Here is a 56,527-nt window from a genome sequence, read left to right on the forward strand (position 1 = left end):
ATCTCGCCTTATATGTTCTTCTGGCAGGCATCCCAGGAGGTCGAGGAGGAAATCGATCGCGGCCTGCTTGGGCGAGGTGATGAGAGACCACGGTTGCCTCGCTCTTATATGCGGGACATGCGGATCGATACCGCCATCGGGATGATTTCGGCCGAACTTGCCCAATGGTTCATCATCATCACCACCGCATCCGTTCTGTTCGCCCATGGTGTAACGAACATCAACACGGCTGCGGATGCCGCAAGGGCTTTGGAACCCCTGGTAAAATCGTTCCCTAATTCCGGCCAGATCGCGCGCGATATCTTTGCGGTCGGTATTATCGGCCTGGGCTTGCTCGGCATTCCCGTGCTGGCGGGCTCCGCGGCTTATGCGCTGGCCGAAGCGATGAATTGGCGGGAAGGCCTTTCAAAGCGGCTTGGCGAGGCCAAGGGTTTTTACGGTGTGATCATCGTATCGACTCTGGTCGGTCTCGCGATGAACTTTATCGGTATCGATCCGATCAAGGCGCTGGTCTTTACCGCCGTGTTCAATGGGATCGCGGCGGTGCCATTGCTTTTTCTCATTGCCTGGATCAACGGTAGCGAGGCCATCCTGGGTGAGAACCGGGGAGGTATCGTCTCCAGCACCTTCGTGTGGCTGACATTCGGGGTGATGGGGCTGGCGAGCGCCGCCTTGCTTTATACCACGCTTGCACCCCAGTGAGACGCCCGGCCCGCGCGAGCGCATGCTCATTTTGAGTGAGGTTGCCGATGACCATGATCAAGGATGTTCTGGTTCATGCGGATGCGACCGAAGGGGGCCGATCGCGTCTTCGCTATGCATTCGACCTCGCAGCAAAGCATCAGGCGCGTTTGAGTGCGGTGCACGTCATCCCACCGGTCGACGTGCCGCCGCTTTACCGCCCAAGCGCGCTCGGGAGGGTCGAGCAGGCGTTCGAACGGCGCAATATCTATGACGCGAAGGCGTCGGAAGAACTGTACCGGAAGGAAGCCGCCGTCCATTCGGCGGAGTCGCGCTGGAAGACGCTCTCAGGCGGCGTCGCCGAACATCTGAGCGAGGAGGCGCGCCATGCCGATCTCGTGATCGTGGGTCAGTATGAATCTGAAGGAAGTGCGGAACGCCATCCCTCGTCCCTCGCGGACGATGTCGTGGTCAAATGTGGGCGGCCCCTGATCGTCTTGCCTTGGAACGGTCCGGAACATCCAAAGTTCGACCATGTCCTATGTGCGTATGATGGCAGCCGTGAAGCTGTTCGGACAATCCACGATGCTCTCCCGTTGTTCCAGGCAGCGGGGAGCCGGATTGACATTGTATCGGATCTTCCTGAGGAGCCCGGTAAACGCGAGATGACCGAACATATTGCGCGTCACCGCGTGGCAGTGCGCCAATGGATCAGCACATTTGGCACTCCTGACACCCACGCGGGGCTGGTTGAGAGATTGTCGGCGTCGACCTACGATCTGATCGTCATGGGTGCTTACAGTAGGCCAATTTGGCGAGAGCTCCTGTTCGGTGGAACCACGAAATCGGTCCTGATCCACGCGGCGCGGCCGGTTTTGATGTCGCATTGAGACGGCACTTCAGACATCCTAGGCTCGGTCTCAATGATGCTGCGGGTCCGAGTGACGACCGCCTATTGCGCGCGGACCGGCGGTAGTCTCGGGACCGCGCGCTTCAAAGTTGGTGGCCCGCCGGCGGCTAGCCTTCGCCTTTCATACGATCGGCGGCATCGCAGCGCGGTGCACGTCGGTAGCCGGCGCCAACCAGCGGTTCTATAGTAGTACGAACGGCGAAATATATTCGTTATGTTTATCCAGCACGGGGCGCCAATGAAAACCCCGCTAGGCCATCGGCTTAGCGGGGTTTTTGTTTCTGGGGCTCGGCGCGCTTGACGCTCCGGCGGGAAGCCTTCGATGCAGGCATCATGCGGACGATCCATGTCGATTGCGCAGGCGCGACTTCGCAGGAAGCGTTCTGGCGACGCTATCTCGATGCCGCCGCGCCCGAGCGGGCGGAGCTGTTCGGGTGCAACCTCGACGCCTTCTGGGACGCCGTGGAAGCGGGAGGGCCGGGATGGCTCTGCGGAGCGAAGCTGGTCTTCACCCATTCCGAGGCACTATGGCCGCTGAAATGTGAGGACGGCGCGTCTTGCCTGGATGCGCTGCGCCGAATCGCGGACGAGGCGACCGCGACGCAGATCGAGCTCACCTGACCGAATCAGGCCGTGGGCGGGTTGCCCGGCAGGATCACTGTGACGCGCAGGCCGCCGATCGGCGAGCGGCTCGCCTCGATCCGTCCGTGATGCGCCTCCACGATCGCCCGCGCCGTCGCCAGGCCCAGGCCGGAAGCCGCCGATTCGTCGGCGCGGTCCGAGCTGCGGTAGAATGGCTCGAACAGGCGCTGGGCGAGCATCACGTCGACGCCGGGCGCATTGTCGTCGATGATCAGGCGCCAGGCGTCGCGCGAGCTCTCCAGGCCCAGCACGATCCGGCCGTTGCGCGGCGTGTAGCGCAGCGAGTTGTCGATCAGCGCGCCGAACAGCTGCTCGATGCGCGCGCCGTCCCATTTCACGATCACCGTATATTCGGGGAGCGTGCTCGTCTCCAGCCGCACGCCCTGTGCCTCGGCACGCTTGCGATCGGCATAGATGGCATTGTGGATCAGCGCGCGCGGATCGACCGAGGCGAAGGTGACAGGCAATCGGCCGAGATCGGCGAGCGCCACTGCGTTCAGGTCCTCCGCCATGTGGATCAGCCGGCGGGTATCCTCCTCGATCGCGCCGATCAGCGCGGGCGGAAGCGGCGGCTGCACTTCGCACAGCCTGATGAAATGCTCGCCCATATTCTCGGTCGGGCCCTTGAGCTCGCCCGAGATCGAGACCAGCCAGGTGCGCCGCGCCGTCTCCAGCCGGCTGAACTGGCTGGCGATACGGCGCAGGTTGCGCATGGTCGCCACGACCTCGGCCGGACCTTCCTCGTCGAAATAGAGATCGAGGTCGCCGTTCACCACGTCGCGGCTCATCCGGTAGAGCTGCAGCTGCGGCCGCGACCAGCGCCGCGCGAAGACATAGGCCATCACCAGCAGCAGCACGAACAGCACCACCAGGATCGCGGCCACGCCGATATATTGGGTGGCGAGGACCCGCCGGTCCTGGTCGGACAGCTCGGGCGGGCGCACCACCCGCGCCGTCGCCACGGTGCGGCCGTCGACCTGGACGGGGCGTTCGGCGCGCGCGGGCAGGGAAGTGGTGGGCCCGGCGATCGCGTGACCCTGTGGATCCACGAGCAGGACCCGGCCGGCAAGCGGCCCGGGCAGGTTCGCGGCCTGATCGAGCGGGCGCCCGGCACGGGCCGCTTCCGCGACCGTCTGCACGAAAGCGTCGAGCCGCTCGCGGTCACGCTGGACCAGCTCGGCCTGCTGGCTCTCGTGCATCACGAACACCATGAGGCCACCCGGCACGACCGCCGCCAGCAGCGCCTGCGCCGCCAAAGAGGAAAAGATGCCTCGAAACAAACGCACGCGCTCAGAACCTCCCCACAGGCCAGCTCACCGGCCCTAGCCCCCGACTATTACAGACGCAATTCCCCGCTCAATCCGGAACATCGAAGCTGTCCAGTATCTTGGCGCCCGCCATGAATACAGCAATCGGGCACAACGCGAAGAGCATCCAGCCCCCCCAGCCCGGAAACTTCCCCAGATAATGGACCCCGCGTTCGGTCGCGCCACAGGCAAGGCCATAGATGACCAGAAAGGCCTCGAACTTGGTCTTGATCGTGAACAGGCGACGGATGCGATAGAGCATGGGAAAGGTTAAGCAAGCGCCGGGCCAAGCGCCAAAATACGTAGTTTCGCGTTAAATTAGATAGTTAACTGTCAATTATCCCGACACTCCGGCCACCCGTGCCGCTAGAGAAGCTCCGGGATCTCCAAGGCCTCCAGCAGCGCTCGGCGCGCGGCCTCGACCCGGGCGATCAGCGCCGGATCGGCGATCGAGTCGAAGGGGATGGCCTCGGGCCAATGCGCTTCGATAACGTCGGCGATGCGATCGAGCTTGCCATCGTCCACCAGGAAGCGCGGATCGACCGTCGCCGGATCGCAGACCACGCGCAGGCGCAGACAGGCAGGTCCGCCGCCATTGGCCATGGACTGGCGCACATCGACCACCTCGAGCCGCCGGATCGGGCCGTTGCCCGCGACATGCTCCTGCAGCCAGCGCCATACCGAAGGCGTGTCGCGTGCCTCGCCGGGCAGCACCAGCGCCATCTCGCCCGAGGGCAGGGTGACCAGCTGCGCGTTGAACAGATAGGATCTGATCGCATCGGCCAGGCTCACCTGCGCGGCGGGCACCTCGACGATCTCGACTTGCGGCAGCATCGCGCGCAGATCGGCGTAGAAGCGATCCTTGCCGGCAAAGGCCAGTTCGTGCGTGAACAGCACGGGGCCGTTCGCCACCGCGACCACGTCGTTGTGGAACGCGCCCGCCGCGATCGCTTCCTCGGATTGCTGGACGAACAGCACGCGCTCGAGCCGGTGCTTCCGCGCCACCGCCGCGCTCGCATCGGGGTGCTGGCGTGCGGGGAAGGGGCCGCCCGAGATGCCATAGACGAACACTTCCACGCCCGGCGCTTCGTGGCTGGCGGCGAGCCGCATGTGATTGGCCGCGCCCTCGTCGCCGAACGGCGCCGGCACGGGGGCGTGCACGGTGAAGGCGGGGCCGGCAAAGGCGAGGCGGAGCTGGGCCAGCGTCTCGGGCCATTCATGGCTGCGATGCGGCATCGTCACCAGATTGGCGACGCTCAGATGGCATTTGCCGTCCGCCGTATCGGGCGCGGGTGAGACCGTCGCGGCATTGGCGGCCCACATCGGCGAAGCGGACAGCGCCTGGGCCTGGCTATGCGGAGGCGCATCCTCGAAACGGGTGCCGAGGCTGGCGAGCCAGCGATGATCGGGCCGGGCATGGGGAAGCAGGATGCCCTGGGCAAGCCCGAGCGCCAGGTTGGCGCGCATCTTGGCGACTCCCTGCAGCGCCGCGGCGCGCGGGAACGAGGTCTCGCCCCGATTGCGCGTCGCCGCCAGGTTGCCATGGCTCAGCCCGGCATAATTATGGCTCGGGCCGATGATCCCGTCGAAGTTGATCTCGACCAGCATCAGCGCGCCACATGCATGATTTCGTCGCCAACACCCACGCCGAGCAGTTCGGCGGTTTGCGGGTCGATCGCCACGCCTCCCTCACGCTCGGCCACCCGGCCCTGGGTGGCGCGGAACTGCTGGAGCCTGCCCGTGGCCACCAGGGCAGGCTCGCCGCCGGCTTCCACCGCCACGACGCGAGCGGTCCTGGCGTCGCGCACCGTCTTCACCTGATCGGTGCGCGCGGTCATCGTCGGGCCGCCGTCGAAGATGTCGACATAGCGCTCCCAGGCGAAGCCCTCGCTCTCCAGCATGCGCATCGCGGCGCGGCCGGAGGGGTGGGGCAGGCCGATCACGCCGCGCGCGCTCTCCTGCAGCATCGCGGTATAGATCGGGTGCTTGGGCATCAGGTCGGCGATGAACTGGTTGCCATGAACGGCATTGAAGCTGTCCGCCTCCTGGAAGTTCATTCCGAAGAAACGCCCCGCGACGCCGTCCCAGAAGGGGGAGCCGCCCGCCTCGTCGATCACGCCGCGCAACTCGGCCAGGATCCTTTCGGCGAAACGCTGGCGGTGACGGGCTATGAAGAGATAGCGGCTGCGCGCCAGCAGCATGCCGAGGCCGCCGGCCCGCTCGCCCGGATGCAGGAACAGCCCGCCGACCTCGCTGGCCCCTTCCAGGTCGTTGACCAGGCTGAGCGTCTCGGCACGGAAGGTGCGGCCCAGTTCCTCGCTGTGCTTGGTCTCGGTGGCGAGGCGATAGGAGTAGAAGGGCCAGCGCTGCCCCACGGCAGTGAAGATCTGGCAGGTGCCGCGTACTTCGCCGGTATCCATGTTCTCGAGCACCAGCACGAACACGTCGTCGCCGCTCTCGTCGTCGCCGCGCTCGAAGGCGGCGTGGCTGCGCGCGAGCTTGGCCCGCAGCACTTCCTTCTCGGGCTGGAGATTGGTGAAGCCGCCACCGGTCAGCTTCGCCATCTCGTAGAGCGCCTGCAGATCCTCGTCGCGGGCGGCACGGATCACGAAACTCATAATCTTCCCTTCTCGGCGATGCGCAGCATGGTGACGGCGGAGAGGGCGGCACGCTCGGCCAGGCTCTCCGGAATGAGGAATTCATCGGCGCTGTGAATCAGGCCACCGCGCGCGCCCATGGTGTCGACCACCGGCACGCCGGCGGCGGCGATGTTGTTGCCGTCGCACACGCCGCCGGAGAATTTCCATGCGACGGGAATGCCCAGATCGGCGCCGGACGCCTTCACCAGCGCGAACAGCTTCTCGGCGCCGGAGTCGAGCGGCTTTGGCGGGCGGTTGAAACTGCCATGGACGTGGATGCGCACGTCATGCTTGACCGACACGATCGCGACGGCCTGGTCGATCGCGATCCGCGCCAGGGTGATCGCCTCGCTGTCCCGGGGCCGGAAATTGACCCGCAGGATCGCGAGCTCGGGCACGACATTATTGGGGCCGCCACCGTCGATCCTGGCGGGATTGACCGCCAGGCCGGGAGCCTTGGCGTCATTCAGCCGCATCGCCAGATCGGCCGCGGCGACGAGCGCGTTGCGGCCCTCGTCCGGATTGCGCCCGGCATGGGCCGACTTGCCATGGACCAGGATCGAGAAATTGCCGGTGCCCCCGCGTGCGCCGGCCAGCGTGCCGTCGGGCAGGGCAGGCTCATAGGTTAGCGCCGCGACCTTGCCCGTGGCCGCGCCCGCGATCAGCCCGGCCGAGGAGAAGGAGCCGGTCTCCTCATCCGAATTGATCAGCACCTCATAGCCCAGACGGGCCGCCAGCGGGCTCTCCTCCACTGCCTCCAGGGCGGCGAGCATCAGCGCGAGCCCGCCCTTCATGTCGGCCGCGCCGGGCGCGTTCAGATTGCCGTCGGACAGCCAGCGATTCGCCTGGAAGGGATGATCGGCGCCGTAGACGGTGTCCATATGGCCGGTGAGCAGGATCTGTACCGGCGCTTGGGGCCGCACGGCGAGATGGAGGTGGTGGCCATGCGCCAATGCCTGCACCTGTCCATCGGCGGTCACGCTCTCGGCGGGCTCGGGCTCTACCAGCGCGAGGTGGCCGGGCAGGGCGGAGAAGGCATCGGCCAGCGCATCGGCCATGCGGCCCAGCCCCGCCAGGTTGCGGGTGCCGCTGTTGATCGCAGTCCAGGCCTCGGTACGCGCCAGCATCGGCGACGCCGCGGCTCTCTCCACTGCCGCGCATTCTGTCTTGGAAAGCTCGGTCATCCTGGGCCCCTAGCGCGTAAAACCCCCTGCGTCATCCCGCCGAGAGCTGGGATGTCATGCAATCTGGGCATGATCTTCGGAGTCCGGGCCTGGGTCTTTGCCGGAAGGACGGCCCCGCCGTCAGAAATCGACGACGAGCGCCGCGCGACTGGTCGTGTCGGTGGTCCTGCGCCCGAGCGGCGGCATGCTTTCATATTGGAGCGAATAGCTGAACTGCGCCGAGAGCGGCCCGATCAGCCGGGTGAGCAGCGCCGATTTGGACGATACGGTGCTGTTCGAATCTTGCATATAGGCCGAGGCGACCTGCGTCACCGAGATGCCCTTGGTGATCTTCCAGCCGAAATCGATGCTGCCGCGCGCCGCGGCATTCTTCTCGGCGGTGTCGTTGATGAAGCGCGTATAGCGGAAAGCGGGGCCGACCTCGAGGTCGAGCTTCACCGCCGGCGACTTGATTGCACTGTAGCCGATGCCGCTCGACAGCGAGACGCGATCGGTGAAGCCCGAGAAGCGATCGCTTTCATATTGCGCGGCGCCGTAGAGATAGGCGCGTTCGTCGAACTTCCAGTTGGGCTCGTAGGCGGCGAGATAGCGTTCCCGCGTGGTGATGCCCAGGCTCTCCTGGTAATCGGCCTGCACCCGCAGCTTGTGGCGCCATTGCAGCGCCTCGCGCTTGAGCTCCAGCGCTGCGGTGACGCCGACATTCTCGGTATTGCCGGTGGTGACATAGCCGCCGAGTTCCGCATGGCCCTTCACCAGCGCGAAGAAATCGGCGCTGCGGATCTTGGCCTGGGCGTTCTTCGTCCGCTCGTTGCGCCAGTCCGCCGCGATCTTCACCACCTGGTCGGCAGTAGCAGGCGAGGCGGAGCGGGCATATTTGACGATGACGGCGACGTCGCTCTCGCTGCCCGATTCCATCGCCGCGTCGAGCATGGCCCTGATCGTCGCCGGGATCACCGTGGGATCGACCGTCGCGGAATCATCGTCCGATGCGTTGGCGAGCAGCAGCGGCAGGGCAAGGAGCAGGGCGCGCATGAGAGGGTCCGTATCGCCGTTATGGGAGCGAAACTAGGGCAGGATCAGACGAGATGTTGTCCAAAGACGGTCAACAGTTCCTTATAGAGCTCGCGCTTGAACGGCACGATGATCTCGGGAAGGTCCCGCGGGGCGGCCCAGCGCCAGGCCCGGAATTCGGGCTCGGCGGTCTGGATGTTGACGTCGGCATCCTCGCCCAGGAAGCGGAACAGGAACCAGCGCTGCCGCTGCCCGCGCCACTTGCCCTTCCACACCTTGCCCACCAGGTCCTCGGGCAGGTCGTAATAGAGCTCCTCGGGCGCCTCGGCGATCAGCGCCGCCAGGTCGCGGCGCACCCCGGTCTCCTCCCATAGTTCACGCCAGGCGGCCTCGATCGGCGCCTCGCCGGGATCGATCCCGCCCTGCGGCATCTGCCAGGCCTCGAGCACGGAATCGAGCCGCTGGCCGACGAACACCTGGCCGGCGCGATTGAGGAGCATCACGCCCGCACAGGGGCGATAGGGGAGGGAGGCGATGTCGGTCATGGCGCACCCTCTAGCGCCCGCGCGCGGCTTGCGCCATCAGGCATGCAGCAAGGGAGAGGCGGCATGGCCAACAAGCGGAAGAACGGCTCCGGCGGCGGAATGGCGCTCAACGACGCGTTCCGCCAGGCGGTCGCGGAGCAGCTGCTCGACGGCGCCGATCCGGAGGCGCTCGCGCGCCAGTTCGCCAGCAGCGCCGGCCTCGGCCTCGGCCTGGTCCAGGCGGAGGTCGCGCGGGCGGCGAAGAGCCCCTATCTGCTCGCGGCCCAGGGCCTGCGCACCCGGCTGCACGAACGGCTCGGCAAATGGGAATGGGTGCTGCAGAACGGCGCCCGCCTTGCCGCGCGCGATCCGGCCGCGCTGGCGGTCCCGGTGCTCGACAGGCCCGCCGGCGAGGCTCTGTATCGCGACCATTATCGCGCGCACCGGCCGGCGATGATCCGCGGCCTGTTCGATCATTGGCCGGCGCGGCGGCTCTGGTCGCTGGCGCATGTCGCCACGGCCCTCGGAGATCGACCAGTGCGGGTCCAGTGGAACCGCGAGGCAGACTCGGATTATGAGGGCAATTCGGACGCGCATGGCGCTTTCCGGCCCTATTCGGAGATCGCCGCGCGCCTTGCCGCGCCGGGCGACAGCAACGATTTCTACGTCACCGCGAACAACAGCGACGCCAACCGCGCCGCGTTCGCGCCGCTCTTCGCCGAGACGGGGGAGCTTCCCGGCATCCTGCACGAAGGCACGCCGCGCAGCATGGGGCACATCTGGATCGGCCCGCGGGGCACGATCACGCCCTGGCACCATGATCTGACCAACAACCTGCTGATCCAGCTGGTCGGCCGCAAGCGCGTCCGCATGGTCGCCAGCCACGATACGCCGCTGATGCGCAACTGGCGGCATTGCTTCAGCGCCTGGGGCACCGACGACCTGCCGCCCGGGCCGGCTGCGCCCGGCAGGCCGGCGGTCCTCGAATGCGAGATCGGGCCGGGCGACGCGATATTCCTGCCGGTCGGCTGGTGGCACCATGTCGAGGGGCTCGAGCCGCATATCGGGATGTCGTTCACCAGCTTCGTGTGGGACAACGACTTCTACTCCGACTATCGGAGCTATGGTCCGCTCTGAGTGCGCGCGTGATCCACCTCGTCCACCATCCCGACTATGTTGCGCCCGCCCCGGCGCGCAGCCGGTATCAGTGGAACAAGAATGGCCTGGTCCGCGACCTGCTGCGCGAGGAAGGGTCCGTCTTCGCCTGGCACGAGCCCGAGCCGATGCCGCGGGCCTGGCTCGAGGCGGTGCATGATCCGGACTATGTCGAGGAAGTGCTGTGCGCCGCGGTGCCGCCCGAGAAAGAGCGGCGCATCGGCTTCCCGGTCACGCCCGAAGTCGCGCGCCGGTCCCAGGCCGTGCCCGGCGGCACCTATCTGGCGGCGCGGCTCGCACTCGAGCATGGCTTCGCCGCCAACACGGCGGGCGGCAGCCATCATGCGCTGGCCGATACCGGTGCCGGGTTCTGCGTGTTCAACGACCTCGCCATCGCCGCCGCCCGGCTGGTGGAGGAGGGGCACCGCGTCCTGATCGTCGATTGCGACGTGCATCAGGGCGACGGCACCGCGGCGCTGACCGCCGGCCGGCCCGAGATCGCCACCTATTCGATCCATGCGGAGAAGAACTTCCCTGTCCGCAAGGCGCGCTCGACGCTCGACGTGCCGTTGCCCGACGGGGTGGGCGACGCGGAATATCTCGAAACGCTGGAGCGCACGCTCCTGCCGCTGCTCCGGGGATTCGCCCCCGATCTCGTCCTCTACCAGGCCGGCGTCGACCCGCTCGCCGGCGACCGGCTGGGCCGCCTGTCGCTCAGCTATGGGGGATTGATCGCCCGTGACCGCTGGCTATCCGGCGTCATGACGTCACACGGCATCCCCTTCGCCAGCGCGCTGGGCGGCGGCTATGGCGAGGACGCTCTCGAGGTCTCGCGGCGCCATGTCGCCTCCATCCTCGCCCTGGGCGGCCTGGCCGCAAAGGAGCCTTTGCAGGGCTGAAGGCATTTTCTACTTTGGGTTGGGGGAAATTGGGGCGTACACATCCTTGTAACGATAGAGAACCGCAGGATACCGGCCATGGCGACTGCCGCGCACACGCTCACGCCCGAAGAGGCGTCGGCGCATCCCGCACCCGAAGCGATCGTGGTTCGCTTCGCTGGCGATTCCGGCGACGGCATGCAGCTCACAGGCGGGCAGTTCACTCTGTCCACCGCGCTGGCCGGCAACGATCTCGCCACCTTCCCGGATTTTCCCGCCGAGATCCGCGCGCCCCAGGGCACGCTGTTCGGCGTCTCCGCCTTCCAGATCAATTTCGGCTCGGCCCAGATCGACACCGCGGGCGACCAGCCCGACGTGCTTGTCGCGATGAACCCGGCGGCACTCAAGACCAATGTCGATGCGCTCAAGCCCGGCGGGCTGATCATCGCCGACGAAGGCGAGTTCGGCCAGCGCAACCTCGACAAGGCGAAATACGCCGCCAATCCGCTCGAGGACGGCAGCCTCGCCAAATGGCAGCTGCTCAAGCTCAACATCTCGCAGCTCACGCTCGACGCGGTGAAGCCCTTCGGCCTTGGCAACAAGGAGGCGCTGCGCTGCAAGAACATGTGGACGCTGGGCCTGGCGCTCTGGATGTTCGACCGCGACCGCCAGCCGCTGGTCGACTGGCTCAAGGCCAAGTTCGCCAAGGCGCCCGAGCTGGCCGAGGCGAACATCGCCGCCCTCAACGCCGGCCATGCCTATGGCGAGACGGCCGAGCTGGGCGCGATGGGCATCACCCAGCGCCAGGTCGCCGCCGCCCCCGCCGAGCCGGGGCTGTACCGCACCGTCACCGGCGCCGAGTCGATCTCGCTCGGCCTGGTCGCCGGCGCGCAGCTGGCCAGCCTGCCGATGTTCTTCGGCGGCTATCCGATCACCCCGGCCAGCGCGATCCTGCACACGCTGTCGCGCTACAAGGAATATGACGTCACCACCTTCCAGGCGGAGGACGAGATCGCCGCGGTCGCCTCGGCGCTCGGCAGCGCCTATGCCGGCAGCCTTGGCGTCACCTGTTCCTCGGGCCCCGGCATCGCGCTGAAGACCGAGGCGATCGGCCTGGCGATCATGACCGAGCTGCCGCTGGTGATCGTCAACGCCCAGCGCGGCGGCCCCTCGACCGGGCTTCCCACGAAAACCGAGCAATCGGATCTATATCAAGCAGTTTACGGCAGAAATGGCGATGCGCCGGTGCCGGTGATCGCCGCGCGCTCGGCCGCCGATTGTTTCGACGTCGCGATCGAGGCGGTGCGCATCGCCACGCAATATATGACCCCGGTGATGCTGCTCACCGACGGCTATCTCCAGAATGCCGCCGAGCCCTGGAAAGTGCCGGACATGTCGGCGTACGCGCCGTTCCCGGTGACCTTCCATACGGAGATCCCGCCCGAAGGCGAGAAATTCGAGCCCTATGGTCGCGACGAGAAGCTCAAGCGCCCCTGGGTGAAGCCGGGCACGCCGGGCCTGCTCCACCGCATCGGCGGCATCGAGAAGGCGCAGGGCAGCGGCAATATCGACTATTCCCCCGCCAACCACCAGGCGATGACCAACATCCGCCGCGACAAGGTGATGGGCATCCAGGTGCCCGATCAGGCGATCGAGCAGGGGCAGGCCGGAGGGAAGCTCGTCGTGGTCGGCTGGGGCTCCACCTATGGCCCGATCGCCCAGGCGGTGCGCCGAGCGCGGGCCAGGGGACATGACGTCAGCCATGTCCATATCCGCCACATCTGGCCGCTACCCAAGAATCTCGGTGATTTGCTAAGTAGTTATGAGCATATTCTCGTACCGGAAATGAACACCGGCCAGCTGAAGACGCTGCTGCGCGACCAGTATCTCGTCGATGCCCGGTCGCTCACCAAGGTCTCGGGCCAGCCCTTCCGCATCGCCGAGATCGAAGCCGCCATTGCCCAGCATATCGGCGCGGACTTCGACCAGGAGGTGCCGCCCGACGACCGCCAGCTTCCCAGCCCGGAGGCGGTGAATCCTTGATCCCAAGATAATCTTGCCGAGGGTGCCTGGAGGAACGGGATGGTGAAGTACGTCTACAAAGAAAAGAGCCTAGCGGTCGATTACCAAGCCTCGGCTGGTGAACAGGTCAGCGTGGAGGACGCCACCGCCATGGCACTTATCGACATAGCTGCCGCGCTGAAGCACTTGGCGGGCTCAACAAACTCCATTCGAATGGAGTTTGAGGATGTGTCGGGTTCCTTGAATTCTATTCGACAGTCTGTGGGCTGACTGGGAAACAAGCGCTATGAACGAGATCACCACCATCCGCCCGAGCACCCCCAAGGACTGGGAGACCGACCAGGAGGTCCGCTGGTGCCCCGGCTGCGGCGACTATGCGATCCTCAAGGCCGTGCAGCGCACCATGCCCGAACTGGGCGTCGCGCCGGAGAACACCGTGTTCGTCAGCGGCATCGGCTGCTCGTCGCGCTTCCCCTATTACATGGAGACCTATGGCTTCCACACCATCCATGGCCGCGCGCCGGCGGTGGCGACGGGAGTGAAGCTCGCCAATCCGGAGCTCGATGTCTGGATCATCACCGGTGACGGCGACGCGCTGTCGATCGGCGGCAACCACACGATGCACCTGCTCCGGCGCAACCTCGATTGCCAGTTCCTGCTGTTCAACAACGAGATCTACGGCCTCACCAAGGGCCAGTATTCGCCGACGAGCCGCGAGGGCACGCGTTCGCCTTCCACGCCCTTCGGCTCGGTCGACCACCCCGCCAAGCCCTGTGCCTTCGCGCTGGGGGCGGGGGCCCGCTTCGTCGCGCGCGGGATCGACGTGCACAAGAACCTGCCGAGCGTCCTCAAGGCCGCCCACGCCCATCGCGGCGCGGCGTTCGTCGAGATCTTCCAGAACTGCATCGTCTATAACGACGAGGTCTTCGAGCCCTTCACCGCCAAGCCCAATGCGGCGCTGGGCCAGCTCTGGGTCGAGCATGGCCAGCCGATGCTGTTCGCCGGCGGTGCCAAGGGCATCGCGCTCGACCGGGAGCGGCTCACGCTCAAGGTGGTCGACGTGGCCGATGGCGACTGGCAGGGGGCGGAGGTGATCGTCCACAACGTCACCAACCGCGCCATCGCGCACATGCTGGTCGAGATGCCCTTCGGGCCGTTCCCGATGGCGCTGGGCGTGCTCTACGACGATCCCGCGCCGACCTTCGAAAGCGCGGTCGTCGCGCAGAACAGGGCCGCGAGCGAGGGCAAGACCGCCGATCTCCAGAAGCTGGTTGCCAAGGGCCAGACCTGGATGGTCGACAAGGAGCCGCACAAGCTCTGAGAGCCGCATAAACCCGGGCTGTTATCGCTATCGGCTTGCATTGAGCGCGAGCGGCCCTATCGCACCGTTCATGTTGATCCGTGCCAGCGCCGGCCGCATCCCGCATGCATTTGCGCCGTTCCGGTGCGTCCGACGGCGATGACTCCCGGCAACGACGCCTCCAGCATGTTCCGCGCGCCCGGGGAGCGCGCCCGGCGCCATGATCTCGATGCGCTGCGGGCAGTGTTCCTGCTGTTCGGCATTCCCTATCACGCCGCGCTCACCGTCCGCCCGGGGCCGTGGATCGCCAACATGCACGATCGGTCGCGCGACTTCATCCAGCTCGCCGATTATCTCCACCTGTTCCGCATGCCGGGATTCTACATGATCGCCGGCTATTTCGCGGCGATGCTGCTCCAGCGCCGTCCGGTAGCGAGCTATCTGCCGTCCCGCCTCCACCGGCTCGTCCCGCCTTTCCTGGCGGGCACCCTGTTGCTGGTGCCGGCGATGCACTTCCTGCTCCTGCTCGAGACCGGCCATCCGCAGCCCCTGGCGCGCTGGTGGGAGATCATGACCTGGGCGGAGCGCAATCCGTTCGAGCATCTCTGGTTCGTGCAGGTGCTGCTCTACTACACCGCCGGGCTTGCCGGCCTGGTCTGGCTGTTCCCCGGGCTCGCCCGAGCCGGGATCGAGGGACCGCAGCCGGGGCTCGTCCGCTGGTTCGTGCCGATCACGCTCGCCACCGGCATCATCCTCGGCCTGTGCGGCCTGGGTGCGCTGCAGCTCGAGCGCTATCGCTACCTCGACAATTTCGCGATCAACTTCCTCTCGGCGCGCTATGCGCTCGATTACCTGCCCTGGTTCGCCCTGGGCGCGATACTCCAGCGCATCCCGGCGCTCGACCGGCGCTTCGCCCGCTTCTCCTGGCCCCTGTTCCTTGCCGGGCTCGCCGCGAGCGTGGCGGTGGTCTTCGCCGCGCGGTCGATCCCGCTGGCCTGGCGTCCGGTGCTCACCGGGGTCGCGGCGATCTGCCTCACCCAGGCCTCGCTCGGGGCGCTCGCCCATTTCATCGACGGCGAACGCCGCTGGGTAAAGGCGCTCGTCTCGGCTTCCTTCGTCATCTATCTGTTCCATGAGCCGCTGATCGTGCTGGCGACGCCGTGGATGGATCTGCTCCCGATCCCGATCTGGCCCAGGTTCATGCTGCTCTGCGTGGCGGCCTTTCTCGGTTCCTACGGCATCTGGAAGCTGATCCGGCTGAGCCCGGCATTGCGCTACCTGTTCAACGGCGAGCGCGCGAAGCGCCGCGTCTAGCGTTGCGTTGAGAGCCCAAGCAAGCCTTTGAAACTACTTCCGTCATCCCCGCGCGGGCGGGGATCCAAGGCCGAGAACAATGGTCGCGAGGCTCGCTTTGCCGTCTCCGGAAACCCCTGCGCAGGATTGCGTCGATTGTCCCAAATTACCCTGGATCCCCGCCTGCGCGGGGATGACGGTGGAGAAGCGGGAATGACGGCGGAGTAGGTGAGTCTCCAACCTGCACTGCGCTTGGGCTTGCCCGACTCACCGGCGCGTGCATTGTGCGCTTCACGATGCATGCGCCACTGAGCCAGCCCCCATCGAGCGAACCCGCACCGCGAAAGGGAGGGTGGTTCGCGCGAGCGCTTGCGCCTCTCTTCCGCCGCCAACTGGACCGGATCGATGCCGGCATCGCCAGCGGCAGCCTGTCGCTTCACCTGCCCGACGGTGCCACGCGGCTGCTCGGCGGCCGGGAAGCGGGGCCCGCCGCGATCGTCGACCTGCGCAGCTGGCGCGCGCTGCTCCGGCTCGCGCTCGGCGGCTCGATCGGCTGGTACCAGGCCTGGGCCCTTGGCGAATGGGCAAGCCCGGATCCGGTGGCGCTCTTCGCGCTGTTCGGCCGCAACCGGGCCGAGCTGGCCCGCCAGGCCCGGGCAACCGGCCCCTCGCTGCGCATCAAGCGCCTGATCCACGCGATGCGGCACAACGATCGCCACGGCTCGCGGCGGAACATCCATTTCCACTATGACCTGGGCAACGACTTCTATCGGCTCTGGCTCGATCCGGGCATGACCTATTCGAGCGCGCGGTTCACTGCGCCCGGCCAGCCGCTGGAGGAGGCCCAGCAGGAGAAGCTCGCCGCCATCCTCGCCCGCACGGCCACGCGCCCGGGTGAGGAGATCCTCGAGATCGGCTGCGGCTGGGGCAGCTTCGCCGAACTGGCGGTACGGGAGGGGCGCAGGGTCCACGGCATCACCCTGTCGACCGAGCAAAAGGCCTGGGCCGAAGCCCGTGTCCCGCATGGCGCCCGCTTCACGCTCACCGATTATCGCGACGTCATGGGACGCTATGACGCGGTCGCCAGCATCGAGATGGCCGAAGCGGTGGGGCGGGAATATTGGCCGGCCTATCTGGACGCGATCGCCGGGGCGCTGAAGCCGGGCGGCCGCGCGGCGCTGCAGATCATCACCTTCGACGACGCGTTCTTCGAGGATTATGCCGCGAACGTCGATTTCATCCAGGCCTATGTCTTCCCCGGCGGCATGCTGCTCTCGGAAGCCCGGCTGCGCGCGCTCGCCGAGGCCCGGGGCCTGTCCTGGCGCGATCGCACCAGCTTCGGCGCCGACTATGCCGAGACGCTGCGGCGCTGGCGGGAAACATTCGATACGGTAGTAGAATCGGGTAAGCTCCCGAGTAAATTCGATAGCAAGTTCATAAGCTTGTGGCGCTATTATCTCATGTATTGCGAAGGCGGGTTCAGAGGCGGCGGAATCGATGTCGTCCAGCTCACCTTGGTGAAGGAGGAGGGGATATGAGGAACTGGCTTCTGGCGGGCGCACTGGCGCTCGGGGTGTTCGCGGGGCAGGGCGCGATGGCGCAGGCGGTCGCCTCGCCCGAGGTGCAGATGCAGCCGGGCGACAATTCCGGGCTGCGCAAGGTGGGCGCCGAAGTGCTGTTCTGGAGCCAGGCCCAGCGCGACCAGAATTTCCCGCACATGGAGAAGCTCTTCCCCGGCCATGTCGTCCAGGCCGGCGGCAAGGTCCATCCGCTGCCCGCCGGCAAGCCGCTGGCCTTTCCCGATGCCGATATCGACGCGTTCATCGCCCAGCAGAATGTTGCCGGGCTGATCGTGCTCAAGGACGGCAGGATCGTGCTCGAGCGCTATGCCCGCGGCTATTCGCGGCAGGGGCGCTGGACCAGCTTCTCGGTCGCCAAGTCCTTCACTTCGTCGCTGGTCGGCGCCGCGATCGGGGATGGCTTCATCAAGTCGGTCGATGAGCCGGTGACCAGATATATCCCCGAACTGGCCGGCAGCGGCTATGACGGCGTGACGATCGCGCAGCTCCTCACCATGACCTCCGGCGTGAAGTGGAATGAGGACTATACGGACGCGAAGTCCGACGTGGCCCGCATGTTCCTGGAGCCGGTGCCGGCGGGGGAGGACCCCACCGTCTATTACATGAAGAAGCTCCCGCGCGAGTTCGCGCCGGGCAGCAAATGGGTCTACAAGACCGGCGAGACCAATCTGATCGGCGTGCTGGTGATGCGCGCCACCGGGAAGCCGCTCGCCACCTATCTCAGCGAGAAGATCTGGAAGCCCTATGGCATGGAGCAGGACGCGTTCTGGATGGTCGATCCGTCCGGCCACGAAGTCAGCGGCTGCTGCCTCTCGGTGTCGTTGCGCGATTATGCCCGCATGGGCCAGTTCGTGCTCGAGGGCGGCAAGGGCGCCGTGCCTGCCGGCTGGTATCGCCAGTCGACCGCCGCCCATGCCGATATCGGCGTGCCGGGCCGCGGCTATGGCTATCAATGGTGGACCTATCCGGAGGGCCGCTTCGGCGCTCAGGGCATTTTCGGCCAGACGATCCGCATCGATCCGAAGTCGAAGGTGGTCATCGCCGTCTCGGCCGCCGCGCCCAAGGCCTCGGACGACGCCTATGGCCAGGCGCGCACGGCATTCCTCAACCGGCTGTTCGAGGCCGCGGCGAAATAGGCGTTGCGGGCGACCCCGGGCAGGATCATATTCGGATCGAATTTAGTCGAGGTCATGCCATGCGCCTGGAACGGATCAAGCCGATCAGCTATTTCAAGGCCAATGCCGCGGAGGTCATCAACGACCTGCGCGAGACCGGCGAGCCGATGGTCATCACCCAGAACGGTGAAGCCACCGCGGTGATCCAGGACGTCGCGTCCTACGAGAAGGATCAGGAGACGCTCGCGCTGCTCAAGATCCTGGCGCTGGGGCAGAAGGACATCGAAGCCGGGCGCTATCGCCCTGCGGATGAGGTCTTCGCCGATCTCAAGGCCAAGTTCGCCAAGCGCTGATGGCAACGCCCAGTTTCACGGTCTTCCTGACACATGAAGCCCGGAACGACCTCGAGGGGATCGGAGACTATATCGCGGATCACCATTCGGGCGAGGAGGCCTTCGCGACGGTAGAGAAGATCGAGGCACGAATAGCCTCGCTCGCCGAATTTCCCTTCCGGGGCAGCATTCCGCGCGAGCTCGAGGAGATGGGCGACCGCGACCATCGCCAGCTTCTCGTCGCCCCCTATCGTCTGGTCTATCGCGTGCTCGACAATGCGGTTTTCGTCTTGCTCATCGCCGACGGACGCCGCGACATGCGCACGCTGCTCCGCCACCGGCTGCTCGCCGCGCGCTAGCCCTCGACCCGCTCGAAATGCCCGGTCTCGAAGCCGGAGGCCGCCAGCGCCGCGATCCGCGCGGCGACGGCCTCGGGCGCCTTCACCGTCGCCGGATCCTCGCCGGGGAAGGCGCGGGCGCGCATCTTGGTGCGGGTCGCGCCCGGATCGACGATGCCGACGCGCACCTTGCTGATATGCGCGACTTCCTCGCCATAGGTGAGCAGCAGATTCTCGAACGCCGCCTTGGACGCGCCATAGACGCCCCAATAGGCCCGCGCCGTGCGGCCCACGCCGGAGGTGACGCCGATCACGCGCGCGCCGTCCGACGCCTTGAGCATCGGGTCGAACGCCGCGAGCATCGCCGCCTGGGCAGTGACGTTGAGCGTCAGCACCTTGGCGAACTCCTTGAAGTCGATCGCCGGCACCGCGCTCAGCGTGCCCAGCGTCGCCGCGTTGAGCACGAGCAGATCCAGTGCCGCCCAGCGCCCGGAGATCGCCTCGGCAAGGCGGGCGATGCCGTCATTCTCGGTCAGGTCCAGCGGCGCGATCGTCGCCGAGCCGCCCGCCGCAAAGATCGCCTCCTCGACTTCCTCGAGCGCACCCGCGGTGCGCGCGGTCAGGATCACATGTGCGCCCTGCCTGGCCAGTTCCAGCGCGGTCGCCGCACCGATGCCGCGGCTCGCGCCGGTGACGAGCGCCGTGCGCCCGGAAAATGCCCCCTCGCGCATGCCTGGATCAGCCCACCCGCTCGTGGAGCAGCGCGAACTGGTCGGTCGGCGGACCGTTCTCGTCCTGGTCGGTCAGCGTGGTCGGATATTCGCCGGTGAAGCAGGCATCGCAATATTTCGGATGGATGTCCGCGCGGTGCGCCTCGCCCAGCGCCTTGTACAGGCCGTCGATCGAGATGAAGGCCAGGCTGTCGGCATGGATGAAATCGGTCATCCCGCCCACGTCGAGCTTCGCGGCGAGCAGCTTGGCCCGCTCGGGGGTATCGACGCCGTAGAAGCACGAATGCCGCGTCGGCGGCGAGGCGATGCGCATGTGCACCTCGGCCGCGCCGGCCTCGCGCATCATCTGCACGATCTTCAGCGACGTGGTGCCGCGCACGATCGAATCGTCGATCAGCACCACGCGCTTGCCCTTGATCAGCTCGCGATTGGCGTTGTGCTTGAGCTTCACGCCCAGGTGGCGGACCTTGTCGCCCGGCTGGATGAAGGTGCGGCCGACATAGTGCGAGCGGATGATGCCGAGCTCGAACGGAATGCCGCTCTGCTGGGCATAGCCGATCGCCGCCGGCACGCCCGAATCGGGCACCGGCACGACCAGATCGGCGTCGACCGGCATCTCGATCGCCAGCTGCGCGCCGATCGCCTTGCGCACCGAATAGACCGAGCGATCGTTGCTGATCGAATCGGGGCGCGAGAAATAGACATATTCGAAGATGCAGGGCCGCGGCCCCACCGGCGCGAACGGCTTGTGCGAGCTGATCTCGCCGCCCTTGACGATCACCAGCTCGCCCGGCTCCACGTCGCGGACATAGTCGGCGCCGACCACATCGAGCGCCACCGTTTCCGAGGCGAACACGATCGTATCGTCGAGCTTGCCCATCACCAGCGGGCGGATGCCCAGCGGATCGCGGCAGGCGATCATGCCCTCGGGCGTCATCACGATCAGCGAATAGGCGCCCTCGACCTGCTTCAGCGCGTCGATGAAGCGATCGATCAGCGTGCGGAACTGCGAAGTGGCGACGAGGTGGATGATCACCTCGGTGTCCGAGGTCGACTGGAAGATCGCGCCGCGGCGGATCAGGTCACGGCGCAGGCGCATCGCGTTCGAGATATTGCCGTTGTGCGCGATTGCGAAGCCGCCGCTCGCCAGCTCGGCATAGAGCGGCTGCACGTTGCGCAGCGCCGTCTCGCCCGTGGTCGAATAGCGGACATGGCCGCAGGCGACATTGCCGTGCAGCGCGCGGATCACTTCGTCGCGATCGAAATTGCCCGCCACATGCCCCATCGCGCGGTGCGTATGGAACTGGTGGCCATCGAAGCTGGTGATGCCCGCCGCCTCCTGGCCGCGGTGCTGCAGCGCGTGCAGGCCGAGCGCGACCGCGGCAGCAGCGCCGTCCATGCCGGATACGCCGAAAATGCCGCACTCTTCGCGCAGCTTGTCGTCATCGAACGGGTTCGTGGTAAGCATCAGCCCTCGAGGGGGTTGGGAACTATCGAGCGGGCATATAGGCGCTTCGGTGCGGTTTGTCGCCGGTCTGTCACAAAGAAATGAACTTGCTGGCTTTTTCGTTGGTTTTTCAGGGCAGAAGGAGACGATCCATGCCCGGGCACGACCACGGACCGCAGATCAAGAACGACGAACTCTACGAGAAACTCCGCGACGAAGGCGCCTCGAAGGAAAAGGCGGCGCGAATCGCCAACGCCCAGGCGGCGGGCACGCTCGACCATCCCGGCGGCACGCTGGAGAGCCGGTCGAAGGCGCAGCTCTACGACGAGGCCAGGGAGATCGGCATAGCGGGCCGTTCGGAAATGGACAAGGACGCGCTGGTGAAGGCGATCCAGGATCATAAATGATCCTCACCCCTCTCGATCGTCATCCCCGCGCAGGCGGGGATCCAGAGCCATGCAGGACGTCTTGGATCCCCGCCTGCGCGGGGATGACGGTGGGTGGAGGCGGGGATGACGGTGGAGATTGGGCGCGCTAGATACGCCGGCGTGGACACCAATCGCGAAACGGGCAGCTTGCTCGACCCGAAATATGACGCCGCCGGCCTGATCACCGCCGTCTGCACCGCGCCCGACGGCACGGTGCTGATGGTCGCGCACATGAACGCCCAGGCGCTCCAGGCCACGCTCGACACCGGCGAGGCCACCTTCTGGTCGCGCAGCCGGGGCCGGCTCTGGAAGAAGGGCGAGACTTCGGGCCATGTCCTCAAGCTGGTCGAGGCCCGCATCGATTGCGACCAGGATTGCGTCTGGCTCAGGGTCGAGCCGCAGGGGCCGGCCTGCCACACCGGCGCGCCGAGCTGCTTCTATCGCGTGATCGAAGGCGGAAAGCTGGTCCGGAAGTGAAGCGCGCCGGGCTGCTCCTCGCGCTGCTCCTGGCCGCCTGTTCCGGCGGCACCAAGCAGGCCGACAAGGCCCAGCCGCCCCAGGACCTGGAAAAGGCCGCGATCGAGCGCGGCCTGATCCGCAACCCCGCCGATACCGATATCGCGGGCCTCTATGCCCGCGATACCGATCGCATCTGCATCGTTCCCGACGAGCAGCTCGGCTACCGGATCGGCGCGTTCGTCGACTATGGCGACCGCATCACCTGCAGCGGCAGCGGCCGGGCGAGCCGGGTAGGGGGGTCGCTCCATGTCGAGCTGGGCGAGGACGGCAGCTGCTCGTTCGACGCGAAATATGATGGCGACAAGATCGCCTTTCCCGGCGCGCTGCCCGATGGCTGCAACCGATACTGCGCCAAGCGGGCCTCCTATGCCGGCCTGGAAGTCGTCCGGCTGAGCGAGTCGGCCGCCGAGGCCTCGGCGATGCGCGACGCCAATGGGCGCAGGCTCTGCGGGGGCGGCTAGGGCGGGGGGTATTCTCCACCGTCATCCCCGCGAAGGCGGGGATCCAGGGTAGTGCGGGACAGCGATGCCGATGGAGGAACAGGCGTTCCCCATTCCCGGCTCATGCTCGATGGCAGGCCGGCACTTCCCCGCGGCTTCCAATGTTGGATTTCCCCTGAAACACTCGCGTCATGTCGATGCGCGAACATAGGCCATGTCGCGCCCGTTGCGGGCGGCGCGCCGTCGCGGGCGCCGAACGGAGGGCGAGGGGAGCCGCGCGCGATGGGGTCGGGACTTTCGCGACTTTCCGGCGCCCAAAGAGTTGACGTTCACGTAAAGGGAAGGTAGTTTCCATGCCCATGAACGCACCAGCCTTTCCGCTCGAGGCCCTGGCGCCGATCGAATCGCGTCCGGACCGCGAATCCTTCACCATTTCGGATCTGTGCGCCGAATTCTCGGTCACGCCGCGGGCGCTGCGCTTCTACGAGGACGAGGGGCTGATCGGCCCCGAGCGCCGCGGCACCGCCCGCATCTATTCGCACCGCGACCGCGCCCGGCTCGCCTGGATCCTGCGCGGCAAGCGCGTCGGCTTCAGCCTGGCCGAGATTCGCGAGATGATCGACCTCTACGATGTCGGCGACGGCCGCAGCACCCAGAAGCAAGTCACGCTCGAGCGCTGCCTCGAGCGGATCGGCCTGCTCGAGAACCAGAAGCGCGACATCGACGCGCACATCGCCGAGCTCCAGCAATTCGTCGAGCTGCTCAAAAGCAGCGACTAGCCCCCGAGGAACCTGAAATGCCCCAATATACTCCGCCGGTGCGCGACACGCGCTTCATCCTCGAGCAGGTGATCGGCCTTGATCGCTACGCCAATCTTCCGGGCTTCGAGAATGCGACGCCGGACACGGTCGACGCAGTGCTCGAACAGGGCGGCCAGTTCGTCGCCGAAGTACTGTTCCCGCTCAACCATTCGGGCGACCAGCAGGGCTGCACCCGCCATGACGACGGCAGCGTCACCACGCCGGACGGCTACAAGGCGGCCTATGCCCAGTTCGTCGAGAGCGGCTGGGGCACGCTCAGCTTTCCCGAGGCGTTTGGCGGGCAGGGGATGCCGCACGTCATCTCCACGGCGTTCCAGGAGTTCATGATCTCCTCGAACATGGCGTTCGCCATGTATCCGGGGCTTACCCACGGCGCGGTCGCCGCGCTGCTGGTCAAGGGCTCGCCCGAGCAGCAGGAAAAATACGTCCCCAAGATGGTCGCGGGCGAATGGGGCGGTACGATGAACCTCACCGAGCCGCAGTGCGGCACCGATCTCGGCCTGATCCGCACCCGCGCCGAGCCGAACGCCGATGGCAGCTACGGCATCACCGGCACCAAGATCTTCATCTCGTCGGGCGAGCACGACCTGACCGAGAACATCATCCACCTGGTCCTCGCCAAGACGCCGGGCGCGCCGGAGAGCAGCAAGGGCATCTCGCTGTTCGTGGTCCCGAAGTTCCTGGTCAATGACGACGGCTCGCTCGGCGCGCGCAACGCCGTCTCGTGCGGCTCGATCGAGCACAAGATGGGCATCCACGCCAATTCGACCTGCGTGATGAACTATGACGGCGCCACCGGCTGGCTGGTCGGCGAGGAGATGAAGGGCCTCGCCGCGATGTTCATCATGATGAACGCCGCCCGGCTCGGCGTCGGCCTCCAGGGCCTGGGCGTAGGCGAAGTCGCCCTCCAGAACGCCGTCCAATATGCGCATGACCGCCGCCAGGGCCGCGCGCTCACCGGCCCGCAGGAGCCGAACGAAAAGGCCGACACGCTGTTCGTCCACCCGGACGTGCGCCGCATGCTGATGGAGGCCAAGGCGCAGACCGAGGCGCTGCGGGCGCTCTGCCTGTGGGGCGCGCTCCAGGTCGATCTCGAACATGCCGCCGGCACCGAGGAGGAGCGCCAGCTCGCCGCCGATCTGGTCGGCCTGCTCACGCCCGTGATCAAGGGCGTCGGCACCGATATCGGCTACAAGGTCGCGACCGACAGCCAGCAGGTCTATGGCGGCCACGGCTACATCGCCGAATGGGGCATGGAGCAATATGTCCGCGATGCCCGCATCTCGATGATCTATGAGGGCACCAACGGCGTCCAGGCGATGGACCTGGTCGGCCGCAAGCTCGCCATGAACGGTGGTCGCGCCGTCCAGGCCTTCTTCAAGCTGGTCGCCGAGGAAGCAGCCGCGGCCAAGGGTGACGAGAAGCTCGCCGCGCTGGCGGAGGGCCTGGAAAAGGCGCTGGGCCATCTCCAGGGCGCGACCATGTGGCTCGCCCAGAACGGCTTCAAGAATCCCAATGACGTGGGCGCCGGCGCTTATCCGTACATGCAGCTCACCGGCACGGTGGCGCTGGGCCTGATGTGGCTGCGCATGGCCCGGGCCGCCACGGCCGCGCTGGCCGCCGGCGGCGGCGACACCGGCTTCTACGAGGCCAAGCTGGTCACCGCGCGCTTCTATGCCGAGCGCTTCCTTCCGGACGCGGGCAGCCTGCGCCGCAAGATCGAGGCAGGCAGCGAGACGGTGATGGCGCTCGATCCGGAGCTGTTCCGGGCCGCGTGATCGCGATGCCAAGGGCCCCCGGCTGCAGCCGGGGGCCTGCGGGCGATGCGAGAGGGCTCGAAGGGCGCGGTGCCCCTGTTGCCGATACTGTTACCATTTTACATAATGTATATTATCGATCCGATGATCGAGACCTGGGTTCGATCGGGTGCCGCCCGGCGGTCCTGGCTCATCGTCCCCATGCGGCCCGAAGTCGATCCGTGCCCGTTCGGCGAAGAGCCCGCCCGTGCAAGGGAAACCCGGAACGCGCAGGACCGCTCGTCGAATCCCGTCTGTCGTTCATCGCACGCGGCGGCGATTGATAGAATGCTGCCCGCGGCTGATCGAAGAGGACGACGCTTCACTCGCTCCATCGAATATCCCTGCGCCATCGCCCTCCTCCGGAGCGTGCGATCGACCTGAACAACATGGGAATGATGTGATGCGTATAGCATATCTGGGATTGGCGTCCCTCGCCCTTCTGGGCTCGTCGAACGTCGCCGGCGCAACCATGATCGACTCCGGCATGCATGGATCCAGCAGGATCATCGTCTCCACGCACGATCTCGATCTTGCAACCGATGCCGGCATCAGGGCGGCGCGCGCGCGGGTCCGCCGGGCGGCGGCCCGTGCCTGCGACGCATATCCGCATATCGGCATCCTGCCGTCGGCCGAGAGCGAACGCTGCCGCATCGCGGCGGTGCGCCAGGCGGACGCCAGGATCGTGACATTGGCATCCCGCATGAGCCGGGATCGCCTCGTTTCGGCCGGCATGGACAGCCGCATGCGGTGAGCGCGCGCGCTCGCCCTGCCACCGAACGGCCCTGGCGGGCTCACCGGCCCGCCAGGGCCTTTACGGCGGCCAGATAGGAACGGCCTATCCGGACATCGGCACCGTCGGCCAGCACCGCGGACCAGATACCGAGTCCGTCATGGCGCAGCCTGGCGATGAAGTCCCGCCTGACCATCGTCGAGCGGTGGACGCGGATGAACCTGGCCGGATCCAGCCGGCGCTCGAGGTCGCCCAGCGTGCGATGGAGCAGGAAGCTGCGCGATCCGACCTGCAGGGACATATAGTCGCGCATCGCGTCGATCCGGTCGACATCGATTGCCGCGATGCGCACCATTTCCGAGCGATGAGGAACCCAGAATTCCTCGATCCGGTCGGGCTGGTCGACGGCGCGGTGTTCGGAGCCGGCCACCTGCCTGCGCGCGCGCGCAACTGCCCGTACCAGCCCTTCGGACGTTACCGGCTTCAGCAGATAGTCGACTGCCGCGACATCGAATGCCGCCAGGGCAAAGCCGTCAAAGGCGGTGCAGAAGACGATGGCGGGCGGTCGCTCCCCGGCACAGAGCGCCTTCGCCACATCCATGCCGTCCACTTGCGGCATGGCGATGTCGAGCAGCACCAGGTCGGGCGCCAGCGATCTCGCCAGCCGCAGCGCGACCTCTCCATCCGACGCCGTCCCCGCCAGCGCGAGATCGGGAATGTGCGAGCACAGCATCACCAGTCGCTCGACCGCGAGCGGCTCGTCGTCGACGATCAACGTTCGCAGGATGGGCTCAGCGTGCATCGAAGGCCAACGGCATTGCGAGATCGACACGGAACCCCGCGGGATCGAGCGGGTGCACGTGGCAATAGCCCGTATCGCCGAACCGCGCGGCGATGCGATCGGCGACATTGCGCAAGCCCAACCCCGTCCCTTCCTCCATCGCCTTGCCGGCCGCTCCCGGCTGGCCATCATCCTGCACCGTCAGCAGCAGAAGGCCGTGCCGCTCGCTCGCGCGGATGCCGATCGTGACCGGGCGGCGCGATCGCGACACGCCATATTTCACGGCATTCTCGATCAGCGGCTGCAGGATCAGTCCGGGGACCAGCGCATCACGCAGATCGTCCGGCAGATCGATGGCCAGGCGCAGGCGATCGGGGAACCTGACCTGCTCGATCTCGAGATACAGGCGCTGGAGCCGGATTTCCTCCGTCAGCTGCACATCCTCGCTCGGATCTCCGACCAGGCTGGCCCGGAAGAAGCTCGAGAGATTGATGATCATCCGCTCGGCGGCGGCGCGCCTGCCGGCCATGACCAGCGTGGACAGCGAATTGAGCGTGTTGAACAGAAAGTGCGGGTTGATCTGATACCGCAATGCCCGAAGCTCGGCGGCTTGCGCGGCGGCGCGGAACGCGGCGTTCTTTCGCTCCAACGCACCGACTTCCGCGGCATAGCGCAGCGCCAGATAGAGCGCTGCCCAGCCGACGAAGAAGAAATAGCTGTTGACCGCGCTGTCCGCAATCATCTTGACCACCGCCATGTCGGCGTCGTCGGCGTTCGTTCCCCCGACCTGCACCATCATCCGGCCGGACCGCTGCCGCGCCGCGCCAGGCGGACTGGCCGGGCTGCTCGCAATCGTTGTCCAGGGGGATTTCAGAACGTCGAACACCACCCAGCTGGCGGAAGAGAAGGCGAGCGCCGCAGGCGCGGCCAGCAGGCCCGCCGCGATCATGCCCCGTCGCAGCGAGCTCGTCGGAATTCTGCGCAGGATCAGGTAGAGCAGGCAGGTGAGGCCCATGCTGAAGAGCATGATCGCCAGGCGTCGGACCAATATGTCGAGTTGGCCGGCCTGCCCGATGACCGCCGAGCGCAGAGTGACGATGGCGCAATAGAACAGCCAGAAACCGGCGATCGACAGCAAGGCGACACGGGGCGAAAGCGCAGGTTCTTCGTGCGGGTCCGCGACATGTTTCTCGGCCATGGCGAATCATAGCGTCGCGGCCGTAGCCGTAGAAGGGGGCGCCGTGTCGCTGATCGAAGGCTGTCGGACGTTCATCGAAACCTGGAAGCGCCAGGCACCCGGGCAGGTTCTCTTCGGGGGGAACCAGATGAAAGGACTTGCCGTGATTCTTCCTACCGGGCGACGGCCACGGATTCTGCTGGCCGCCGCAACGCTGATTGCCGCCCTCGCCCCCTGCGCCGTCGCGGCGCAGGTCGCATGGCATGCCATCCTGGCCGATTCGGACCGCCCGGATGCCGACAAGGCGCGCGACCCGGACCGCAAGCCGGCCGAGATGCTCGCCTTCGCCAAGGTGCGGCACGGCCAGACGATCGTCGATTTTCTTCCCGGGAAGGGCTATTTCACGCGGCTGTTCAGCCTGGCGGCCGGCCCTCATGGCGCGGTCTATGCCGTGACCCCCCAGATATTGCTCGACCGGGCCAAGGGCCGCCCGCTCCCGCCCCCCGTTTCGGGCGAGCCCGGCCGCGGCAATGTTCATGAGATCGTCGTCAACGACCGACCGTTCGACCTGCCCGCCAAGGCCGACCTGGTATGGACCTCGCAGAATTATCACGATGTCCATATCTGGCTTGGCGCCGCGGGCACGTCGATGCTGAACAAGCAGGTCTTCGATGCGCTCAAGCCCGGCGGCCTGTACGTCATCCTCGATCATGCCGGTGCGACCGGCCTGGATGATGCCGGAATGGCCAAGCTGCACCGGATCGACGAGGCCCTGGTCAAGAGCGAGGTGGTCAAGGCCGGATTCGTCCTCGACGGCGAATCCGATGCCCTGCGGAATCCGGCGGACTCCCATGCGGCGAACGTCTTCGATCCCTCGATACGCGGCAAGACCGACCAGTTCGTCCTGCGTTTCCGCAAGCCGGGATAATTCCCTGCGCTACCGATGGAGCCGCCATTCCGCAGGCTCGCTTCAGATCTGGGCCGATCTCTCCAAGACGGACCATGAAGCGCTGGCATGGCGGCTCCCGTCCGGGTATCGGCGTATGCTCAAACTACCGGACCCAACCGAAACCCCCATGTCATATCGTGCGCATATGCATCTGCCCGATGGTTTCGAGCCCTGCCCATTTGAGCGCGCAACGCACTGGCCTGCTTGAATATGTCGGGCGGCAGGTGCACGACTCGGCACTCAGCGAGGACATCGTCCAGGAAGCCTATCTCCGGCTGCTGATCTTCGAGGCGAAGCCCGACAACAGCGTGAAGAACGCCCCTGCGCTGCTGCGTCGCATATCGCTGAATCTGGTCCGGGATCATTTCCGCCGCACCGGCAGGGCTCCGCTCGTCGAACTGTCCGACGCGATCCCCTGCCCCCAGCCGATGATAGATCAGCAATTGGCGCGCAAGCAGCTGATCGAGCTGATTGCGGGCATCCTCAAGACGATGCCCTCGCTCAGGCGGGAGGTCTTCATTCGCCGGCGGGTCCGCGGACAGTCGGCGGGCGAAGTCGCCCAGGCCTTGGGCCTTTCCCCCAGCGCCGTGAGCAACCATGTTGCGCGCGCCATATTCGATCTCGATTCGGCGATCGAGAAGATCGAGAAGAGAGGCGGCCCTGTCCGAGACTAGCGCCATAAAATGGGAAGCGGCCCAGTGGATCGAGCGGCGCATGGGCGACGAGGCCTTTGACGAGGCCGCCTTCGACGCGTGGCTCGCCGGCGATCCGCGTTGCCGGCCTGCCTATGACACCATGTGGCGGCGCATCATGGGGTCTGACATGGACGCGGCGCTGCAAGCCTATGGTCGCGTGGGCGGATCGGACCGAGCCTGGCTGGTGGGCGGCATGGCAGTCCTGCTCGTCATGCTGGGCGGCTACAAGTCGCTGCCCCTGATCGCGCTGCATTTCGCCCAGCCGCAGGATTATGCCGTGGCGGACGGCAGGATCCGTTCCGTCACCCTGGCGGACGGTACGCGGCTGACCCTGGGCGGCGGCGCGCAGGTGAAGGTCCGCTATACGCGCCATGACCGTGTGGTCGAACTGACCCAGGGCACGCTCTTCGCCGATGTCGCGCATAACGAGCAGCGCCCCTTCCGGATCGATACCGGAAACGCGCGTATCGTGGATGTCGGGACCAGCTTCGAGGTTTCGACCAAGCCGGGGAGCATTCGTGTCACCGTCGCATCCGGAGTGGTCCGGTTCGGCCGGAACGGGTGGTTCGACGCGCCGATCCAGCTTCGCGCCCGACAGGTCGCCATTCTGGACAAGGCGGGCCTGAACCGGGCCGCCGATGTGGCGCCGGATGAGGTCGCTCGCTGGCGCGGCGAGTGGATGGAATATAGGGGCACGCCGCTGCGGCAGGTTATCGCCGACCTGCAAAGCCTTTCGCCGCTGCCCATTGCCATCACCGACGAGAGCCTGGCCGAGAAGCCGGTGAGCGGCCGGATCAGGCTGACCGATCCGGCCGGCCAGCTCGAGAACCTGTCGATCACCCATGCATTCCGGGTTCGCAAGTCCGAGGGTACGCTGACGATATCGAAGCGCTGATCGCTCTGACTTCCCTGCCCCAATCGCAACGGAGCTGAAGCAAAAAACTTTGTGAAGTTTCGGCGCGCGTCCCGTCTTTCCCCTGAGGTCGCTCAATCCGAGCCCAAAAGGGGGGAACAGATAGTGCCGAAGTCCAAGGGGTCGCTTCGTACGGGCGTTGCCGTTTTTGCTTTCGCCATCGGCGCCATTTGCGCCGCTCCGCCAGCACTGGCGCAACATGGAATCACGCTTCCTGCAGCCAGCCTGGAGGATTCGCTGAACCTGCTCTCGCGCCAGTCCGGCGTGCAGATCCTGGTCGACCAGAATCTGGTGCGCGGGAAGAAGGCGCGCCCGATCAAGAGCGTGTCATCCGTCGAAGCGGCGCTGGCGCAGCTCCTGCACGGAACCGACCTGACCTATCAGAAGCGCGGCGATGCGTTCCTGATCATTCGCGGAGGCGATGCCCAGCGCGCCAGGAAGACGGCCGCCGGTCCGCGGCCCAAGGCCGCGAACCATGGGCAAGGCCCGGCCCTCGCCGCCGATGAGGGCCAGGCATCCGGAGATGCCGGCAGCGGCAACGACATCGTCGTCACTGCGCAGAAAGTGTCCGAACGCCTGATTGACGTGCCGGCCGCCGTCTCGGCTTTCACGGCGCAGGACCTGTCGGACCAGAAGATCGAGGGCGGCCCCGAACTGCTGCGCGCCATCCCGAACGTCTCCTTCTCGAAGGACAATTTCTCCGGCTATAACTTCACCGTCCGCGGGATCGGTACCAAGGCGATCTCCGTCACCGCCGACCCGGCCGTGGCGATCAGCTTCAACTACGCGCCGTTGATCCGCAACCGCCTGTTCGAACAGGAATATTTCGACGTCGAGCGCGTCGAGGTGCTGCGCGGGCCGCAGGGCACGCTCTATGGCCGCAACGCGACGGCAGGTGTCGTCAACATGCTGCCGGCCAAGCCCAGGCTCGGCGTGTGGGGCGGCGAAATCCAGGGCGAGGTGGGCAATTATTCCACCACCCGCCTGCGCGGGTTCGTCAACATTCCCCTCGGCGACACCCTGGCCTTCCGTGCCGCGGGCGCGTGGACCAAGCGCGACGGCTATGACTACAACACGGTGACGCAGAAGAATGTGAACGGCCGCGATCTCTACTCGACGCGGCTGTCGGCGCTGTGGGAGCCCGATCCGGCGCTGCGCTTCAGCTTCTTCTGGGAGCATTTCAACGAAAACGACGACCGCGCGCGCACCGGCAAGCAGCTCTGCACGCGCGGCGAGACGCCGCAGAAGATCGACTATACCGACCGGAACGGCGTAGCCCAGTCGCAGCCGGTGGTCGGCGCATGGAGCATCGGCGCGCTGACGCCGGGATGCCAGCAAAAGACCCTCTATTCCGATGCCGCCTATGGCGTGCCCAACGGCCGCGGATTTCCGATCGTGACGGCGCTCACCCTGGCGCTGGCCGGAAACCGGGGTCCCTATGGCAGCTATTATACGCCGATGGGGCTCGATCCCTTCGGCACGGCCAATGGGCAACAATCCCATGACCTGCGCGAGATCGGCACCTTCTACGACCCGAAATACCGGGCACGGAACGACCTGTTCCAGTTCAATGCGGAGATCGACCTCACCGATCGCCTGCATTTCACGGGCCAGGTCCTGTACACGAAGGACTATTACAGCGCTTCGCAGGACTTTTTCCGGTTTCAGGCGGTGCCCTATTTCATCGCGCCGGAGCAATACGCTACCGGCGTCAAGGCAGCCTGGAAGCCATATCTGGGCTCCCGGAATGGCCTCGGCACGTTCAAGGATCCGCAGCTCGGCGAGCTGACCACGCCGGCGGCAATCGATCGTTCGGAGGCGCGCAGCGAGCAATGGGCGCAAGAGATCCGGTTGAACTCATCCTTCGACGGACCGCTCAACTTCAACCTCGGCGCCAATTACCTATCCTATGAGACTACCGAGAACTACTACGTCTTCAGCAACCTCTTCACCATCGCGGCGCTGTCCGAAGGTCCATATTGCGACGCCAAGGGCGTCGGCTGCGCCTATATCGATCCAAACCCGATCGACAAGATCAATGGCGAAGGACACAATTATTTCCGGAGCATCCAGCAGCTCAAGACCAAATCCTGGGCAACCTTCGGAGAGATCTACTGGAAGCCCGCGCAGAACCTCAAGGTAACCGCGGGGCTGCGCTATACCGACGACCAGAAGCTGATCATACCCTATGCCACCCAGCTGCTGAGCGATACCCGAGGGCTCAACAGCGGTACGGTCGATCGCGGCTATCCGGCGGATCCCGCCGAGACAATGCGATGGCGTCGCGTGACCGGCCGGCTCGCGCTGAACTGGAAGCCGCACCTGGCGTTCACCGACGAGACCGCGCTCTACGCTTCCTATGCGCGCGGCTACAAGGGCGGCGGCGACAATCCCCGAGGGCAAGCCGACAAGCCTTGCGGCCCGAACGGGCTGCCGGTGGCACCGGCGCTGGTGTGCGGAACCTACACGCGCCTCCCCACCAACTTCAAGCCGGAGGAACTCAACACCTTCGAAATCGGCATGAAGAACAAGATTGCCGGCGGGAAGATCTTGCTGAACTTCTCCGCTTTCTTCAACGACTACAAGAATTACCAGATCTCGCAGCTGATCAATCGGGCGATCAATACCGAGAATCTCGACGCCATCACCTATGGCGCGGAGCTGGAAGCCGCCTGGATACCCTCGCGGCACTTCAAGATCGGCGCGACGCTGGGGTATCTCAGGACCCGGATCGGTAACGGGCAAAGCTCGATCGACGTGATGGACCGCGTGCAGGGCCATGACGAATGGATGACCGTCAACCCCTGGGCACAGAGCCCGAACACCTGCATCGCGCCCAAGGCGCTGGTCGCCGCTTATCTCAAAAAGGTCAATCCCAAGGACATCAACAGCACTTCGGATTCTGGGATCAACTTCTTCTGCGAAGCGCCCCACGTATTCGGATCCGCCGGAAATCCGTTTGCGCCCGGCGGGATAGGTCAGGCTCTTTACGGATTTACCTACAGCCCGACCGCGCCCTACGACCCGAGCAAGCCGGCGAACTATTATGGCCCCAACCCCTCCAACTACGGCGCCCCCAATAACGGCTATGGCTTCGCCGCCGATCTGAGCGGCCACGAGCTGCCCAACGCACCGCACCTCACCTTCAACATCGGTGCGGAATATACCGTGTTCTTCGACGATTGGCGGCTGTCGCTGCGTGGCGACTATTATCGCCAGTCGGCGAGCTTCGCCCGTGTCTACAACACCGACTACGACCGCCTGCGCGCCTGGGGCAACGCCAACCTGGCGATCACGCTCAGCCGCCCGGCCTCGGACCTGACGTACCAGTTCTACGTCAAGAATGTCTTCAACAGCACGCCGATCACCGACGCGTTCACCGGTCCGAACGAAGTCGGCACCTTCTCCAACGTGTTCACGCTCGACCCACGCATCATCGGCTTCAGCGTGCGCGTCGGCATCAAATAAATACCAGAAAATTCAAAGATGTGGTCGCACATATAATGAGAAACTACCCGTGAAGGACGTGCCTTGTTTCAAATTCATCTCCATTGAAAAGGAAACTCACGATGAACATCTTCACTAAGTCTGTCGCCGCTCTCATCAGCATCGTTGCCTTCCAGTCGGCAGCCATGGCCCAGACCCTGTCGCCCGCCAACACCGCGGTGACGGCTTCGGGCCAGCTGACCCAGGACCTGAACGGCACCCTGACCACGGTGTGCAATGTCACGCTGAGCGGCACCACCGACTCGACGGGCATCACCTTCACCAGCTACACCGGCAGCGCCGCCAGCGGCCCGCTGGCGTGCGACGACGGCCTGGTGCTGCCGCTGCGCGTCCAGGCGACGTCTTCGACCAGCGTGACGATCAAGGACATGGCCGTCTCGACCCGTCTCGGTGACTGCGGCCCGCGGGACGTCGTCGGCCCGTGGAGCAACCTCACCTCGACCGCCGGCCCGCTCTCGGCCGCCCTGCCCGGCACGACCGGCTTCCTGGCGCTGATCGGTGGCGTCTGCAACGCCTCGGGCAGCCTCACGGTCTCGCCGGCTGTCACGATCAACTAACCCCCCAACTGGGCGATGCGGCGGCGCCACCCGCCGCATCGCTCCTTTGCTCAGCAAGGACAGCATGGATGCGCACGGGTTTTCGAATCTTGCAGCTCGCCATCGCCCTGCAGGCGACGGCGGCCCCGCTGCACGCCGCTGCCGGTCAGGACAAACCCGCGTTCAGCGCCAGGACGCCGATCGAGCAGCTCGCCGCCAATCCCGCGGCAAAGGCGGTGCTGGAACGCGAGCTGCCGGGTTTCACGGCCCATCCGCAATATGACCAGTTCAAGGCGATGAGCCTGGAGACGCTCGAGGCGATGTTTCCCGACGCGGTGCCGCATGCGCGCGTGAAGGCGATCGACGCGGCGCTACGTGCCATCCCCAGCCCTGCAAAGGCGCCCCCGCCCCCCGCCATGGCACCATCCCCATCGCCGATCGATCCGCGATAGTCCCTCATTTCCTGCGAGAACCCACATGACGATCACCATGGACCGCCGCAGCCTCGTCCTGGCGGGCAGCTTCGGAATCGGCGCGCTGGCAATGGGCGGCGCGGCACGTGCCCAGGCATTGCTGACTGCGCGCGGCTTCACCCATAATGTCGCCAGCGGCGAGCCGGGGCCGGACTCCATCCTGCTCTGGACCCGCTATGTGCCCGCCAATGGCGACGATGCGCAGCTCACCGCCGAACTGTCCGAGACGCCCGATTTCCGGAAGAAGACGAGCGGTGGCGCTCGGGCCGGCCGGGCCGACGACCATACGGCGCGGGTCATCGTCGGCGGCCTGCAGCCGGGGCGGACCTATTATTACCGCTTCATCGCTCCTGACGGCGCGGTCTCGCCGGTCGGGCGGACCCGGACGCTGCCGGCCGGACCGGTCGAGCGCTTCGGCCTCGGCGTCTTCTCCTGTGCCAACCTGCCCTATGGCTGGTTCAACGCCTATGCCCATGCGGCGGCGCGCGACGACATCGACCTGATGGTGCACCTGGGCGACTATATCTACGAATATCAGCGCGGCTATTATCCGGGAGCGGACCAGGCCATCGCCGGGCGCCTGATCGAGCCGGCGGGCGAGGCGATCCGCCTGGCCGATTACCGCCTGCGCTATGCCAGCTATCGCGCCGACCCCGATCTGCAACGCCTGCACCAGATGTTCCCGATGATCGTCCAGCATGATGATCACGAGACGGCGAACGATGCCTGGGCACATGGCGCCGAGAACCATCAGCCCGGCGAAGGCGACTATGAGGAGCGGAAGCGCGCCTCCATGAAAGCCTGGAACGAATGGCTGCCGGTATCGGGCAAGCCCTGGTCGAGCTTCGAGATCGGCGACCTGGCGACGATCTTCCGCCCCGAAACCCGGCTGACCGCCCGCAGCGAGCGGCTGGATCCGGTGGAGATCATCGGCACGAGCGGTGACCCGGTCGCGAAGCTCAAGGCGCTGCGCGACGGCCCATTGGCCGCTCCCGAGCGGACGCTGATGGGGACCGAGCAGGAACAATGGCTCCAGGACGGGATCGCCCGCTCGAAGCGACGCGGCGCGAAATGGCAGGTCCTCGCGCAGCAAGTGGTCATGGGTCAGATGCGGCTGCCCGAGCTGCCGGCGGCATTTGCCGCCAGCCTCAAATTGCCGCCCGAACAGGCCGGATTCCTCAGGATGCTCTCGGCCGCGGGCAAGGCCGGCATGGCGCCCGACCTGGATTCCTGGGATGGCTTCCCCGCCGCGCGCGCGCGCCTGCTCGGTGCCGCCCAGGCCGCCGATGCCGACCTGGTGGTGCTGTCGGGCGACAGCCATAATGGCTGGGCGTTCGATCTCGCTTCGCAGGGCAAGCCGGCGGGTGTGGAGTTCGGCGGGCACAGCGTCTCGTCCCCGGGGATCGAAGCCTATCTGGCGCTGCCGCCGCAATTGACCGCCCAGTTCATCATGCGTGCCAGTCCCGAGCTGAAATGGGCCGATACCAGCTACCGCGGCTACATGACGGTCCAGCTCCAGCCCGACAAGGTGATCGGCGAGTGGGTGTTCATGGACACGATCAAGACACGCTCGCTCGCGGTCCGCCCCGGCAAGACGATGACGGTGGAACGGGGCCGCCGGATCTTCAGCGCCTGACCTCCAGCACTTCGAAGGAAGCAGATCATGGTGGATTGCAGCGATCTTTCGCCCGCCGGCACACGCCGCGACTTTCTGCAACGGGCCGGTGCCATGGGCCTTGGCGCGCTGCTCCCCGGCGCAGCCTTCGCGGCACCGGCGACGGCGAGCGACTTCGCCGAGATGGACGCGACGGCGCTGGCCGAAGCGATCCGCGCGCGCCGGGTCCACCCGGTCGAGGTGCTGGACGCCGCCATCGCCCGGGCGGAAGCGGTGCTGCCCGACATCAACTGCTTCAGCGAGAAGCTCTATGATCGCGCGCGCAAGCAGGCGCTCGCCACGAAGCGCTTCGCCGCACCCTTCGCGGGCGTGCCGTTCCTGATGAAGGACGAGGAGGATCTGGCAAGGACGCGCGTGCATTTCGGTTCGCGGCTCGACAGGGTCGCACCGATTGCAAGCCGGGACGGCCCGATGGCGGCGGCGATCGGCCAGGCCGGCTTCAACGTCCTTGCACGCACGACGATGAGCGAGTTCGGGGCGCTCCCCACCTCCGAGACGCTGGCATATGGGATCACGCGCAACCCCTGGGCGCTCGACCATACGCCCGGCGGCTCATCGGGCGGGTCGGCGGCCGCCGTCGCCGCCGGCATCGTGCCGATGGCGCATGCGGCGGACGGCGCCGGGTCTATCCGCATTCCGGCGAGCAATTGCGGCCTGATCGGGCTCAAGCCGTCGCGCGGGCGCGTGCCCGATGCGCCAGGGCATCTCGCCCAGCTCGACCTGACCGAGCCGCTCTGCATCTCGCGGACGGTACGCGACACGGCCAATTTCCTCGCATCGGTCGAGCTTCGCCGGAATGGCGTCTATCCGCCGGTGGGGCGCGTCGACGGGCCATCGGGCCGGCGGCTGCGCATCGGGCTGCTGATCGGCGGCCTCAGCGGGACACTGCCGGACAAGGAAGTGCTCATGGCTCTCGATGCCACCTACAAGGTGCTGAAGGACCATGGCCACCAGGTCCGGGAAGTGAAATGGCCGTTCGACACCAAGGCGTTCCTGGCCGATTTCACGCAGATCTACCTGCTCGAAGGCGCCCAGCTTAAACGCTATCTGCTCTCGGCCACGAAGCTCGACGCGCAGCATCTCGCCGAATTGATCGAGCCCGCCTCCGCGGCGATCAGCGCGATGGGAGACCTGATATCGCCCGCCAGCGCGGAGCAGGCGCTCGGGCGGGTCGGCGCCTATGCCAGGGGATATTTCGGCGTGTTCGAAAAGGTCGACGTCCTCATGTCCCCGGTCCTGCTCAAGCCGCCGGTGAAGATCGGCGAGATCAACGGCTCGCTGCCGCTCGACACGCTGGCCTCGCGGCTGAACGGCTATGCCGACTACACGATGGCGCAGAATGCCTTTGGCGGTCCGGCGATCAGCCTGCCGACCTATTGGACGTCCGAAGGCCTGCCGATCGGCGTGCAGTTCGCCAGCCGCCTGGGCGACGAACGGACGCTGTTGGAACTCGCCTTCGAGCTGGAGCAGGCGGTGCCATGGGCCAAGCGGCGTCCGCCGGTCTGGGCGCCGGCGCGCGTCGCATCGCGGGCATAGGGCGCTTCGGGCAAGCCGCGACGCGGATGCGGGTCGGGATGACGGTTCGGTAGCCTGCCGGGCACGGGGAGGATGGCGCTCGCAATGCAGTTGCTGGTCTGCGCGCTTGCGGCGCTCGCGAATGGCGGGCAATCCGCTGGCTCCGTCCGCGTGGCGGACCATGGAGCCCCGGCCGGGCAGGACGCACCCGCGCCTCCGCCCGCCGACGACCGGATCGTGGTAACGGGACGCCGCGGGGCCGCCGACATGCCGCCCGAAATCGAACTGGACGCGGATGCGATCGACGCGCTGGGCGCCTATGACATTGGCGAGGTGATCCAGCGCACCGCCCGGAGCAACGCGCTGGGGGACGATCCCGTCGTCATCGTCAATGGCCAGCGCGTTGCCGACCCCGGGGTCTTCTCCCGGTTTCCGTCCGATGCGCTGGTGCGCGTCGAAGTTCTGCCGCGCGGAGCGGGTGCGCGATATGGCGGCGATCCGTCGCGGCGAGTGGTCAATATCGTGCTGCAACGCCGGTTCAAGAGCGGGGACGGCCAGTTCGATGCGAAAGCCCCCACCGCCGGCGGCATGTCGGGCCTCTCCGGCGATCTTCGCCGCGGCGCCATATCGGGCACCAGCACCACGCAGTTCGGCATGCGCGCATCACGGGATTCTGCGTTGCTCGGCGCGGAACGACCGCGCTACCTGGAAGATCATCCCGGCTATGCGGCGGCCAGCCTGCGTCCCTCTGCGGAGACGCTGGAGGCCAACCTGGCGTTGACTCGCGTCCTGGGGCGCTGGTCGACGAGCCTCAACGTCCAGGGTCAGGCACGAAGCGACCGCTCCATATCCCTGTCCGGCGGCGCACCGATCGAAAGCCGGCACACCACCCGCAATCTGGTGGTGGTCGGCGGCCTGAGCGGCTCGCTCCTGGGCTGGTCGCTACAGGCATCGCTGACCGGGCAACTCTCCACGGCCGGCCAACAGGGTCTGGCGGATACCGGTTCCCGCCAACGATCGCTGGCGACTGCCCTGTCGCTCAACCGCCCGATATTCGATCTTCCCGCCGGGCCGGTGATCGCCAACCTGACCACGCGAGCATCCTTTTCGCGCACAACCTCGCTGATCGCCGGATCCAGGCGGGCCTTCTCCGCACGCGATCTCAACCTTGGCGGCACGGTGTCGCTCCCGCTCTGGCGCACGCCTTCGCCGGGCCGCGGCTCGGCGATCGGGCGCCTGCTGGGCGGCATGTCCGCGACGTTCGGCGGCACGCTGCGGGAGACGGACGCCGGGCGAGGCAAGGGGTTGAACGCCGGCCTGATCTGGATGGCCCGATCCAAGCTACGGCTGATCGGCAACTGGTCGACCTCGACCGATGGCGTATCCGATGCCCAGCGGTTTGCGCCGGCCTATTACGGTGCGCCGATCACGGTGTTCGACTTCGCTACCGGGGAATCCGCGCAAGTCCTGCCGATCCTGGGCGGCACGGCCGATCTGCGTCCGCCGCGCTTCGACAGGATGACGCTATCGGCATCGGCGGGGCCCTTCTCTCCTTGGAACCTGACCGGGAGCGTCAGCGTGCAGCGATCGGATGCCGTCAACGGCATCGGTTCGCTGCCGGCAGTCACGCCGGATATCGAGGCCGCGTTCCCCGATCGGTTCCAGCGCGACGCCAGTGGACGGCTCACCATCATCGATCGGCGCCCGCTCAATTTCCGGTCCACGCGCTCCGAGAGCCTGGCCTCCAATGTCAGCGCCACTTTCCCGCTGGGCGGAGCGAAGCCGGGTACGCTTCGGATCGCGATCAACCACAATCTGCAATTGCGCAACCTCACCGTGATCCATGCGGGCTTGCCGGAGATGGACCGCCTGGCCGGTGACGGCGGCGGCGCGCCGCGGCACCAGCTGGATGTGCAGATGGATGGACGAAGCGGGCCATGGGGCGTGAACCTGGCGGCGCGCTGGCGCAGCGGCTATCGCGTGCGGCGCGACACGGGCCGCGACGGCCCCGAAGATCTCCTGATATCCGCGATCGGCACGGTGGACCTCAGATTCAGCTATGCGCTGGCGCGCGCGATCCGGCCCGACCGTGACGGCGCCGCCCCGCGTCGCGCCATCGGCATGCAGTTCGGGCTGGATATCGACAATCTGTTCGATGCCCGGCCGGGTGCCCGCCTGGGCCCCAATGGCCCGGCGCCGGGCTATGGCCGCGACGATCAGGACCCGGTGGGCAGGACGATCCGGCTGACCATCAGGAGCCGTTTCTAGCGCATCGCCGGCGAATTCCCCGGGGAGACCTCCGAAACGACGGGCGCATCGCGCGCATGATGCCCGATGGCGTCGCGGCCGGGATTGCGGCAGATAGCGCAACATGCCGGGGGAAGACGCGCCGCACAGTTCCGGGAATCGAAGCGCCCCCGCCAGCGCGGCGCGGCCTGGCCGGCTCGGTCCATGAAGGTTCAGCCCGCCGATCCCGATGCGGACCTTCTGGCCGGCGCGATCGCCGGCGAGCGCGAGGCGTTCCGCCTGCTCATCGAGCGCCATTATGACCGGATACACGGCCTGGCCTGGCAGCTGACCGGCTCGCGCGCCGATGCCGAAGACGTCGCCCAGGACGTATGCTGCACGCTGGTCGAGCGGATCGCCGGCTTCCGGGGCGAGGCGAAGTTCACCACCTGGCTGTGCGGCATCGTGTTCAATGCCTGCCGCGACGTGCATCGCCGCCGCCGCTCGTTCGGCGGCGTCGCCCAGCGGCTCGCGGTGCTGGCGGGGCTGGCGCGCGGCCCGGACGGGCGCGACCTGCACGACGCGCTCTGGATCAAGAGCGCGATCGCGCGCCTGCCCCCGGCCTATCGCGACACCGCCGTCCTCGTCGCCGGGCAGCAGCTGACCCATGCCGAGGCCGCGGCGATCCTGGGCGTGGCGGAGGCTACGATATCGTGGCGCATGCACGAGGTACGGCGGATGATCGCCGGAAAGCCGGGCACGGACGCCTGATCCGCAGGCTCGGAAAAATTCTCGATCTCCTTCCCAAGGATATCCCGAAACGGCGCGTCCAAGGGGAATGCGGACGATCTCGCCCGCTGTAACCAAGGGAGAAAGTCATGCCCCGTTTGCCTCAGGCACTCGCCACCGGGCTCGCGCTGGCAATGGTCGCAGCCTGCACCGATGCCGACAAGCACCTCGCCGCGATACCGGACCCGGCCGCCGCGCCGCCGGCCAACGCAGTGAAGACCGCGCAGGAAGCGCAAGACATCGTCGTGACGGGCTCGCGCCAAGGCTCCGCCACGCCGGTCGTCGCCCTCTCGCCCGTCTCGATCAGCGCCGCGGCCGCTCCTCGCATGCGCGCCTATGCCGGGCTGCCCGAGCCGATGCCGGCCAATCCCTATTATCGCGACACGGGACGCGACAAGTTCACCGCTACCCAGCAGAATGCGTTCAAGATCGTCCGCGAAGAGCCGGTCTCCACTTTCTCGCTCGACGTCGATACCGCTTCCTATTCGTTCGTGCGCGCTTCGCTGAACCAGAATGTCCTGCCCCAGCCGGCAGCGGTGCGGACCGAGGAGATGGTCAATTACTTCCCCTATGACTATGCGCCGGCGCGCACTGCGGAACAGCCGTTCAGCACCAGCGTCGCGGTGTTTCCCAGCCCCTGGTCGCCAGGGCGCAAGCTGGTCCGGATCGGCGTGAAGGGATATGAGATCCAGCGCGCGGCCCGCCCCCGCGCCAATCTCGTCTTCCTGATCGATACCTCGGGCTCGATGAACGCGCCCAACAAGCTCCCCCTGGTCAAGCAGTCGCTGGCGATGCTGCTCGACCAGCTGGACGGCAAGGACAGCGTGGCGATCGTCACCTATGCCGGCAGTGCCGGCACCGCGCTCGAGCCGACCCCGGCGAGCAGCAAGGACAAGATATTGGCGGTGATCGACCGGCTGGGCGCGGGCGGCAGCACCGCCGGCGCCGAAGGCATCCGCCAGGCCTATGCGCTCGCCGAGCAGAATCTCGATCCCAAGGGCGTCAACCGCGTGATCCTGGCGACCGACGGCGATTTCAACGTCGGCATCACCAGCGACAACGAGCTCAAGGGCTATGTCGAGCGCGAGCGCGGCAAGGGCGTGTTCCTCTCGGTGCTCGGCTTCGGCATGGGCAATTACAATGATGCGCTGATGCAGACGCTCGCGCAGAACGGCAACGGCGCGGCCGCCTATATCGACACGATCGGCGAGGCGCGGAAGGCGCTGGTCGACGAAGCGACCTCGACGCTGTTTCCGATCGCCAAGGACGTCAAGATCCAGGTCGAGTTCAATCCCAGGGCCGTCTCCGAATATCGGCTGATCGGCTATGAGACCCGGATGCTGAACCGCGACGATTTCAACAACGACAAGGTTGATGCCGGCGATGTCGGATCGGGCCAGACCGTGACGGCGATCTACGAAATCACGCCCGTCGGCGGGCCCCGCGCCATCGGCGACCTGCGCTATGCGGAGCCGGCGCCGGCCGCCGCGCAGGCCCCGGGCGGCGAACTGGGCTTCGTCAAGATCCGCTACAAGCTGCCCAAGTCGGACACGAGCCGCCTCCTCACCACGCCGATCGATCGGGGGAACACCTTCGCTCGGTTCGAGGATGCGCCGCGGGATGCGCGCTTCGCGGCCGCAGTGGCGGGTTTCGCCGAACTGCTGCGCGGCGGGCGCTACAATGGCCAGCTCAGCTTCGACGAGGTGCTCGCCATGGCGGGCGCGGCGCGCGGAGAGGATGGTTTCGGCTATCGCTCGGAATTCCTCCAGCTCGTCCGCGCGGCCAAGACCGCACGCTCGATGGCGGCGCTCGAGCAATGACCCGGCGGGTGTCGCCGCCCGGCGGCGGCACCCCTTTCGGGACCTGGGCCATGCATGATCATAGCTTCGACCTGGCCGATATTGCCGCTATAGATCGCCCAATGCCCGTGCCCAGCCTCCGCTCCCATTCCGGTTTCGGCAATTGCCGGCCCGCCGGCATGGAGGCCTGAATGGACCGCGACGACGATATCGCGCGCCTGTTGCCCGAGCCGCCACCGCCACGCCCTGCCGGGCGCAGCGCGGCGATCGCACGCGCCATGCACAGGTTCGACGGCGAGGAAGCGCCGGTTGCGGCCACCCCGCCCGGTCAGGCGGCCGCGCCTGCCGGCTGGTGGCGCCAGCGGACGCAGATCGGCGCTTTTGCATCCATCCTGCTTGTCGCGGTGATTGCGATTCCCCTCGCCCTGCAAAGACAGGCGGAGACGCCGCCAGTCCCCAGCCGGCCGGTGCCGGCAACCGAACGGACAATAGCGACCGGACCCACCCGACCCCAGGCCCCGGCACCCGAGCGCTCCGTTCCGATCCGGCAGGCCTCCGCGCATTTGCCTCCCACGCCCCCTCCCGCAGCCGCGAAGCCGGTGCTGGAGCCCCTGGCGGACGCGCAGGCGGAACCTCGGCAGGCCGCTCCCGCGACGGGCGCTACCCCATTTGCGAGCCACGAGCTGGCAGCGTCCTCCCAGCAGGGTGCGATGGCCGCCCCGGCGCCACCGGCCAGGATGGCAGCGGCCCGACCCGCGCCGCTGCCCGGCGCTCCGATCGTGGTTACCGGCGCAAGGCTCGCCGCACCGTCCATGGCGGCAGCCACGCCGGTTACCGTGGCGAGGGAAGACGAAGCCGGTGCGAGCGAAATCATCGTAACCTCCGCACGCAAGTTCCGCGCCCGCAAGGCCGCCCGGCGCGGCGACTGGAATGCCTGCACGGTCCTTGATCCCGAGCAGAGCCTGCGCAGTTGCAAGCGGCTGGTCGATCCCGGCGCCAAGGGAGACGCCGGCGTCGCGGCGGCGCGGCTGGCGGACGGGCTGGAGCGCGCATGGCAGGATGACTGGCGCGGTGCGATCGCCGCGCTGGACCAAGCCGTCGCGGCGCAACCGAAACGCGCCTTCACCTATCTCAACCGGGGCCTGGCCTATGGTCAGGAAGGCGACCTCGCGCGGGCGGAGGCGGATCTCGATCTCGCCGTGCGCTATGCGCCCCACGCGGCGCGCGGCTATTATAATCGGGGTCTGGTCCGCCGCATGCGCGGCGACGAACGCGGCGCGGACGCCGATATGGCGCGCGCCCGGGAGCTCGATTCACGGTATGAAGCACTGGAGGATTGAACCGGCTCGGTAACCGGGACGCGGAATTGCCGCGCCCCGGGGGCCACGCCGGCCGCCCCTCAGCCCCTGGTCGGGTCGATCAGGAACTTCTCACCCGTCGCCTTGCGCTCGTAGCTTCGCAGCACTTCCGGATCGAGCGCTTCGGCGAGTCCGATGACCCGAGTATATTGGCTGGCGAACGTCGTCGTCAGTTCGTCTACGACGCGTTGGCGCATCCGGTTCGCGACTTCCGGCCCCGCCTTGCGCAGGAACGGGGTTAGCAGCCAGCCCGAAACGCTCCACTGGAAGCCGAAGGCGAGCCGGTTGAGCGTGGTCGGCGACAGGTCGAGCGCGCCATAGATATAGAGCTGCTTGAACAGGTCCGAGCCATAGCGATTATATTCACTCATGCCCCGGACCGCCGCGCGCTCCATGGCCTGGACGATCTCGCTGCCGAGCGTGCCCCCGCCAATCGCGTCGAACGCGATGGTGGCGCCGGTTTCCACCAGGGCATCGGTGAGCCGGGCCTGGAAGTCGGCATCCTTGCTGTTGAGGACATGCGTGGCCCCGATCGCCCGCAGAATGTCGGCCTGCGCGTCCGATCGGACGATGTTGACGAGCGGAATGCCGTCGGCGAGGCAGATCTTCTGGAGCATCTGGCCGAGATTGGAAGCGGCGGCGGTATGGACGATCGCCGCATGCCCCTCGCGCCGCGCCGTCTCGACGAAACCCAGCGCCGTGAGGGGGTTCACGAACATCGAGGCACCCTCGGCCGCAGTCGCGCCTTCGGGGAGCGGCATCACGTCCCGCGCCTTGATCCGGCGATAATCGGCATACATCGCGCCGCCGACCATGCCGACACGCTTGCCCTCGAGCGCCCTGGCCTCCTTTCCCGCCGCGACGACGATGCCGGCCCCCTCGTTGCCGACCGGCAGCGACTTGCCCAGCCTAGCCTGCACGCTTCCCAGCCGGGCGCCCGGCACGGTGAAGGTCAGGCCGGGCCGGTCGCCGCCCGATGCGCGCAGCGTCGCCAGGTCGGCGGGGCCGAGCAGCAGCCCCAGGTCGCTCGGATTGATCGGCGTCGCTTCGATGCGGACGATGATCTCGTCGTCGGCGGGAACGCCGGTCTCGACGTCGCGCAGCGACAAGGAGAGCGTGCCGTCCTCGGCGATCTTCGAATGCAGCTCGCGCCCGGCAAATGTCATGTCCTTCTCCGCCCGAATTGATGAAGGTGCCGAGATGGTGCGGGGCGCCGCGACTGCAAGAAGGGCGGAAGCAGCCCGGGGCGCAACTGGCGCGGCGGCAGCGACCGCTCGGCCGGATAACTGCCCATGAACGGCACGGATCGCATGCGGCTACGGGTTTCTACGGAATGGGACCTGCCCCCCGATCGCTTACTTCCAGGAAGGTTGGAGCCGGAGAGGTTATGACCGACAGCAAATATTTCGCGCAGCGCGCCGACGAGGAGCGCGACGCTGCGATGAAAGCCAAGGGAATGGCCAGCTTCCGCGCGCATATGGGCATGGCGCAGGAATATGAGCGCCGGGCCCGCGGCTTCAAACCCCGCCACGCCGACAAGGTTGTGCTCGACTGAGCATTTGCAGCAGCGCGCACCGCGCGGCCCCTGCCTCCTCGAAACGGGCCACCCCCTTCCCTCGCCAATCCGCCCTTTCGTGCGATCGAAGAAGATCCGCCCCGGCGGATGCCGGGGCGGAGGTTTCGCGCATCAGAACTCGGCGCTGACGCCAAGGGTGAAGGTGCGGCCGCTGGTGGTGTAGACCACCCGGCGTGCGATCGCGCCGCCGGCGAACTGCTCGATCGGCTCGTTGGTGAGGTTGATCCCCTCCGCGATCAGGCGGACGCCCTTCGTCAGGTTCACATGCGCCTGGAAATCGATGTTGTGCGTGGCGGCGATATAGTCACCGACATTCCCCACCGTGCCCAGGCCGGTATAGTATTTGCTGCGATAGGCGTCGGACACGCGCACGCCCCAATCCTTGTCCTCATAGTAGAGCGTCGCGTTCGCCGCCCATTTCGACAGGCTGAACAGCGGCAGGCGGACGAAGGTGGTGCCGACCTTGCCCTGCTGATGCCCGTCGAACCAGGTGCCGTTGACGACCATGCCAAGATGCTTGAGCGGCCCCGGCAGGAAGGTGAAGTCGTGCTGGAACGCAACTTCGACGCCCTTGATGTCCGCGCCCGGGCCGTTGATCGGCTGGCTGACGTCATACGGGGTGTTGGCATCCTGGCCCTGGATCAGCAGCGACAGCGGCAGGCCGGTCTGGCCATAGGGGATCGTCACCGTGGACGGCGAGATGAAGCTGTCCATGTTCTTGTAGAAGAAGCCGACCGAGGCGAAGCCGGTGCGATCCATGTACCATTCGATCGAGCCTTCGACCGAAGTGGCCTTGTAGGGCTTGAGGAACGGGTTCCCGAGGCTGAGGCTGCCGCCGTTCGGGCGCGTGGTGATCGAGCCGGCCGCGGCTAGGTCGCCCAGGCCCGGGCGGTTGACGTTGCGGCTGGCGCTGACGCGCACCACCAGGTTCCGGGTCACGTCGAGCGCGACATTGGCCGCGGGCAGCCAGCCATTGCTGTTGGTCTCGATCGAAACCGGCACGAAGCCGGCGCCGGTGGCGAGATGCCCCGAAGAGGTCAGATCGGTCGAGAAATAGCGAAGGCCCGCATTGGCCCGCAGACGCATGTCACCGACATGCGTATCCAGGTCGAACTGGGCGAAGCCGTTCCAGGTCTTCTCGTCGACCCGATAGTCGCTGCCCGCCTGCAGGTTGGCGGCACTCAGGTTGCGCTTGTCGCCGACATAGGCATAGACCGCATCGACATTGCCGACGATGTACTGGAGCAGGGTATCGGGCTTGACGAGCTGCTTCATGCTGTTCGGCACGGGGATGTTCGCCGGCACATTGTGGAACACCTTGTTCGCCCAGGTATAGCCCGAGTTGGTGAACTTCTTATAGGCGCCGCCGGCCTTGAAGGTCAGGCCGCCACCCAGGTCATAGGCCGCGTCGAGCTTGCCGTTGAGATAGCGGTTCGTGATCGCATTCTCCTGCACGTCCAGGCGCTGGACGGTCCAGAGATCCGGGTTCTGCAGGTTGATGCCATAGGTGTTGACCGGGATGCGCGGGCGGGTGTCGTAGCTGAACGGCGTCTGCTTCGCTTCCATGAACACCTTGTCGAACACCGGCTGGGCGAAGTCCGACTGCTCATAGCCGCCCAGGGCGTGGATGGTGAGCCGCTCGCCGATCTTCCAGCTCAGATTGGCGACGCCCTGATAGAAGTCGGTGTGGTTCTTGACGATGTGATGCTCGGACCGCAGGTCGATGCCCGTGTAGCTCGCCGCGCGCAGCGTGTTGGTGTCGTCGATCACCGCGCTGCGGATCACCTGCGTGCCGCCGACGCTGGAGCCGGTCAGCGGATTGCTGCCCGCGGTGGCCAGCGCATAGTCGTCGCGATAGTCCCACAGACGGCCATAGAGGAAATCGACGTCGAGCTTGAAATTGTCGCCCGGATGATACTGAACCGAGGAGGTGATGCCGAGGCGGCGGCGATCGGTGTACCAGGTTGAGGGCGACTGGGCGGTCGGCTGGTACACGCCGGCGAGCAGCTTGGCCCGGGTCGCAGCGTCGATTTCGGGGCCGATATTGGCGGCGCCATATTTGGTCAGGCCCCAGCCCCAGTTGCGATAGCCATATTCGTTGCTCTTGATCTGGCTGTACGCGACCGAGACCAGCGCGCCGAAGTCGCCGGAGCGAGTCGAAGCCAGGCCGACGATGCGCGGAGTGACGCCGCTGGTGTTGGTGTTGGTCTGGCCCTTGGCCGAGACGACGAACTTGGAGCCGGCATAGTCGAACGGCTTGGCACTGTAGAGCTGCACGGTGCCGGCGATGCCACCCTCGTCCTGCTCCGCCGCGAACGATTTCTGTACCGCGACGCGATTGAACAGCTCGGACGCGAACAGGCTATAGTCGAACGAGCGCGAGCGGCTGACCGCGCCGCGATTGTCCATGCCCGAGGCCGTGTTGCCCATCACTTCCATGCCGTTGAGCTGTGTGCGGGTGAAATCCGCGCCCAGGCCACGCAGCGCGATCTGCCGGCCTTCGCCGGTGTCGCGCGTGATGGTGATGCCGGGGATGCGCTGCAGCGCCTCGGCAAGGTTCAGGTCAGGAAAGGCGGCGATATCGGACGCGACGATATTGTCTTCGGCGCCGACGGCCTTGCGCTTCAGCTGCTGCGCCGCGGTGAGACTCTCGCGATAGCCGGAGACGACGATCTCGGATTCCTCCTGGGCCCGCGGCGCGTCGGGCTCGGCCTGCGCCACGGCCGGCGCGGCCGGCCTCGCCGCACCGGCATGGGCTGCACGGCGCGGAGCGGCGACGGCATGTGCCGGCGTGAGCACCACCACGCCGCCGCGCATCGATGCGGTCAGGTTGGTGCCGCGCAGCAGCTGGTCGAGCGCCGCGCGCACGGTCAGCGCGCCTCGCACGCCGCCGGTGCGGCGGCCGGCGACCACGTTCGGCGCGACGACGACCTGCACGCCGGTGGCCTGCGAGAATTGGGAGATGGCGCTGCGCAGGTCCGATGCGGCAATGTCGAAGCGCATCTGCACACCCATCGAGACTTCGGCACCGCGCGCCTGGGCCATGGCCGGCATGGCGAGCATGATTGCCACTGCCATGAGTGAGATTCCCCTAGTGCGATCCATGATGTTCCTCCGCTCAGGCGCGATGTGCGCCTCCGGGGAGGAAGACGGGGGTCGGTCAGCTTCCGGACAAAAGAATTTTGTTGCAGTGCAATGTCATCAATTTGTCGGATGCGTGACACCTTCACGCGTCGGAATCAGGTGCAGCGCATTCCCTTTTCGTACGACCTGAAAATCATAGGCCGCCCCCATCGCACCCAGCAATTGCCGCGGATTGTCAAGGCGGAAGCGTCCGGCAACGGCGATCGACGCGAGCGAACCGGGAGGCGGGGCAATGCGCGTGCCACCGCGGCGATTGAGCGCATCGACCAGTTCGCCGAGCCGCATATTGTCGATGTCGAGCCAGCCCTGGCGCCAATCCTGCTGCGTCGCGTCGAACCGCGTCGGCATACGCGCCCGGCCGCCCGCGAAGCGGGTGCGCCAACCGGCCTCGACGATCACGGCATTCCTGTCGGCCCCGTCCCCACCGAAGCGCACCTTGCCGCGATAGACCGCGATGCGAACGCCGCTGCTCGCGATATCGATGTCGAACGCGGTGCCGAGCACGCGCGTCGCCGAGCCCTCGGCATGCACGGTGAAGGGCTGGTCGGGCCGATGGGCGATGTCGAAATAGGCTTCGCCGCGCTGCATCGTCACGGTGCGGCGATCCGTGCCCAGCGTCACGTCAAGGCTGGTCGCGCCGTTCAGGTGCAGTTTCGAGCCGTCGGCGAGCGCAACGTCGAGCTGCTGGCCCCGCGCGGTCTCGTAATGGACGGGTGCCGGCGCGGCGGCGCGGTACCAGCCGGCGTGCCAGCCGCCGATGCCAAACGCCGCGGCCAGCACCAATGCGCCACCCGTGCCGATCGCGCGGCGGCGATTGGCGCGCATTGCGTGGACGTCGCCGTCCGAGAGGCGCGGAAGCTGGCCCATCGCGTCGGCGAGCGCGGGGTCGTCGAGTATCGCCTGGATATCGGCGGCGGCGGCGGGCGGCGCTTCGCCGAGCACCGCCTCGTCCTCGCGCATCGCCCAGCGGGCGGCATCCCGCAGGACCGCGCGGCGGCTCATCGGGCGGCCCCCGCCGGCAGGCCGCGCCGCTCGAGCGCCGCGCGCAGGTCGGCGACTGCCCGCGTGCAATGCTTCTCCACCGCGGCGAGGCTCATCTCGAGATCGGCCGCGATGATGGCGCAGGCCACCCCGTCGAGCCGGCGGCGCAGGAACACCTCGCGGCGCAGCGGCGGCATCACCTTGAGCGCCGCCACCAATATGTCCACCCGCTGGCGATAATCGAGCACTTCCTCGGCACGCGGCAGCGGGCAGGCGATGTCCTCGGCCAGCTCGGCGGCCTCCGGCATCGCGCGGCGCCGCCGGAAATGATCGAAGACGAGGTTGCGCGCCACCGCGAAGCAGAAGGCGCCGACATCGGCGACACCACGGGTGCGGCGATAGTCATAGAGGCGGACATAGGTTTCCTGGACGATGTCCTCGCCCTCTTCCCGATCGCGCAGCCGGCCCTCGACGAAGCGCTGGAGCGCGGTGCGCAATGCCAATTCCTCGGCCGCTGCATGGCGGCGCGCGACGATGGCGGTCAGTTCGTTCATCGCGCCACCCCCTCGCCCGGCCCTGCCCGCCCCGTCATGCCGCTACTCCCCCCGGGAGAATCACTTTGCCCCTGCGAGGGCTAGGCCCGCTCCGTGAAGCGCGCATGACAGCCCGGCCCGCCCCGGCTGCTTAAAACTGCAACCTGCCGCGCCTAAGCCGCTGCGAATCGCGTTGGAGGGATGGAATCATGCGGTGGACGGCCATGCTGGCACTGGCGGCACTGGGCGCGGCCCCTGCGCCACAGGCGGAGAAACCTGCCTTCAGCATCGGCGCGATCGCGGACGCGCAATATGCCGACGCGCCCGACAACGGCCAGCGCATGTACCACACCGCCCCCGGCAAGCTCGCGGCGGCGGTGGCGGACTTCAATCGTCAGCGGCTCGCCTTTGTCGTCCATCTCGGCGATTTCATCGACAAGGACTGGGCCAGCTATGACGCGATGCTGCCGATCACGCGGCGGCTGCGGCATCCGGTGCATTTCGTGCTGGGCAATCACGAGTTCGCGATCGACGATGCCCACAAGCCCCAGGTGCCGGCCAAGCTCGGCATGTCCCGGCGCTATTACAGCTTCGAGCGGCAGGGCTGGCTGTTCCTGGTGACCGACGGCAACGACCTGAGCAGCTATGCTTGGCCGGCGGGCAGCCCGGAGCACAAGCGGAGCATGGCCGCGCATGCCGCGCTCTATCCCGACAAGCCGCTATGGGACGGCGCGATCGGCGGCGAGCAGCTCGCCTGGATCGACAGCGAACTCGCGCGCGCGGACAGGCGCAAGCTGAAGGTCATGCTCTTCAGCCACTTCCCCGTCTGGCCGGAGAACCCCCATAATCTGTGGAACGCTCCGGCGGTGATGGCCCTGCTCGAACGCCATCCCTCCGCCAAGATCTGGCTCGACGGGCACAATCACGACGGCAATTATGGCGAGCGGGCAGGCATCCACTATGTAAACATGAAGGCGATGCTCGACACGACCGAGACGAGCTACGCCCGGCTCGACTTCTTCGGCGATCGCGTCGAGCTGCGCGGCACCGGGCGGCAGGGCGACCTGGTGCTCAGGCTTCGTCCGGATTGAAGCGCGGCGAGGCTTTTCTTCACGCGGCGCGCTTCCTAGGGTCGCCGCCACCCCCCGCTGGAGTCCCTGCCTTGACCGTGCCCGCCATTGCCATCGACCGCCTTGTCGCCATCATGGCCCGGCTGCGCGATCCCGCAAGCGGGTGCGAATGGGATACCGCGCAGACCTTCGCGACGATCGCACCCTATACGATCGAGGAAGCCTATGAGGTGGCGGACGCGATCGAGCGCGGCGACATGGCCGACCTCAAGGACGAGCTCGGCGACTTGCTGCTCCAGGTGGTCTTTCACAGCCGAATGGCCGAAGAGGCCGGCGATTTCGCGCTGGCGGATGTCGCCAATGCGATCAGCGACAAGATGGAACGCCGGCACCCGCACATCTTCCTGGGCGCGGCCGAGGGCGGCCATCATCTGTGGGAGCAGATCAAGGCGTCGGAGCGCGGGGCAAAGGGGCATGTCAGCGCCCTGGACGGCGTGGCGATCGGCCTTCCCGCCCTGCTCCGTGCCGAGAAGCTCCAGAAGCGTGCCGCTCGCACCGGGTTCGACTGGCCCGATCCCAGCGGCGCCCGCGCCAAGATCGACGAGGAGCTGGCGGAGGTCGAGGCCGCTTCCTCCCCCGAGGAACGCGAGGAGGAAATTGGCGACCTGCTGTTCGCGGTGGTCAACTGGGCACGCAAGCAGGGCGTGGATCCCGAGGTGGCGCTGCGCGTGGCCAATGCGAAATTCGAGAAGCGTTTCAAGGCCATGGAAGCCGAAGCTGGTGATGTGTTCGAAACACTGGACCTGAACGCCAAGGAAGAGCTCTGGGTGAAGGCCAAGCACGGATGACTCCCTGGCGGAGGGTGTGGAACCTGCGCGTGGCCGGCTGGATTATCTTCGGAGTGGTCGGTACCCTCGTCGTGGCCATCCCGGCGTTTCCTTTGCTGTTTCCCACCGGTATCCAGAGCCGTGGGCCAGCGATCGAGGAAGGGCTCCTGACCGTCGGCAACGGAAATTGGAAGTTTGCCAGCTTCCAGCCCGTCGAACTGCTCGCCAAGAATGAAGCATCGCGCTCCGAGGGAAGCCTGATCGGAGGCACGACCTGTATCGAAGTCTCGCCGGTATTGCGTGCCGAACTCGATCGCGCGCTTGGACAGGCTCAGATGGACCAGGATGGCAGACGCGGCGTCTGGGTGAAGTTCGTCGCCACCCGGCGCTTCGGCACCAATGCCTGTATCGACCGGCCGAACGCCCGCGGCCGCCGCCGCATATATTATGCAAGCTATCCCAGCATCGTGGCAATCAAGGCGGTGCGGCCACTTGCCTGCACGCCGTTTGCCTTCACCTTGTACAAGCGTCGATGCCCACCACCGCCCCCGCCGCCCAGGACGCTGAACGTCGAGGGCTATCCCGAGGACGCAGCCCGCCGCGGCGCGGAGGGGCAGGTGAGCATTGTCGCGATTGTCGGCCCCAAGAACGAATTGATCGACTGCAAGGTCATCCAGAGCAGCGGCGATGCGGCACTCGATCAGGCGGCATGCGGCGTCTTCAGGGAGAATGCCGCCGCCTTTGCCGGCAAGGGATCGAGCGACGGCCTTGCCTCAGGCGTGCGCCGGATCAAGACCTGGATCAGCTTCGAACTGGATCAATCCGAAGTCAAAGATCCGGTTCACCCCCGCGTCAAGAACCGCTCATAGTCGCGCGGCGCCATCCGGACTTCATAGACCGCCCGCTCCCCGTCCATTCCCTGCTCGAGCACTTCCCCATGCTGGTGGAGCCAGGCGGCGGCGGCGCCGTCGGCCGGGTCGAGCTGGACGGTGTAACGGCGATGGCCCTGGGTGAGGCGGGCGGCGACGGCATGAACCAGCGCATCCACTCCCTCCCCGGTCACCGCGGAGACCGGCATGACGTCCTCGCGCTTCGCCGCCTCGGCGAGCAGGTTGTCACGGGCCTCGCCCTCGAGAAGGTCGATCTTGTTCCACGCCTCGAAGCGCGGCGTGGCCTCGGCGACGCCGATCTCGGCCAGGACCTGCTCGACATCGTCCTTCTGCGCCTCGGTATCCGGATGCGCGATATCGCGGACATGGATCAGCAGATCGGCCGAGACGACCTCCTCCAGCGTCGCCTTGAAGGCCGCGACAAGCTGGGTCGGCAATTCCGAGACGAAACCCACCGTGTCGGAGAGGATCGCCTTGTCGATCCCCGGCAGCGAGATCTGGCGGAGCGTGGGATCGAGCGTGGCGAAGAGCAAATTCTCCGCCATGACGTCACTTCCGGTCAACCGATTGAAAAGCGTCGACTTTCCAGCATTGGTATATCCTACCAGCGCAATCACCGGCCAGGGCGCGCGCTGGCGCCGGTCGCGATGGAGCGTGCGGGTACGGCTGACCGAGTCCAGCTCGCGGCGCAGTCGCGCCATGCGGTCGCGGATCAGGCGGCGGTCGGCCTCGATCTGGGTCTCGCCCGGGCCGCCGAGAAAGCCGAAGCCGCCGCGCTGGCGCTCGAGATGGGTCCAGCTGCGCACCAGGCGGCCGGCCTGATAGTCGAGATGCGCCAACTCGACCTGGAGGCGCCCCTCGGCGGTGCGTGCGCGCTCGCCGAAGATCTCCAGAATCAGGCCGGTGCGGTCGATCACCTTGCAACCGAGCGCAGTCTCGAGGTTGCGCTGCTGCACGGGCGTGAGGCCGGCATCGAATACGGCGAGCTGCAGCTCCCGGTCGCGCACGGTCTCGGCAAGCGCCTCGACCTGGCCCGAACCGATCAGCGTGCCCGGCTTGGGCGCGCGGATGCGCAGGGGCACCCGCTCGACCACCTCGACGCCGATCGCCGCGGCGAGACCGGCAGTTTCCTCCAGACGCGCCTCCGCGTCGCGCGAGCTACCGCCGAGGTCCGGATAGACCACGACCGCCCGCGCGCCCCGGGTGAACTCGTCGGGGTCACGCTCGAAACCGGTAGTCATGCTGGGGAGCCTCAGTCGTCGCTATTCTGTTCCTCGGCGAGGTTCAGCGGGTGCGCCGGCTGGATCGTCGAGACGGCATGCTTGTAGACCAGCTGGGCCATGCCCTCGCGCTGGAGCAGCATGCAGAACAGGTCGAAGGCCGCGATCTGGCCCTGGAGCATCACGCCATTGACCAGGAACATGGTGACATTCTCCTGCTGGCGGCGAACCGCGTTGAGGAAAATTTCCTGCAATACCGGGTTCTTGGACTGGAACTCTCCCACAGCTTCGAGAAGCGGGGCAAGGTCCACCGGGCCCGAGGGCATGATCGTGGAGATCGCATGCTTGTAGATGAGCTGCGACTGGCCGTCGCGGCGGAGCAGCACCGAAAAATTGTCGAACCAGGTGACGATGCCCTGGAGCTTGACGCCCTTGACAAGGAACATCGTGACCGGCGTCTTCGACCGGCGCAGCGAGTTGAGGAAAAGATCCTGAAGCGAGGTCTGCTTTTCGGCCATCGGTCGTGACTCTCATTCTTGGCGGGAGTTTCCCGCATGGCGCCGTTCTCTGGCGTCGGAGCGCGCGCCCGTCCGGCGCGCAGCGCGGTCCTTTTATGCGCTGGGGGCCGAATCGTCCAGCGAAGTTGCGTGGCTCTCCCCCGCAAAGTCGACAAAGGCCGCGTCCGGGGCGACGGGGCAAAGGCCCCGGATTTCGTGCTGCCGGATCAGGGCCCGACATTGGCGGCCGGGCAGAAATCCCACATTGCAAGCAGCACGGTGCATCCCTAGATGCGCGGTGCGAGGCAACGTCCTCCCCCTCCATTTACGAGGGCAGAAGTCCGGGACGGCCCGGCCCTAGTCCGAAAGGAGGGGCCATATGCCCTGGATTCTGTTGCTCTTCGCCGGCCTGCTCGAAATCGTCTGGGCCTTTGCCATGAAACAGTCGGAGGGCTTCACTCGCCTGGTTCCCACGGTGACCATGGTCGTCGCGATGCTGGGCAGCTTCGGCCTGCTTGCGATCGCGATGCGCAGCCTGCCGTTGGGAACCGCCTATATGGTGTGGACCGGCATCGGTGCGGTCGGCGCCTTCGCGGTGGGCGTGCTCGTGCTGGGCGAGAGCGCGGGAGCGCTGCGGCTCGCGGCCGCGGCGATGATCCTGGGCGGGCTGGCGCTGATGAAGCTCGCCTCGTCCTAGCTTGGAGATTCAAGTTCTCACATCGTCACCCCGGCCTTGAGCCGGGATGACGGTGACGAATGAGGCGCGTTCGAGCGCCCAGCTCCCGGCCGCTATTCCTCCCGGCTGTCGGTGATCCCCAGCAGCTTCAGCTTGCGGTGCAGCGCCGAGCGCTCCATGCCGATGAAGCTGGCGGTGCGCGAGATGTTGCCCGAGAAGCGACGGATCTGGACGCGGAGATATTCGCGCTCGAAGCTCTCGCGCGCCTCCTTGAGCGGCGCGCCCATGATCGCGCTGGTGCCCATTCCGCCGCCATTGTCGGCCGGGCGGCCCAGCACTTCGGGAGGCAGCAGGTCGAGGTCGATCCGGCCGATCCGGTCGCCCGGGGCCAGGATCACCGTGCGCTCCACCACGTTGCGCAGCTGGCGGACATTGCCGGGCCATTCATAGCTCTGCAGCGCCACCATCGCGTCGGGCGCGATCTCCGGCGTCGGCACGCGGCGCTCATTGGCATAATGCGCGACGAAATGCTCGACCAGGACGGGAATGTCCTCGCGCCGCTCGGTGAGCGGCGGGATCGACACCGGCACCACGTTGAGGCGGTAATAGAGATCCTCGCGGAAACGCCCCTCGCCGATCTCGGTCATCAGGTCGCGCGCCGTGGCCGAGACGACGCGGACATCGACCTTGACCACACGGGTGCCGCCGACGCGGGTGAAGCTCTGGTCGGTCAGCACGCGCAGGATCCGGGCCTGGGTGGCCACCGGCATGTCGGCGATCTCGTCCAGGAACAGCGTGCCGCCATGCGCCTGTTCGAGCAGGCCGGTGCGGACCAGGTCCCCGCCCTCTTCCACGCCGAACAGCTCCTCTTCCACGCGCTCGGGCTGCATGCGC

54 protein-coding genes (2 of these 54 cut by a window edge) are annotated in these 56,527 nt (G+C 66.8%); 36 read left to right on the forward strand and 18 right to left on the reverse strand.

The genetic code is table 11. The features are described from left to right. The 3 genes from ACIQCS_RS04235 to ACIQCS_RS04245 form a co-directional block, all read left to right on the forward strand. Positions 1–702: the 3' portion of a divalent metal cation transporter gene (locus ACIQCS_RS04235; protein ID WP_345846614.1), read on the forward strand. 606 nt of this gene lie to the left of the window's left edge; 702 of the gene's 1,308 nt are visible here — the last part of the coding sequence; its start codon lies off the left edge, out of view; its stop codon occupies positions 700–702. Between the two features lie 47 nt (positions 703–749). After that, positions 750–1,571, forward strand: a complete 822-nt coding sequence (locus ACIQCS_RS04240) for a universal stress protein (protein ID WP_345846616.1) — start codon at positions 750–752, stop codon at positions 1,569–1,571. A gap of 353 nt (positions 1,572–1,924) precedes the next feature. Continuing rightward, positions 1,925–2,212 (forward strand): barstar family protein, encoded by a 288-nt coding sequence (locus tag ACIQCS_RS04245; protein ID WP_345846618.1) that lies wholly within the window; start codon positions 1,925–1,927, stop codon positions 2,210–2,212. Positions 2,213–2,217: 5 nt separating this feature from the next. Here the strand turns inward: ACIQCS_RS04245 and ACIQCS_RS04250 are convergent, their stop codons facing one another. The 7 genes from ACIQCS_RS04250 to ACIQCS_RS04280 form a co-directional block, all read right to left on the reverse strand. Beyond that, positions 2,218–3,519 carry an ATP-binding protein gene (locus ACIQCS_RS04250; RefSeq protein WP_345846620.1) on the reverse strand — a complete coding sequence of 434 codons (1,302 nt, stop codon included), beginning with the start codon at positions 3,517–3,519 and terminating at the stop codon, positions 2,218–2,220. 70 nt (positions 3,520–3,589) lie between these two features. Further along, positions 3,590–3,802, reverse strand: a complete 213-nt coding sequence (locus ACIQCS_RS04255) for a hypothetical protein (RefSeq protein ID WP_086129769.1) — start codon at positions 3,800–3,802, stop codon at positions 3,590–3,592. Between the two features lie 104 nt (positions 3,803–3,906). Continuing rightward, the gene (locus ACIQCS_RS04260) at positions 3,907–5,148 is read right to left on the reverse strand and encodes an N-succinylarginine dihydrolase (RefSeq protein WP_345846625.1); all 1,242 of its coding nucleotides are present in this window, start codon (positions 5,146–5,148) and stop codon (positions 3,907–3,909) included. Continuing rightward, positions 5,148–6,158, reverse strand: a complete 1,011-nt coding sequence (locus ACIQCS_RS04265) for an arginine N-succinyltransferase (protein ID WP_345846626.1) — start codon at positions 6,156–6,158, stop codon at positions 5,148–5,150. Before ACIQCS_RS04265 ends, ACIQCS_RS04260 begins: the two co-directional genes overlap by 1 nt. Next, positions 6,155–7,363: a hydrolase gene (locus tag ACIQCS_RS04270; protein ID WP_345846627.1), complete on the reverse strand. Its 1,209-nt coding sequence runs from the start codon at positions 7,361–7,363 to the stop codon at positions 6,155–6,157. Before ACIQCS_RS04270 ends, ACIQCS_RS04265 begins: the two co-directional genes overlap by 4 nt. Positions 7,364–7,483: 120 nt before the next feature. Continuing rightward, positions 7,484–8,395, reverse strand: a complete 912-nt coding sequence (locus ACIQCS_RS04275; protein ID WP_345846629.1) for a DUF481 domain-containing protein — start codon at positions 8,393–8,395, stop codon at positions 7,484–7,486. A gap of 44 nt (positions 8,396–8,439) precedes the next feature. After that, a complete protein-coding gene (locus ACIQCS_RS04280) occupies positions 8,440–8,919 on the reverse strand; it encodes an RNA pyrophosphohydrolase (protein WP_345846631.1) in 480 nt (159 codons plus the stop codon). 63 nt (positions 8,920–8,982) lie between these two features. On the opposite strand from ACIQCS_RS04280, the gene ACIQCS_RS04285 reads away from it, so the two are divergent. From ACIQCS_RS04285 to ACIQCS_RS04330, 10 genes are all read left to right on the forward strand, one after another. Continuing rightward, entirely contained in the window at positions 8,983–10,035 is a 1,053-nt protein-coding gene (locus ACIQCS_RS04285) for a cupin-like domain-containing protein (protein WP_345846632.1), read from the forward strand. A gap of 8 nt (positions 10,036–10,043) precedes the next feature. Further along, positions 10,044–10,952, forward strand: a complete 909-nt coding sequence (locus ACIQCS_RS04290) for a histone deacetylase (protein ID WP_345846633.1) — start codon at positions 10,044–10,046, stop codon at positions 10,950–10,952. Positions 10,953–11,030: 78 nt separating this feature from the next. Continuing rightward, on the forward strand, positions 11,031–12,974 hold the full coding sequence (locus tag ACIQCS_RS04295; protein WP_345846634.1) for a 2-oxoacid:acceptor oxidoreductase subunit alpha: 1,944 nt from the start codon (positions 11,031–11,033) through the stop codon (positions 12,972–12,974). Between the two features lie 39 nt (positions 12,975–13,013). After that, positions 13,014–13,223 carry a hypothetical protein gene (locus tag ACIQCS_RS04300; protein WP_401530145.1) on the forward strand — a complete coding sequence of 70 codons (210 nt, stop codon included), beginning with the start codon at positions 13,014–13,016 and terminating at the stop codon, positions 13,221–13,223. A gap of 16 nt (positions 13,224–13,239) precedes the next feature. Beyond that, a complete protein-coding gene (locus tag ACIQCS_RS04305) occupies positions 13,240–14,274 on the forward strand; it encodes a 2-oxoacid:ferredoxin oxidoreductase subunit beta (protein WP_345846636.1) in 1,035 nt (344 codons plus the stop codon). 123 nt (positions 14,275–14,397) lie between these two features. After that, on the forward strand, positions 14,398–15,567 hold the full coding sequence (locus ACIQCS_RS04310; protein ID WP_345846637.1) for an acyltransferase family protein: 1,170 nt from the start codon (positions 14,398–14,400) through the stop codon (positions 15,565–15,567). A gap of 275 nt (positions 15,568–15,842) precedes the next feature. Further along, positions 15,843–17,084, forward strand: a complete 1,242-nt coding sequence (locus tag ACIQCS_RS04315) for a cyclopropane-fatty-acyl-phospholipid synthase family protein (protein WP_345846638.1) — start codon at positions 15,843–15,845, stop codon at positions 17,082–17,084. Next, complete coding sequence (locus tag ACIQCS_RS04320; protein WP_345846639.1) at positions 17,081–18,262, forward strand: serine hydrolase domain-containing protein; 1,182 nt, start codon at positions 17,081–17,083, stop codon at positions 18,260–18,262. The genes ACIQCS_RS04315 and ACIQCS_RS04320 overlap by 4 nt, the downstream gene beginning before the upstream one ends. A 59-nt stretch (positions 18,263–18,321) precedes the next feature. Next, positions 18,322–18,594 carry a type II toxin-antitoxin system Phd/YefM family antitoxin gene (locus ACIQCS_RS04325; RefSeq protein WP_125618619.1) on the forward strand — a complete coding sequence of 91 codons (273 nt, stop codon included), beginning with the start codon at positions 18,322–18,324 and terminating at the stop codon, positions 18,592–18,594. Next, entirely contained in the window at positions 18,594–18,932 is a 339-nt protein-coding gene (locus tag ACIQCS_RS04330) for a type II toxin-antitoxin system RelE/ParE family toxin (RefSeq protein WP_345846644.1), read from the forward strand. Before ACIQCS_RS04325 ends, ACIQCS_RS04330 begins: the two co-directional genes overlap by 1 nt. Here the strand turns inward: ACIQCS_RS04330 and ACIQCS_RS04335 are convergent. Together ACIQCS_RS04335 and purF are read right to left on the reverse strand one after the other, a co-directional pair. After that, positions 18,929–19,642: an SDR family NAD(P)-dependent oxidoreductase gene (locus ACIQCS_RS04335; protein WP_345846646.1), complete on the reverse strand. Its 714-nt coding sequence runs from the start codon at positions 19,640–19,642 to the stop codon at positions 18,929–18,931. The two genes, ACIQCS_RS04330 and ACIQCS_RS04335, sit on opposite strands and share 4 nt — an antisense overlap. A 7-nt stretch (positions 19,643–19,649) precedes the next feature. Then, entirely contained in the window at positions 19,650–21,110 is a 1,461-nt protein-coding gene (gene purF / locus ACIQCS_RS04340) for an amidophosphoribosyltransferase (protein ID WP_345846647.1), read from the reverse strand. Positions 21,111–21,241: 131 nt separating this feature from the next. On the opposite strand from purF, the gene ACIQCS_RS04345 reads away from it, so the two are divergent. The 6 genes from ACIQCS_RS04345 (at position 21,242) to ACIQCS_RS04370 (ending at position 25,847) form a co-directional block, all read left to right on the forward strand. Beyond that, positions 21,242–21,496: a Rho termination factor gene (locus ACIQCS_RS04345; protein ID WP_345846648.1), complete on the forward strand. Its 255-nt coding sequence runs from the start codon at positions 21,242–21,244 to the stop codon at positions 21,494–21,496. A 105-nt stretch (positions 21,497–21,601) separates the two neighbouring features. Continuing rightward, positions 21,602–21,994: a phosphoribosyl-AMP cyclohydrolase gene (gene hisI, locus ACIQCS_RS04350; RefSeq protein ID WP_401530149.1), complete on the forward strand. Its 393-nt coding sequence runs from the start codon at positions 21,602–21,604 to the stop codon at positions 21,992–21,994. Further along, positions 21,991–22,497, forward strand: coding sequence for a hypothetical protein (locus ACIQCS_RS04355; RefSeq protein WP_345846652.1), 507 nt, complete (start codon positions 21,991–21,993; stop codon positions 22,495–22,497). Before hisI ends, ACIQCS_RS04355 begins: the two co-directional genes overlap by 4 nt. Before the next feature lie 338 nt (positions 22,498–22,835). Next, positions 22,836–23,255 carry a MerR family DNA-binding transcriptional regulator gene (locus tag ACIQCS_RS04360; protein WP_345851974.1) on the forward strand — a complete coding sequence of 140 codons (420 nt, stop codon included), beginning with the start codon at positions 22,836–22,838 and terminating at the stop codon, positions 23,253–23,255. A 17-nt stretch (positions 23,256–23,272) separates the two neighbouring features. Further along, complete coding sequence (locus tag ACIQCS_RS04365) at positions 23,273–25,075, forward strand: acyl-CoA dehydrogenase C-terminal domain-containing protein (RefSeq protein WP_345846653.1); 1,803 nt, start codon at positions 23,273–23,275, stop codon at positions 25,073–25,075. A gap of 421 nt (positions 25,076–25,496) precedes the next feature. Beyond that, on the forward strand, positions 25,497–25,847 hold the full coding sequence (locus ACIQCS_RS04370) for a UrcA family protein (protein ID WP_345846656.1): 351 nt from the start codon (positions 25,497–25,499) through the stop codon (positions 25,845–25,847). A gap of 40 nt (positions 25,848–25,887) precedes the next feature. Here ACIQCS_RS04370 and ACIQCS_RS04375 read toward each other — a convergent pair whose 3' ends face one another. Both ACIQCS_RS04375 and ACIQCS_RS04380 read right to left on the reverse strand, forming a co-directional pair. Further along, entirely contained in the window at positions 25,888–26,628 is a 741-nt protein-coding gene (locus ACIQCS_RS04375; protein ID WP_345846658.1) for a LytTR family DNA-binding domain-containing protein, read from the reverse strand. After that, positions 26,618–27,805, reverse strand: coding sequence for a histidine kinase (locus ACIQCS_RS04380; protein WP_345846659.1), 1,188 nt, complete (start codon positions 27,803–27,805; stop codon positions 26,618–26,620). Before ACIQCS_RS04380 ends, ACIQCS_RS04375 begins: the two co-directional genes overlap by 11 nt. Positions 27,806–27,932: 127 nt before the next feature. Between ACIQCS_RS04380 and ACIQCS_RS04385 the strand changes: the two genes are divergently transcribed. The 12 genes from ACIQCS_RS04385 to ACIQCS_RS04440 all read left to right on the forward strand — a co-directional run bounded on the left by ACIQCS_RS04385 (position 27,933) and on the right by ACIQCS_RS04440 (position 44,201). Then, positions 27,933–28,712 (forward strand): class I SAM-dependent methyltransferase, encoded by a 780-nt coding sequence (locus ACIQCS_RS04385; RefSeq protein ID WP_401530154.1) that lies wholly within the window; start codon positions 27,933–27,935, stop codon positions 28,710–28,712. A 74-nt stretch (positions 28,713–28,786) separates the two neighbouring features. After that, complete coding sequence (locus tag ACIQCS_RS04390) at positions 28,787–29,407, forward strand: sigma-70 family RNA polymerase sigma factor (RefSeq protein WP_345846661.1); 621 nt, start codon at positions 28,787–28,789, stop codon at positions 29,405–29,407. Positions 29,408–29,447: 40 nt separating this feature from the next. Continuing rightward, the gene (locus ACIQCS_RS04395) at positions 29,448–30,323 is read left to right on the forward strand and encodes a FecR domain-containing protein (protein WP_345846662.1); all 876 of its coding nucleotides are present in this window, start codon (positions 29,448–29,450) and stop codon (positions 30,321–30,323) included. A 123-nt stretch (positions 30,324–30,446) separates the two neighbouring features. Next, complete coding sequence (locus ACIQCS_RS04400; protein WP_345846664.1) at positions 30,447–33,809, forward strand: TonB-dependent receptor domain-containing protein; 3,363 nt, start codon at positions 30,447–30,449, stop codon at positions 33,807–33,809. A gap of 101 nt (positions 33,810–33,910) precedes the next feature. Next, on the forward strand, positions 33,911–34,405 hold the full coding sequence (locus ACIQCS_RS04405) for a hypothetical protein (RefSeq protein ID WP_280280058.1): 495 nt from the start codon (positions 33,911–33,913) through the stop codon (positions 34,403–34,405). Positions 34,406–34,473: 68 nt separating this feature from the next. Further along, positions 34,474–34,836: a hypothetical protein gene (locus tag ACIQCS_RS04410; RefSeq protein WP_345846666.1), complete on the forward strand. Its 363-nt coding sequence runs from the start codon at positions 34,474–34,476 to the stop codon at positions 34,834–34,836. A gap of 25 nt (positions 34,837–34,861) precedes the next feature. Continuing rightward, entirely contained in the window at positions 34,862–36,493 is a 1,632-nt protein-coding gene (locus ACIQCS_RS04415) for an alkaline phosphatase D family protein (RefSeq protein WP_345846667.1), read from the forward strand. A gap of 27 nt (positions 36,494–36,520) precedes the next feature. After that, complete coding sequence (locus ACIQCS_RS04420) at positions 36,521–38,068, forward strand: amidase family protein (protein ID WP_345846668.1); 1,548 nt, start codon at positions 36,521–36,523, stop codon at positions 38,066–38,068. 72 nt (positions 38,069–38,140) lie between these two features. Continuing rightward, the gene (locus ACIQCS_RS04425; protein WP_345846670.1) at positions 38,141–40,315 is read left to right on the forward strand and encodes a hypothetical protein; all 2,175 of its coding nucleotides are present in this window, start codon (positions 38,141–38,143) and stop codon (positions 40,313–40,315) included. Positions 40,316–40,498: 183 nt separating this feature from the next. After that, complete coding sequence (locus tag ACIQCS_RS04430; protein WP_345846672.1) at positions 40,499–41,044, forward strand: sigma-70 family RNA polymerase sigma factor; 546 nt, start codon at positions 40,499–40,501, stop codon at positions 41,042–41,044. 107 nt (positions 41,045–41,151) lie between these two features. Then, on the forward strand, positions 41,152–42,882 hold the full coding sequence (locus ACIQCS_RS04435; RefSeq protein ID WP_345846674.1) for a VWA domain-containing protein: 1,731 nt from the start codon (positions 41,152–41,154) through the stop codon (positions 42,880–42,882). A gap of 170 nt (positions 42,883–43,052) precedes the next feature. Beyond that, positions 43,053–44,201, forward strand: a complete 1,149-nt coding sequence (locus tag ACIQCS_RS04440; RefSeq protein ID WP_345846675.1) for a hypothetical protein — start codon at positions 43,053–43,055, stop codon at positions 44,199–44,201. Positions 44,202–44,260: 59 nt separating this feature from the next. On the opposite strand, the gene ACIQCS_RS04445 is transcribed toward ACIQCS_RS04440, so the two are convergent. Further along, positions 44,261–45,385 (reverse strand): zinc-binding dehydrogenase, encoded by a 1,125-nt coding sequence (locus ACIQCS_RS04445; protein ID WP_345846676.1) that lies wholly within the window; start codon positions 45,383–45,385, stop codon positions 44,261–44,263. Between the two features lie 221 nt (positions 45,386–45,606). Here ACIQCS_RS04445 and ACIQCS_RS04450 point away from each other — a divergent pair, with 221 nt between their 5' ends. After that, positions 45,607–45,774, forward strand: coding sequence for a hypothetical protein (locus ACIQCS_RS04450; protein WP_167298981.1), 168 nt, complete (start codon positions 45,607–45,609; stop codon positions 45,772–45,774). A 132-nt stretch (positions 45,775–45,906) separates the two neighbouring features. On the opposite strand, the gene ACIQCS_RS04455 is transcribed toward ACIQCS_RS04450, so the two are convergent. The 3 genes from ACIQCS_RS04455 to ACIQCS_RS04465 all read right to left on the reverse strand — a co-directional run bounded on the left by ACIQCS_RS04455 (position 45,907) and on the right by ACIQCS_RS04465 (position 50,474). Next, positions 45,907–48,873, reverse strand: a complete 2,967-nt coding sequence (locus ACIQCS_RS04455; RefSeq protein WP_345846679.1) for a TonB-dependent receptor — start codon at positions 48,871–48,873, stop codon at positions 45,907–45,909. 123 nt (positions 48,874–48,996) lie between these two features. Continuing rightward, positions 48,997–49,941, reverse strand: coding sequence for a FecR domain-containing protein (locus tag ACIQCS_RS04460; protein WP_345846683.1), 945 nt, complete (start codon positions 49,939–49,941; stop codon positions 48,997–48,999). Then, positions 49,938–50,474, reverse strand: coding sequence for an RNA polymerase sigma factor (locus ACIQCS_RS04465; protein WP_345846685.1), 537 nt, complete (start codon positions 50,472–50,474; stop codon positions 49,938–49,940). Before ACIQCS_RS04465 ends, ACIQCS_RS04460 begins: the two co-directional genes overlap by 4 nt. Before the next feature lie 188 nt (positions 50,475–50,662). On the opposite strand from ACIQCS_RS04465, the gene ACIQCS_RS04470 reads away from it, so the two are divergent. The 3 genes from ACIQCS_RS04470 (at position 50,663) to ACIQCS_RS04480 (ending at position 53,219) form a co-directional block, all read left to right on the forward strand. Further along, positions 50,663–51,544: a metallophosphoesterase gene (locus ACIQCS_RS04470; RefSeq protein WP_345846687.1), complete on the forward strand. Its 882-nt coding sequence runs from the start codon at positions 50,663–50,665 to the stop codon at positions 51,542–51,544. Positions 51,545–51,615: 71 nt separating this feature from the next. Beyond that, entirely contained in the window at positions 51,616–52,371 is a 756-nt protein-coding gene (gene mazG / locus ACIQCS_RS04475; protein ID WP_345846689.1) for a nucleoside triphosphate pyrophosphohydrolase, read from the forward strand. A 29-nt stretch (positions 52,372–52,400) separates the two neighbouring features. Beyond that, positions 52,401–53,219, forward strand: coding sequence for a TonB family protein (locus tag ACIQCS_RS04480; protein WP_345846691.1), 819 nt, complete (start codon positions 52,401–52,403; stop codon positions 53,217–53,219). On the opposite strand, the gene hflX is transcribed toward ACIQCS_RS04480, so the two are convergent. Both hflX and hfq read right to left on the reverse strand, forming a co-directional pair. After that, complete coding sequence (gene hflX / locus ACIQCS_RS04485; RefSeq protein ID WP_345846692.1) at positions 53,192–54,481, reverse strand: GTPase HflX; 1,290 nt, start codon at positions 54,479–54,481, stop codon at positions 53,192–53,194. The two genes, ACIQCS_RS04480 and hflX, sit on opposite strands and share 28 nt — an antisense overlap. Positions 54,482–54,492: 11 nt before the next feature. Further along, positions 54,493–54,978: an RNA chaperone Hfq gene (gene hfq / locus ACIQCS_RS04490; protein WP_086129801.1), complete on the reverse strand. Its 486-nt coding sequence runs from the start codon at positions 54,976–54,978 to the stop codon at positions 54,493–54,495. Between the two features lie 358 nt (positions 54,979–55,336). Here hfq and ACIQCS_RS04495 point away from each other — a divergent pair, with 358 nt between their 5' ends. Continuing rightward, positions 55,337–55,654, forward strand: coding sequence for a multidrug efflux SMR transporter (locus ACIQCS_RS04495; RefSeq protein ID WP_345846695.1), 318 nt, complete (start codon positions 55,337–55,339; stop codon positions 55,652–55,654). A gap of 92 nt (positions 55,655–55,746) precedes the next feature. On the opposite strand, the gene ACIQCS_RS04500 is transcribed toward ACIQCS_RS04495, so the two are convergent. Further along, positions 55,747–56,527: the 3' portion of a sigma-54 dependent transcriptional regulator gene (locus ACIQCS_RS04500; protein WP_294051136.1), read on the reverse strand. It continues 599 nt past the right edge of the window; 781 of the gene's 1,380 nt are visible here — the last part of the coding sequence; the start codon falls outside the window, past its right edge — the gene reads right to left on this strand; the stop codon is at positions 55,747–55,749.

The organism is Sphingomonas sp. NPDC092440, from assembly GCF_044754985.1.
Classification (GTDB): Bacteria; Pseudomonadota; Alphaproteobacteria; order Sphingomonadales; family Sphingomonadaceae; genus Sphingomonas.

Excerpts from the sequence above, each read along its gene's own strand:
- ACIQCS_RS04425 (WP_345846670.1), top strand. The coding sequence starts at position 38,141 with ATGGCGCTCGCAATGCAGTTGCTGGTCTGCGCGCTTGCGGCGCTCGCG.
- ACIQCS_RS04295 (WP_345846634.1), top strand. The coding sequence starts at position 11,031 with ATGGCGACTGCCGCGCACACGCTCACGCCCGAAGAGGCGTCGGCGCAT.
- ACIQCS_RS04365 (WP_345846653.1), top strand. The coding sequence starts at position 23,273 with ATGCCCCAATATACTCCGCCGGTGCGCGACACGCGCTTCATCCTCGAG.
- ACIQCS_RS04305 (WP_345846636.1), top strand. The coding sequence starts at position 13,240 with ATGAACGAGATCACCACCATCCGCCCGAGCACCCCCAAGGACTGGGAG.
- ACIQCS_RS04270 (WP_345846627.1), bottom strand. The coding sequence starts at position 7,363 with ATGACCGAGCTTTCCAAGACAGAATGCGCGGCAGTGGAGAGAGCCGCG.
- ACIQCS_RS04330 (WP_345846644.1), top strand. The coding sequence starts at position 18,594 with ATGGCAACGCCCAGTTTCACGGTCTTCCTGACACATGAAGCCCGGAAC.
- ACIQCS_RS04450 (WP_167298981.1), top strand. The coding sequence starts at position 45,607 with ATGACCGACAGCAAATATTTCGCGCAGCGCGCCGACGAGGAGCGCGAC.
- ACIQCS_RS04410 (WP_345846666.1), top strand. The coding sequence starts at position 34,474 with ATGCGCACGGGTTTTCGAATCTTGCAGCTCGCCATCGCCCTGCAGGCG.
- ACIQCS_RS04460 (WP_345846683.1), bottom strand. The coding sequence starts at position 49,941 with ATGAGCCGCCGCGCGGTCCTGCGGGATGCCGCCCGCTGGGCGATGCGC.
- ACIQCS_RS04495 (WP_345846695.1), top strand. The coding sequence starts at position 55,337 with ATGCCCTGGATTCTGTTGCTCTTCGCCGGCCTGCTCGAAATCGTCTGG.
- ACIQCS_RS04455 (WP_345846679.1), bottom strand. The coding sequence starts at position 48,873 with ATGGCAGTGGCAATCATGCTCGCCATGCCGGCCATGGCCCAGGCGCGC.
- ACIQCS_RS04280 (WP_345846631.1), bottom strand. The coding sequence starts at position 8,919 with ATGACCGACATCGCCTCCCTCCCCTATCGCCCCTGTGCGGGCGTGATG.
- ACIQCS_RS04345 (WP_345846648.1), top strand. The coding sequence starts at position 21,242 with ATGCCCGGGCACGACCACGGACCGCAGATCAAGAACGACGAACTCTAC.
- ACIQCS_RS04320 (WP_345846639.1), top strand. The coding sequence starts at position 17,081 with ATGAGGAACTGGCTTCTGGCGGGCGCACTGGCGCTCGGGGTGTTCGCG.
- ACIQCS_RS04470 (WP_345846687.1), top strand. The coding sequence starts at position 50,663 with ATGCGGTGGACGGCCATGCTGGCACTGGCGGCACTGGGCGCGGCCCCT.
- ACIQCS_RS04265 (WP_345846626.1), bottom strand. The coding sequence starts at position 6,158 with ATGAGTTTCGTGATCCGTGCCGCCCGCGACGAGGATCTGCAGGCGCTC.
- ACIQCS_RS04260 (WP_345846625.1), bottom strand. The coding sequence starts at position 5,148 with ATGCTGGTCGAGATCAACTTCGACGGGATCATCGGCCCGAGCCATAAT.
- hisI (WP_401530149.1), top strand. The coding sequence starts at position 21,602 with ATGACGGTGGAGATTGGGCGCGCTAGATACGCCGGCGTGGACACCAAT.
- ACIQCS_RS04430 (WP_345846672.1), top strand. The coding sequence starts at position 40,499 with ATGAAGGTTCAGCCCGCCGATCCCGATGCGGACCTTCTGGCCGGCGCG.
- ACIQCS_RS04300 (WP_401530145.1), top strand. The coding sequence starts at position 13,014 with ATGGTGAAGTACGTCTACAAAGAAAAGAGCCTAGCGGTCGATTACCAA.
- ACIQCS_RS04385 (WP_401530154.1), top strand. The coding sequence starts at position 27,933 with ATGAAAGGACTTGCCGTGATTCTTCCTACCGGGCGACGGCCACGGATT.
- ACIQCS_RS04335 (WP_345846646.1), bottom strand. The coding sequence starts at position 19,642 with ATGCGCGAGGGGGCATTTTCCGGGCGCACGGCGCTCGTCACCGGCGCG.
- ACIQCS_RS04380 (WP_345846659.1), bottom strand. The coding sequence starts at position 27,805 with ATGGCCGAGAAACATGTCGCGGACCCGCACGAAGAACCTGCGCTTTCG.
- ACIQCS_RS04360 (WP_345851974.1), top strand. The coding sequence starts at position 22,836 with ATGAACGCACCAGCCTTTCCGCTCGAGGCCCTGGCGCCGATCGAATCG.
- ACIQCS_RS04440 (WP_345846675.1), top strand. The coding sequence starts at position 43,053 with ATGGACCGCGACGACGATATCGCGCGCCTGTTGCCCGAGCCGCCACCG.
- ACIQCS_RS04255 (WP_086129769.1), bottom strand. The coding sequence starts at position 3,802 with ATGCTCTATCGCATCCGTCGCCTGTTCACGATCAAGACCAAGTTCGAG.
- ACIQCS_RS04445 (WP_345846676.1), bottom strand. The coding sequence starts at position 45,385 with ATGACATTTGCCGGGCGCGAGCTGCATTCGAAGATCGCCGAGGACGGC.
- ACIQCS_RS04420 (WP_345846668.1), top strand. The coding sequence starts at position 36,521 with ATGGTGGATTGCAGCGATCTTTCGCCCGCCGGCACACGCCGCGACTTT.
- hfq (WP_086129801.1), bottom strand. The coding sequence starts at position 54,978 with ATGGCCGAAAAGCAGACCTCGCTTCAGGATCTTTTCCTCAACTCGCTG.
- hflX (WP_345846692.1), bottom strand. The coding sequence starts at position 54,481 with ATGACTACCGGTTTCGAGCGTGACCCCGACGAGTTCACCCGGGGCGCG.
- ACIQCS_RS04435 (WP_345846674.1), top strand. The coding sequence starts at position 41,152 with ATGCCCCGTTTGCCTCAGGCACTCGCCACCGGGCTCGCGCTGGCAATG.
- ACIQCS_RS04390 (WP_345846661.1), top strand. The coding sequence starts at position 28,787 with ATGAAGCGCTGGCATGGCGGCTCCCGTCCGGGTATCGGCGTATGCTCA.
- ACIQCS_RS04275 (WP_345846629.1), bottom strand. The coding sequence starts at position 8,395 with ATGCGCGCCCTGCTCCTTGCCCTGCCGCTGCTGCTCGCCAACGCATCG.
- purF (WP_345846647.1), bottom strand. The coding sequence starts at position 21,110 with ATGCTTACCACGAACCCGTTCGATGACGACAAGCTGCGCGAAGAGTGC.
- ACIQCS_RS04375 (WP_345846658.1), bottom strand. The coding sequence starts at position 26,628 with ATGCACGCTGAGCCCATCCTGCGAACGTTGATCGTCGACGACGAGCCG.
- ACIQCS_RS04405 (WP_280280058.1), top strand. The coding sequence starts at position 33,911 with ATGAACATCTTCACTAAGTCTGTCGCCGCTCTCATCAGCATCGTTGCC.
- ACIQCS_RS04370 (WP_345846656.1), top strand. The coding sequence starts at position 25,497 with ATGCGTATAGCATATCTGGGATTGGCGTCCCTCGCCCTTCTGGGCTCG.
- ACIQCS_RS04315 (WP_345846638.1), top strand. The coding sequence starts at position 15,843 with ATGCATGCGCCACTGAGCCAGCCCCCATCGAGCGAACCCGCACCGCGA.
- ACIQCS_RS04245 (WP_345846618.1), top strand. The coding sequence starts at position 1,925 with ATGCGGACGATCCATGTCGATTGCGCAGGCGCGACTTCGCAGGAAGCG.
- ACIQCS_RS04325 (WP_125618619.1), top strand. The coding sequence starts at position 18,322 with ATGCGCCTGGAACGGATCAAGCCGATCAGCTATTTCAAGGCCAATGCC.
- ACIQCS_RS04285 (WP_345846632.1), top strand. The coding sequence starts at position 8,983 with ATGGCCAACAAGCGGAAGAACGGCTCCGGCGGCGGAATGGCGCTCAAC.
- ACIQCS_RS04395 (WP_345846662.1), top strand. The coding sequence starts at position 29,448 with ATGGGCGACGAGGCCTTTGACGAGGCCGCCTTCGACGCGTGGCTCGCC.
- ACIQCS_RS04415 (WP_345846667.1), top strand. The coding sequence starts at position 34,862 with ATGACGATCACCATGGACCGCCGCAGCCTCGTCCTGGCGGGCAGCTTC.
- ACIQCS_RS04240 (WP_345846616.1), top strand. The coding sequence starts at position 750 with ATGACCATGATCAAGGATGTTCTGGTTCATGCGGATGCGACCGAAGGG.
- ACIQCS_RS04465 (WP_345846685.1), bottom strand. The coding sequence starts at position 50,474 with ATGAACGAACTGACCGCCATCGTCGCGCGCCGCCATGCAGCGGCCGAG.